Source organism: Ralstonia chuxiongensis (genome assembly GCF_024158925.1).
GTDB classification, from domain to species: Bacteria; Pseudomonadota; Gammaproteobacteria; order Burkholderiales; family Burkholderiaceae; genus Ralstonia; species Ralstonia chuxiongensis.
Genome location: NZ_JAMYWC010000007.1, coordinates 151,158 through 208,034, shown reverse-complemented (window position 1 = coordinate 208,034; position 56,877 = coordinate 151,158). Strand labels below are relative to the sequence as shown.

Annotated in this window: 51 protein-coding genes (1 of these 51 cut by a window edge); 24 read left to right on the top strand and 27 right to left on the bottom strand. The window is 64.8% G+C overall.

The genetic code is table 11. The features are described from left to right. From NKG59_RS22215 to NKG59_RS22200, 4 genes are all read right to left on the bottom strand, one after another. Positions 1–426, bottom strand: the 5' portion of a protein-coding gene (locus NKG59_RS22215; protein WP_045203414.1) for an ABC transporter substrate-binding protein. Its footprint begins 1,194 nt before the window's first position; only the first 426 of its 1,620 coding nucleotides appear in the window; the start codon lies at positions 424–426; the stop codon falls past the left edge of the window. 77 nt (positions 427–503) lie between these two features. Further along, complete coding sequence (locus tag NKG59_RS22210) at positions 504–1,793, bottom strand: NAD(P)/FAD-dependent oxidoreductase (protein ID WP_253541489.1); 1,290 nt, start codon at positions 1,791–1,793, stop codon at positions 504–506. A 33-nt stretch (positions 1,794–1,826) separates the two neighbouring features. After that, positions 1,827–2,492: a haloacid dehalogenase type II gene (locus tag NKG59_RS22205; protein ID WP_253541486.1), complete on the bottom strand. Its 666-nt coding sequence runs from the start codon at positions 2,490–2,492 to the stop codon at positions 1,827–1,829. Positions 2,493–2,696: 204 nt separating this feature from the next. Then, positions 2,697–4,178 (bottom strand): aldehyde dehydrogenase family protein, encoded by a 1,482-nt coding sequence (locus tag NKG59_RS22200; RefSeq protein ID WP_253541483.1) that lies wholly within the window; start codon positions 4,176–4,178, stop codon positions 2,697–2,699. Positions 4,179–4,420: 242 nt separating this feature from the next. Here NKG59_RS22200 and NKG59_RS22195 point away from each other — a divergent pair, with 242 nt between their 5' ends. The 6 genes from NKG59_RS22195 (at position 4,421) to NKG59_RS22170 (ending at position 10,557) form a co-directional block, all read left to right on the top strand. After that, positions 4,421–5,308, top strand: a complete 888-nt coding sequence (locus NKG59_RS22195; RefSeq protein ID WP_045203417.1) for a GNAT family N-acetyltransferase — start codon at positions 4,421–4,423, stop codon at positions 5,306–5,308. A 28-nt stretch (positions 5,309–5,336) separates the two neighbouring features. Beyond that, complete coding sequence (locus NKG59_RS22190; protein ID WP_253541482.1) at positions 5,337–6,269, top strand: 2-hydroxyacid dehydrogenase; 933 nt, start codon at positions 5,337–5,339, stop codon at positions 6,267–6,269. 156 nt (positions 6,270–6,425) lie between these two features. Continuing rightward, positions 6,426–7,826, top strand: a complete 1,401-nt coding sequence (locus NKG59_RS22185; protein WP_253541480.1) for an aspartate aminotransferase family protein — start codon at positions 6,426–6,428, stop codon at positions 7,824–7,826. A gap of 91 nt (positions 7,827–7,917) precedes the next feature. Continuing rightward, a complete protein-coding gene (locus NKG59_RS22180) occupies positions 7,918–8,412 on the top strand; it encodes an Lrp/AsnC family transcriptional regulator (protein WP_039599256.1) in 495 nt (164 codons plus the stop codon). Positions 8,413–8,482: 70 nt separating this feature from the next. After that, positions 8,483–9,211, top strand: coding sequence for a cupin domain-containing protein (locus NKG59_RS22175; RefSeq protein WP_253541478.1), 729 nt, complete (start codon positions 8,483–8,485; stop codon positions 9,209–9,211). Positions 9,212–9,231: 20 nt separating this feature from the next. After that, complete coding sequence (locus tag NKG59_RS22170) at positions 9,232–10,557, top strand: NAD(P)/FAD-dependent oxidoreductase (protein WP_045203420.1); 1,326 nt, start codon at positions 9,232–9,234, stop codon at positions 10,555–10,557. A 38-nt stretch (positions 10,558–10,595) separates the two neighbouring features. Here the strand turns inward: NKG59_RS22170 and NKG59_RS22165 are convergent, their stop codons facing one another. Together NKG59_RS22165 and NKG59_RS22160 are read right to left on the bottom strand one after the other, a co-directional pair. After that, positions 10,596–11,789 carry an amidohydrolase gene (locus tag NKG59_RS22165; RefSeq protein WP_253541476.1) on the bottom strand — a complete coding sequence of 398 codons (1,194 nt, stop codon included), beginning with the start codon at positions 11,787–11,789 and terminating at the stop codon, positions 10,596–10,598. Continuing rightward, entirely contained in the window at positions 11,786–12,484 is a 699-nt protein-coding gene (locus NKG59_RS22160) for an HAD-IA family hydrolase (protein WP_253541474.1), read from the bottom strand. The genes NKG59_RS22165 and NKG59_RS22160 overlap by 4 nt, the downstream gene beginning before the upstream one ends. Positions 12,485–12,796: 312 nt before the next feature. Between NKG59_RS22160 and NKG59_RS22155 the strand changes: the two genes are divergently transcribed. The 4 genes from NKG59_RS22155 (at position 12,797) to NKG59_RS22140 (ending at position 15,014) form a co-directional block, all read left to right on the top strand. Continuing rightward, the gene (locus NKG59_RS22155; protein ID WP_045203423.1) at positions 12,797–13,126 is read left to right on the top strand and encodes a DMT family transporter; all 330 of its coding nucleotides are present in this window, start codon (positions 12,797–12,799) and stop codon (positions 13,124–13,126) included. Positions 13,127–13,146: 20 nt separating this feature from the next. Continuing rightward, positions 13,147–13,791: an FMN-dependent NADH-azoreductase gene (locus NKG59_RS22150; protein ID WP_045203424.1), complete on the top strand. Its 645-nt coding sequence runs from the start codon at positions 13,147–13,149 to the stop codon at positions 13,789–13,791. Positions 13,792–13,865: 74 nt separating this feature from the next. Beyond that, positions 13,866–14,303, top strand: coding sequence for an Rrf2 family transcriptional regulator (locus NKG59_RS22145; RefSeq protein WP_253541472.1), 438 nt, complete (start codon positions 13,866–13,868; stop codon positions 14,301–14,303). A gap of 99 nt (positions 14,304–14,402) precedes the next feature. Next, positions 14,403–15,014 (top strand): NAD(P)-dependent oxidoreductase, encoded by a 612-nt coding sequence (locus tag NKG59_RS22140; RefSeq protein ID WP_253541470.1) that lies wholly within the window; start codon positions 14,403–14,405, stop codon positions 15,012–15,014. A gap of 37 nt (positions 15,015–15,051) precedes the next feature. Here the strand turns inward: NKG59_RS22140 and NKG59_RS22135 are convergent, their stop codons facing one another. Together NKG59_RS22135 and NKG59_RS22130 are read right to left on the bottom strand one after the other, a co-directional pair. Further along, positions 15,052–16,539, bottom strand: a complete 1,488-nt coding sequence (locus NKG59_RS22135) for an ATP-binding protein (protein WP_253541467.1) — start codon at positions 16,537–16,539, stop codon at positions 15,052–15,054. Then, positions 16,536–17,213 carry a response regulator gene (locus NKG59_RS22130; protein ID WP_004631528.1) on the bottom strand — a complete coding sequence of 226 codons (678 nt, stop codon included), beginning with the start codon at positions 17,211–17,213 and terminating at the stop codon, positions 16,536–16,538. Before NKG59_RS22130 ends, NKG59_RS22135 begins: the two co-directional genes overlap by 4 nt. A gap of 233 nt (positions 17,214–17,446) precedes the next feature. On the opposite strand from NKG59_RS22130, the gene NKG59_RS22125 reads away from it, so the two are divergent. The 3 genes from NKG59_RS22125 to NKG59_RS22115 all read left to right on the top strand — a co-directional run bounded on the left by NKG59_RS22125 (position 17,447) and on the right by NKG59_RS22115 (position 21,197). Continuing rightward, positions 17,447–18,766: an Nramp family divalent metal transporter gene (locus NKG59_RS22125; protein WP_253541465.1), complete on the top strand. Its 1,320-nt coding sequence runs from the start codon at positions 17,447–17,449 to the stop codon at positions 18,764–18,766. A gap of 142 nt (positions 18,767–18,908) precedes the next feature. Continuing rightward, positions 18,909–20,009 carry a GGDEF domain-containing protein gene (locus NKG59_RS22120; protein ID WP_253541461.1) on the top strand — a complete coding sequence of 367 codons (1,101 nt, stop codon included), beginning with the start codon at positions 18,909–18,911 and terminating at the stop codon, positions 20,007–20,009. Between the two features lie 54 nt (positions 20,010–20,063). Then, positions 20,064–21,197, top strand: a complete 1,134-nt coding sequence (locus NKG59_RS22115) for a mechanosensitive ion channel family protein (RefSeq protein ID WP_253541458.1) — start codon at positions 20,064–20,066, stop codon at positions 21,195–21,197. Here NKG59_RS22115 and NKG59_RS22110 read toward each other — a convergent pair. The 8 genes from NKG59_RS22110 to NKG59_RS22075 form a co-directional block, all read right to left on the bottom strand. After that, entirely contained in the window at positions 21,187–22,074 is an 888-nt protein-coding gene (locus tag NKG59_RS22110) for a hypothetical protein (RefSeq protein WP_045203554.1), read from the bottom strand. The genes NKG59_RS22115 and NKG59_RS22110 overlap by 11 nt on opposite strands. A 2-nt stretch (positions 22,075–22,076) precedes the next feature. After that, positions 22,077–23,789, bottom strand: a complete 1,713-nt coding sequence (locus tag NKG59_RS22105; protein ID WP_045203430.1) for a DUF2334 domain-containing protein — start codon at positions 23,787–23,789, stop codon at positions 22,077–22,079. Positions 23,790–23,812: 23 nt separating this feature from the next. Beyond that, a complete protein-coding gene (locus NKG59_RS22100; RefSeq protein ID WP_045203431.1) occupies positions 23,813–24,265 on the bottom strand; it encodes a hypothetical protein in 453 nt (150 codons plus the stop codon). 9 nt (positions 24,266–24,274) lie between these two features. Continuing rightward, entirely contained in the window at positions 24,275–25,534 is a 1,260-nt protein-coding gene (gene wecB / locus NKG59_RS22095; protein WP_253541454.1) for a non-hydrolyzing UDP-N-acetylglucosamine 2-epimerase, read from the bottom strand. 247 nt (positions 25,535–25,781) lie between these two features. Beyond that, a complete protein-coding gene (locus NKG59_RS22090; RefSeq protein WP_253541450.1) occupies positions 25,782–27,515 on the bottom strand; it encodes an NfrA family protein in 1,734 nt (577 codons plus the stop codon). Next, a complete protein-coding gene (locus NKG59_RS22085; RefSeq protein WP_253541447.1) occupies positions 27,512–29,623 on the bottom strand; it encodes a glycosyl transferase family protein in 2,112 nt (703 codons plus the stop codon). The genes NKG59_RS22090 and NKG59_RS22085 overlap by 4 nt, the downstream gene beginning before the upstream one ends. A 741-nt stretch (positions 29,624–30,364) precedes the next feature. Next, positions 30,365–32,194, bottom strand: coding sequence for a methyl-accepting chemotaxis protein (locus tag NKG59_RS22080; protein ID WP_253541443.1), 1,830 nt, complete (start codon positions 32,192–32,194; stop codon positions 30,365–30,367). A 90-nt stretch (positions 32,195–32,284) separates the two neighbouring features. Next, positions 32,285–32,962 (bottom strand): glycine zipper 2TM domain-containing protein, encoded by a 678-nt coding sequence (locus NKG59_RS22075; RefSeq protein WP_045203436.1) that lies wholly within the window; start codon positions 32,960–32,962, stop codon positions 32,285–32,287. Between the two features lie 272 nt (positions 32,963–33,234). Between NKG59_RS22075 and NKG59_RS22070 the strand changes: the two genes are divergently transcribed. After that, entirely contained in the window at positions 33,235–34,167 is a 933-nt protein-coding gene (locus tag NKG59_RS22070) for a 2-hydroxyacid dehydrogenase (RefSeq protein WP_253541441.1), read from the top strand. A gap of 24 nt (positions 34,168–34,191) precedes the next feature. Here the strand turns inward: NKG59_RS22070 and NKG59_RS22065 are convergent, their stop codons facing one another. Beyond that, on the bottom strand, positions 34,192–35,448 hold the full coding sequence (locus NKG59_RS22065; protein WP_024977669.1) for a branched-chain amino acid ABC transporter substrate-binding protein: 1,257 nt from the start codon (positions 35,446–35,448) through the stop codon (positions 34,192–34,194). A 228-nt stretch (positions 35,449–35,676) separates the two neighbouring features. Here NKG59_RS22065 and NKG59_RS22060 point away from each other — a divergent pair, with 228 nt between their 5' ends. The 3 genes from NKG59_RS22060 to NKG59_RS22050 all read left to right on the top strand — a co-directional run bounded on the left by NKG59_RS22060 (position 35,677) and on the right by NKG59_RS22050 (position 38,359). Continuing rightward, complete coding sequence (locus tag NKG59_RS22060) at positions 35,677–36,342, top strand: TetR/AcrR family transcriptional regulator (RefSeq protein ID WP_253541440.1); 666 nt, start codon at positions 35,677–35,679, stop codon at positions 36,340–36,342. Positions 36,343–36,383: 41 nt separating this feature from the next. After that, complete coding sequence (locus NKG59_RS22055; protein WP_253541436.1) at positions 36,384–37,829, top strand: MFS transporter; 1,446 nt, start codon at positions 36,384–36,386, stop codon at positions 37,827–37,829. Between the two features lie 95 nt (positions 37,830–37,924). Further along, positions 37,925–38,359, top strand: a complete 435-nt coding sequence (locus tag NKG59_RS22050) for an HIT family protein (RefSeq protein ID WP_253541433.1) — start codon at positions 37,925–37,927, stop codon at positions 38,357–38,359. A 9-nt stretch (positions 38,360–38,368) separates the two neighbouring features. Here NKG59_RS22050 and NKG59_RS22045 read toward each other — a convergent pair whose 3' ends face one another. The 4 genes from NKG59_RS22045 to NKG59_RS22030 all read right to left on the bottom strand — a co-directional run bounded on the left by NKG59_RS22045 (position 38,369) and on the right by NKG59_RS22030 (position 44,357). Next, positions 38,369–41,548 (bottom strand): efflux RND transporter permease subunit, encoded by a 3,180-nt coding sequence (locus tag NKG59_RS22045; RefSeq protein WP_253541432.1) that lies wholly within the window; start codon positions 41,546–41,548, stop codon positions 38,369–38,371. Between the two features lie 11 nt (positions 41,549–41,559). Further along, entirely contained in the window at positions 41,560–42,750 is a 1,191-nt protein-coding gene (locus NKG59_RS22040; protein ID WP_253541429.1) for an efflux RND transporter periplasmic adaptor subunit, read from the bottom strand. Between the two features lie 24 nt (positions 42,751–42,774). Next, a complete protein-coding gene (locus NKG59_RS22035; protein WP_253541426.1) occupies positions 42,775–43,977 on the bottom strand; it encodes a TolC family protein in 1,203 nt (400 codons plus the stop codon). A 68-nt stretch (positions 43,978–44,045) separates the two neighbouring features. Beyond that, positions 44,046–44,357, bottom strand: coding sequence for a hypothetical protein (locus tag NKG59_RS22030; RefSeq protein WP_253541424.1), 312 nt, complete (start codon positions 44,355–44,357; stop codon positions 44,046–44,048). A 194-nt stretch (positions 44,358–44,551) separates the two neighbouring features. Between NKG59_RS22030 and NKG59_RS22025 the strand changes: the two genes are divergently transcribed. Both NKG59_RS22025 and NKG59_RS22020 read left to right on the top strand, forming a co-directional pair. Then, positions 44,552–45,226 (top strand): heavy metal response regulator transcription factor, encoded by a 675-nt coding sequence (locus tag NKG59_RS22025; RefSeq protein ID WP_253541419.1) that lies wholly within the window; start codon positions 44,552–44,554, stop codon positions 45,224–45,226. Between the two features lie 8 nt (positions 45,227–45,234). Then, a complete protein-coding gene (locus tag NKG59_RS22020) occupies positions 45,235–46,644 on the top strand; it encodes a heavy metal sensor histidine kinase (RefSeq protein WP_315862609.1) in 1,410 nt (469 codons plus the stop codon). Between the two features lie 8 nt (positions 46,645–46,652). Here NKG59_RS22020 and NKG59_RS22015 read toward each other — a convergent pair whose 3' ends face one another. After that, on the bottom strand, positions 46,653–47,015 hold the full coding sequence (locus NKG59_RS22015) for a DUF2917 domain-containing protein (RefSeq protein ID WP_045203446.1): 363 nt from the start codon (positions 47,013–47,015) through the stop codon (positions 46,653–46,655). Between the two features lie 252 nt (positions 47,016–47,267). Between NKG59_RS22015 and NKG59_RS22010 the strand changes: the two genes are divergently transcribed. Then, positions 47,268–48,224, top strand: a complete 957-nt coding sequence (locus NKG59_RS22010; RefSeq protein WP_253541404.1) for a TauD/TfdA dioxygenase family protein — start codon at positions 47,268–47,270, stop codon at positions 48,222–48,224. 2 nt (positions 48,225–48,226) lie between these two features. Here the strand turns inward: NKG59_RS22010 and NKG59_RS22005 are convergent, their stop codons facing one another. Beyond that, on the bottom strand, positions 48,227–49,741 hold the full coding sequence (locus NKG59_RS22005) for a M20 family peptidase (RefSeq protein ID WP_253541401.1): 1,515 nt from the start codon (positions 49,739–49,741) through the stop codon (positions 48,227–48,229). A gap of 302 nt (positions 49,742–50,043) precedes the next feature. Between NKG59_RS22005 and NKG59_RS22000 the strand changes: the two genes are divergently transcribed. Continuing rightward, entirely contained in the window at positions 50,044–51,462 is a 1,419-nt protein-coding gene (locus NKG59_RS22000) for an aminotransferase-like domain-containing protein (protein ID WP_253541398.1), read from the top strand. A gap of 61 nt (positions 51,463–51,523) precedes the next feature. Beyond that, positions 51,524–51,961 (top strand): DUF3005 domain-containing protein, encoded by a 438-nt coding sequence (locus NKG59_RS21995; protein WP_082076021.1) that lies wholly within the window; start codon positions 51,524–51,526, stop codon positions 51,959–51,961. Positions 51,962–52,004: 43 nt separating this feature from the next. Here NKG59_RS21995 and NKG59_RS21990 read toward each other — a convergent pair whose 3' ends face one another. After that, on the bottom strand, positions 52,005–52,739 hold the full coding sequence (locus tag NKG59_RS21990) for an NUDIX hydrolase (RefSeq protein ID WP_253541395.1): 735 nt from the start codon (positions 52,737–52,739) through the stop codon (positions 52,005–52,007). 98 nt (positions 52,740–52,837) lie between these two features. Here NKG59_RS21990 and NKG59_RS21985 point away from each other — a divergent pair, with 98 nt between their 5' ends. Then, positions 52,838–53,881, top strand: coding sequence for an SPFH domain-containing protein (locus tag NKG59_RS21985; protein WP_045203449.1), 1,044 nt, complete (start codon positions 52,838–52,840; stop codon positions 53,879–53,881). Beyond that, positions 53,878–54,810 carry a diacylglycerol kinase catalytic domain-containing protein gene (locus NKG59_RS21980; RefSeq protein ID WP_253541392.1) on the top strand — a complete coding sequence of 311 codons (933 nt, stop codon included), beginning with the start codon at positions 53,878–53,880 and terminating at the stop codon, positions 54,808–54,810. Before NKG59_RS21985 ends, NKG59_RS21980 begins: the two co-directional genes overlap by 4 nt. 49 nt (positions 54,811–54,859) lie before the next feature. Here NKG59_RS21980 and NKG59_RS21975 read toward each other — a convergent pair whose 3' ends face one another. The 3 genes from NKG59_RS21975 to NKG59_RS21965 all read right to left on the bottom strand — a co-directional run. Beyond that, positions 54,860–55,639, bottom strand: a complete 780-nt coding sequence (locus NKG59_RS21975) for an enoyl-CoA hydratase (protein WP_253541389.1) — start codon at positions 55,637–55,639, stop codon at positions 54,860–54,862. Then, positions 55,636–56,070 carry a MarR family winged helix-turn-helix transcriptional regulator gene (locus tag NKG59_RS21970; protein ID WP_253541386.1) on the bottom strand — a complete coding sequence of 145 codons (435 nt, stop codon included), beginning with the start codon at positions 56,068–56,070 and terminating at the stop codon, positions 55,636–55,638. Before NKG59_RS21970 ends, NKG59_RS21975 begins: the two co-directional genes overlap by 4 nt. After that, on the bottom strand, positions 56,067–56,877 hold an 811-nt coding region (locus NKG59_RS21965; RefSeq protein ID WP_253541383.1), incomplete at its 5' end, for an alpha/beta hydrolase family protein. The genes NKG59_RS21965 and NKG59_RS21970, both read right to left, overlap by 4 nt.

The following is a 56,877-nucleotide window of genomic DNA, read 5'->3' as shown; positions in this document are numbered from 1 at the left end:
CGCCTTGCCATCATGGAAGGTCACGCCCTTGCGCAGCGTCAGCACCCAGGTCTTGGCATCCGCCGTGTGGTACGACTCGGCCAGCGCAGGGCGCGGCGTCAGGCTGCCGTCGAGCACGAACAGGCTGTTGTAGACCATGTTGCAGCGCACGTAGTCGTTCTGGTTCGACTGCTTGGCCGGGTCAAGCGTGTCGCTAGCTGCAGCCGTGGCCGCCGCCACGCGGATGCGCCCACCACGGCGCGGCGTCTGTGCATACGCGCTCACAGCTGTGCCCGCCAAACTGCCGGCCAGCGTGGCCTGCATGCCGCCTGCCATCAGCATCTTCAACACGTCGCGTCGCGAGGCACCGCGCTTGAGCGACTCCATCACGCGCAGGCTTTCGGCGGGACCGACAAGGTTCTCGAACTCGTTACGGCTGTCGCTCATGGTGGGGCTCCTGATGAATCTGAAGGGATGGCGTTGCGATCGTTGGAAACAGCGGAAGACTGCGTTTGCTGCGTAGCTCAGGCAAATCGGTCCTTGAGCTGGTAATACATGCCCACCGCCGGCAAAAACCACGGCGGGCCAAAGTGACCAGGAATGGCGCTCCACGTGCGATCTCGCCATGGGTTGGCGGCAGCGTCGCCGGCCATGACCGCAGCCATGCGCTCGCCCATGTGTACGGACATCTGCGTGCCGTGGCCGCTATAGCCCATCGAGTAGAACAGGCCTTCGTGCTCACCGGCGTGCGGAAGGCGGTCTTGTGTCATGTCGACGAGGCCCCCCCAGCAGTAATCCAGGCGCACATCGCGCAACTGCGGGAAGGTTTCCGTCAGGCCGGCGCGCAGGATCTCCCCGCTCACCGCATCCTGCTGCGGGCTCGACACTGCAAAGCGCGCGCGACCGCCGAAGACCAGCCGGTGATCTGGCGTGAGCCGGAAGTAGTGGTGGATATTGGCCACCGTCACGTAGGTGCGGCGCGCGGCCAGCAACGCATGCGCACGCTCCGCGCCCAGCGGCTCGGTGGTGACGATAAAGCTGCCGATCGGGACGATGCGCCGGCGCAACCAGCCGAACGTGCCGTAACCGCCATGACGCGACGCGCCGGTCGCGAGCAACACTTGCTTGGCCTCGATCGTGCCACGCGTGGTGTGGAGGCGATGCATCTGCCCCTGCACGCGCTCGATGCGCTGCACACAGGTGCGCGTATGGACTTGCGCGCCCTGGCGTTGTGCCGCAATGGCCAAGCCCTGCGCAAAGCGGCCCATGTGCATCTGGCCACTGCGCTTGTAGAGCAGGCCACCATGAAAGCGATCGCTCTGCACTTCAGCACGCACGCGGGCGGCATCGAGAATCTCCACGTCCGCATCCACACGATCTGCGATCAAGCGATCGGCACTACGCTGCAGTGCATCCATCTGATGCAGCCTGGTGGCGAGTTTCAGTTTGCCGTTACGTTGAAAATCGCAGGCAATGCCCTCGTCACGCACAATGCGTTCGACCGTATCCACGGCTGCATCGTAGGCGTGATACCAGGCGCGGGCGCGGTCTACGCCCACCTTGGCAGCCAGGTCCGCGTAATCCACCGCCAGGCCGTTGTTCACGTGGCCGCCGTTGCGGCCCGACGCCTCGGGTGCGACCCTCTCGCCCGCTTCCAGCACGACCACACTGGCGCCGCGCCGCGCCAGCGCCAGCGCTGCAGACAACCCCGTGAAACCACCGCCGACAATCACCACGTCTGCCTGCGCGGGCAGATCGCGCACGTCCAGAGCCAGCGCGGGCACCGAGTCGTTCCAGTAGGAGTCGAGTTTCATGGAGGTCATGTGGGGGGGCGATGGAGACTCTGCTTAGAGGCCGACAACACCGGGTAGACCGCCGATATCCTGAATTTCGGTGTAACGGTACGCCGGGTTGCCCGGGCCGTGGCCGCGGTTGACGAACACCTTGTTGACAATGCCAAGATCGTCGGCCGACATCAGGTCGTAGCGCAGGCTGGACGACACGTGCAGCACGTCTTCCGGGTTGCAGCCCAGTGAATCGAACATGTATTCGAAGGCCTTGAGGCGCGGCTTGTAGGCCTGGGCCTGCTGCGCGGTGTACACGCGGTGGAACGGCGCACCGAGCATCGCCACGTTCTTCTGGATCTGCGCGTCGTCTGCGTTGGACAGGATCACCAGCGGGATTTCCTTGGCGACCTTGGCAAGACCTGCCGGCACGTCAGCATGCGGGTCCCAAGTCGGCACGGCGTCGTAATAGGCCTGGCCGTCGGTGTCGAAGTACTGGATCTTCCATTTCTTGCACAGGCGGCGCACGGCGTTCTTCAGCACCACCTCGTACGGTTGCCAGTCGCCCAGCACCTCGTCGAACCGGTAAGCCGTGAAGTCGGCAATGAACTGCTCCATCTGCTCGGCCGGAATGCGATCGGCAAACAGCTCGCGCGTCATCTCGCTCATGCGAAACCGCGTGAGCGTGCCATAGCAGTCAAAGGTGATGTACTTGGGGCGGAAAGTCATGGTCTGAAGTCCTAAGGTCCTGAAGGTCGCTGCTTTTATGCAGTCTTTGCAGCACGGTTATGACGAAATCATTGAAGCACGCAGACTCGCAACGGTTGTAGGGAAATGCGCCGTCTCACGTGAGAAAGCTGCTGTTTCCGATGGCACTCGCGGCATGCCATGCGGTCTGCACCGCCGGCGTGCCGCACGCACCGCCAAGGCACGCTAGTGCGTCGCAGCAAAATCGATCAGCACACTTTTGAAGCGCAGGTTGGCCTCCACGGCTTGCCGGCCCAGATCCTTGCCGATACCGGATTGGTGATAGCCGCCCGTGGGGATCACGAAATCTGCGCTGCGCCCATAGCGGTTGATCCAGACCGTGCCCGCCGCGATGCCACGCATGGCTCGCAGCGCGCGTCCGATGTCTGCGGTGTGTACCCCGGCGGCCAGGCCGTAGTGTTCGTGCGCCGCGAGTGCCAGGCCTTCCTCTTCATCGTCGAAGGTCTGCACCGTCAGCACCGGGCCGAAGATTTCTTCCTGCACGGCCGGGCTGTCGGCGCGCACGCCTTCGAGCAGCGTGGGCTGGAAATATGCCCCGCCAGGCCCGTCGCCAAACAGGCCGCCGCCGCAGCGCACTTGCGCGCCAGCATCGCGCGCACGTTCCACGATGTCGAGAATGCGCGCCGCCTGGGCTTGCGAGATGATCGGCGGCAGCGTGGCCGTGTCATCCCAGGTGGCGCCAGGCCGCAGCGCGGCAAAGCGTGCGGTAATGCGCTCGATCAATGCCTGGGCAATGTGCCGTTGCACGATCAGGCGCGAGCCAGCCACGCACACTTGCCCAGCGTTGCCGGTGATGGCACCCGCGACAATGCCTGCCAGCCGGTCGATATCGGGCGCGTCGTCAAACACGAGTTGAGGGCTCTTGCCGCCCAGCTCCAGCGTGACGGGCTTCGGACCATGCGACGCACAGGTCGCCATGATGGCGGCGCCCGTGCGTGTTGAGCCGGTAAAGGTCATCTTGGAGATCAGCGGATGGCGCGTGAGCGCGTCGCCGGTAGTGCGGCCATCGCCCTGCACCACGTTGAACAGCCCCGGCGGCACGCCGGCTTCGATGGCCAGTTCTGCAAGTCGGATGGCGGAATACGGCGTCAGCTCGGATGGTTTGAGCACGACAGCGTTGCCGGCTGCCAGCGCCGCACCGACCTTCCACGAGACCATCACCAGCGGGAAATTCCACGGTGTGATCGCGCCGACCACGCCGTAGGGCTCGGCCACCACCATCCCCAGGTTGTCGTGCCGCGTGGCCGCCACGTCGCCGCCGAGCTTGTCGGCGTATTCGGCAAAGAAACGCAGGCCTTCGGCGGTGAATGGCACATCCCAAGCTGCGGCATCGCGTAGCGGCCGGGTCGAGCACACCGCTTCAAGCGGCGCCATGTGCGCCACGTCGGCGTCGATCAGATCGGCCCAGCGGCGCAGCACACGCGCCCGGTCACGCGGGGCGCGGCGTGCCCAGTCAGTCGTACGCCAGGCATGCCAGGCGTCTTGCACGGCAGCATCCACTGTGGAGGCGTCAGCCAGTGGCAATTCTGCATGCACTGCGTTGTCGGACGGGCGACGCACGGTAATGCGGTCCGCATCGGGCACAAGCCTGCCGCCGATGAAATGGCCCGAGGGCACGCGGATGGTATGGGGATCAAATTTGGCCACGAAATTGGGGGGCGCCGAAAGTCCTGCACCCGTATCGAAATGAGGTCATTGATGCTAGGCAGGAAGGCTCGGCATTTGGTTTCGTAACGGGGTGCGCTACCGCATCGAATTGCGAAACCGACACCCCCGACAGACGATGCTTGCAAATTGCGGGCAAACCCCAATTCGATCTGGCTCCGCGCCGCGATGTCGTCCAAGATAAGTGCCGGTGCCACCTTCATCCTTCGCCGGAAGGAACCTCCATGTCTTCCTCGTCCGTACCTGCCCAGAACCTTCCCGCCGACGACGGCGTGGTGCTGCGCCCCATGACTGCCGACGATCTGCCCCAGGCGCATGCCCTGTCGGAAGAGCAGCGCTGGCCACACCGCCCGGCCGACTGGGCGCAGAGTTTTGCGCATGCCGAGGGCATCGTCGCCGAGCGCGACGGCGAGATCATCGCCACTGCGCAACGTTGGCGCTGGGGGCCGCGCCACGCCAGCATCGGGCTGGTCATCGTGACGCCGGCATGCCAGGGCAGGCGCATCGGCCATCGCTTGATGAGTGCGCTGCTCGATGGCCTGGACAACCACACCGTGCTGTTGCACGCCACCGCCGAAGGACGCGGCTTATACGAACGACTGGGCTTCGTGCGCACCGGCGAGATCCGCCAGCACCAGGGCATTGCGCAACCCACGCCGCTGATCGCCCTGCCCGCCGGCTGGCGCCTGCGCCCCGCCGGGCTCAATGAATCTGAGGATTTGCGCCGGCTCGACGCCCAGGCGCGGGGCATGCCGCGCGATGCATTGATCGACGATCTGCTCGCCAGCGCAGATGCCTGCGTCGTGCTGGACGACGACGGCGAGGCGCGCGGCTTCGCAATGCTGCGCCGATTCGGTCGCGGCCATGTCATCGGCCCGGTGATCGCCCCGGATGCCGAAAGCGCCAAAGCGCTGATCGCGCATCTGGCGGGTGTCAATGCCGGCCATTTCACACGCATCGACATCGATTTCGACAGCGGCTTGGCCGAATGGCTGGAAAGCATCGGCCTGCTGCGCGTGGATGCGCCCACTACCATGGTGCGCGGCGAGCCGCTGACCACACCGCCCGGTGCGCCCGCGCTGTTTGCCATCGTGACCCAGGCAATGGGTTAACCCCCGAACACTGCGCCGACCGCTCATCTTGAAGACCACGTTCCTCTACAAGTCCGACCCTGTTCGCGGCCGGCAATGGGCGGAGGTGTTCCGCCAGCACGCGCCGGACATCGACTTTCGCATCTGGCCCGACATTGGTGACCCGCTTCGGGTGCGCTTTCTTGCGGCTTGGGAGCCGCCCGCCGATATCACTTCGCACTTCCCGCATCTGGAGGTGCTGTTCTCCTCAGGCGCGGGGGTCGACCAATTCAACTTTGCAGCGCTGCCGCCCTCGCTGCCCGTGGTGCGCATGGTGGAGCCCGGCATCGTGCGCGGCATGGTCGAGTACGTCATACATGCCGTGCTGAGCCTGCATCGCGACATTCCCGCGTACCGGCGCCAGCAGCAGGCGGAGCAGTGGCATCCGCTGCCGGTGCGGCCAGCCAATGAACGCCGCATTGGTGTGCTGGGGCTCGGTTCGCTGGGGCAGGCCGTGCTCACCCAGTTGCAAGGGTTCGGCTTTGATTGCGCGGGCTGGAGCCGGTCGCGCCATGCAATTGACGGCGTGCACTGCTTTGCCGGGCATGAGGAACTGACGGCGTTCCTGGCGCGCACCGATATCCTCATATGCCTGATGCCGTTGACCGATGCCACGCGCGGCGTTCTCAACGCAGCGCTGTTCGCACAGCTCCCGCAAGGGGCCGCGCTGGTGCATGTCGGCCGTGGACCGCAGCTTGTGAATGACGACCTGATTGCGGCGCTTGATAGCGGGCAGCTCAGCGAAGCCATGCTTGACGTAACCGACCCCGAGCCGTTGCCCGCCGGCCATGCGTTGTGGCACCACCCACGCATCCACATCACGCCGCACATTGCCAGCATGACGCAACCGCTTTCCGCGGCAGCGGTTGTGATCGACAACCTGCGCCGCTTCGCTGCGGGCGAACCCATGGTCGGGCTGGTGGACCGTTCGCGCGGCTACTGAAACCGCAGGTAAAACGTCGCGCCGCACGATCTGCTGCTGCGCGCCGAACAACAGCAGCCCGCTGCGTTCTGCCCACGCAAAGCAGCACCAAGGCAGGGTTCGCTCGGCCTACTCTTGAGTCCATTGATTGCCTTCACTGCCCGTACGGACTCTGCCATGACCCAGCTCACCGATCTGCCGCAGCTTGCCTCGCTTGACGCCATCGACCGCGCACACCTGATCCACCCGGTCGCATCGTGGCGCACCCACGAGCAACGCGGGCCGACCGTGCTGACATCCGGGCGCGGTTCATGGCTGACCGACGCGCATGGCAACGAATTGCTCGATGCCTTTGCGGGCCTCTGGTGCGTCAACGTCGGCTATGGCCAGGAGAGCGTGGTGCAGGCTGCCGCCGAACAGATGCGCCGCCTGCCCTACGCCACGGGCTATTTTCATTTCAGCAGCGAGCCCGCCATCCGCCTAGCCGACAAGCTCGTGCAGATCACGCCGCGCTCGCTCAATCACGTCTATCTCACGCTCGGTGGCTCGGAGGCGGTGGACGCGGCGGTGCGTTTCATCGTCCAGTACTTCAACTCTGTCGGCAAGCCGACGAAGAAGCATTTCATTTCGCTGGAGCGCGGGTACCACGGCTCGTCGTCCACGGGCGCGGGGCTGACGGCACTGCCGGCGTTCCATCGCGATTTCGACTTGCCGCTGCCGACGCAGCACTACATCCCGTCGCCCAACCCATACCGTGCGGCCAACCCGGCGGATGCGCAGGGCATCATCGCCGCGTCGGTGGCGGCGTTGCGTGCCAAGGTGGCAGACCTGGGCGCGGACAACGTCGCAGCGTTCTTCTGCGAGCCGATCCAGGGCTCGGGTGGCGTGATCGTGCCACCCAAGGGCTGGCTCAAAGCCATGCGCGACGCCGCCCGCGAGCTGGACATTCTGTTCGTGGTGGATGAGGTCATTACCGGTTTTGGCCGCACCGGCCCGATGTTTGCCTGCGATGCCGAAGGCGTCGACCCCGACATCATGACGATGGCAAAGGGGCTCACGGCGGGCTATGTGCCGATGGGTGCGACGCTGATTTCCGACCAGATTTACGCGGGCATTGCCGACGGCGCACCCGCCGGCGTGCCTATCGGCCACGGCGCCACATACTCGGCCCACCCGGTCAGCGCGGCGGTGGCGCTGGAAGTGCTGCGCCTGTACGAAGAAGGCGGCATCCTCGCCAATGGCCAGCGCGGCGCGGCCACTTTTGCGGCCGGGCTGGACGGTCTGCTTGCGCACCCGCTGGTAGGCGACTCACGCCATCGTGGCCTGTTGGGGGCGCTGGAACTCGTGAGCGACAAGGCCTCCAAGCGAGGCTTTGACGCTGCGCTTGGCCTGCCCAATCTGATTGCCTCGGCTGCCTATGGCAACGGCCTCGTGTTCCGGGCGTTTGGCGACAACATCCTGGGCTTTGCGCCCGCGCTGACCTACACCGAAGACGAGTTCGCGCAGCTCTTCACGCGCCTGAAAAAGACGCTCGACGATGTGTTGGCCATTCCGGCCGTGCGCGCCACGCTCGCCTGATGCAACCGGTGGCAACCCGCCGCAACAAGCTGACACAAGACACGCTGGCTGCCGCAGAATCGGATCTATCTTCCACGCCTTCGCCCCTGCCATGACCGAAGCCCTCAAGATCGATCGTCTAGACCTGCGCATCCTCGCCCAACTGCAGAAGAACGGACGCATGACCAACGTGGACCTGGCCGATGCCGTGGGCCTGTCGCCCAGCCCGTGCCTGATCCGTGTCAAGCGCCTGGAGCAGGCGGGTTACATCTCTGGCTATGGCGCGCACATCCGCCTCGAAAAGCTGGGCGATACGCTGACTGTGTTCACCGAGGTCACGCTGTCCGACCACCACCGCGAAACCTTCGTGCGTTTCGAAGCGGCCATCCGTGAGGTGGACGAGGTGCTGGAATGCCACCTGCTCTCGGGCGGCTACGACTATCTGCTGCGCTTCATCACCCGGGGCGTCAATCACTACCAGGAAGTGATTGAAGACCTGCTGGAGCGCAACATCGGCATTGCCAAGTACTTCAGCTACATCGTTATCAAATCGCCATTCATCAAAACGCACTGCCCGATCGAACGGCTCTTTCCCAACCAACGCTGACGCTACCCCGTACCTGAGGCTGCCGCCGCTCGAAACCACGGCCGCTTCGATACGGTAAGAAGCCACCCGCATGACGACTGCTCTGATGCTGCACCGCGCCGATGGCGCTCCTCTCTCGACCACGTTCCGGCCAGCCGTCCTGAGCCCCGACGATCCCTTCGCGCAAGAACGGGAAATCGCCTGGGAAGGGCCAAACGCCATGAGCGCCGGCCGAGCGAGCTTTGTTGGCGAACGGGATGTCGCACGCTTTCCGCATACCGAGACGCTGGCCGTCGTCGATGGCGAGCTGACACTCACGGCACCGGGCTCGGCACCGCAGGTGATCGGCCCGGGCTCCGGCGCGGTCATCACATCCGGCACGGCCGTGCGCATCGAGGCCGCCGCTGGCGTTCGATTCGTGTTCTGCGCCGCGGCCTGCAATACGTCTACAACGCCCACAACGCCGGCACTCATCCCGCTGCACGCGGATGCGGACTTCAAGCCGTCGGGCAGTCCGGCCCCCGAGGTTCTGGTTGGGCCTGCCCCGCAGTGCCGTAGCGACAACGTCTTCACCGACGAGCAAACGCAGTACCGCGCAGGCACCTGGGATTCGACGCCCTACCACCGCATCGTTCGCGCACATCCAGTGAACGAGTTCATGTACGTGCTGGATGGCGGCGTGCAGTTCGCTGGCCCGGATGGCAGCGTGCTATCCGTGAGCACCGGCGATGCCATCTTCGTGCCGCAGGGCGCCTCCATCGGATGGCAGAGTACCGAGCGCGTCGCCAAGTTCTACGTGGTGCAGAACGCGCAGGCCTGAACGAACGAGGAAAACGATCCATGTCCCAGCCGTTGCGCCTCATCGAGAGCGCCTCCTCCCTTCCAGCGCAAGCCGACGTCGTCGTGATTGGCGGCGGCATCATCGGCGTCTTTGCTGCCTACTACCTGGCCAGACGCGGCGTTTCGGTGGCCGTGGTCGAAAAGGGCCGCATCGGGGCCGAACAGTCGAGCCGAAATTGGGGCTGGTGCCGACAGCAAAACCGCGATGCGCGTGAACTGCCGATGGCCACCCGAAGCCTCGAGCTATGGGAGCGGTTTGCCGCAGACACGGGGGAAGACACAGGTTTCCGCCGGTGCGGCTTGCTCTACCTCAGCAACGACGAAGACGAACTTGCTCGCTGGACGAAGTGGCGCGATTTCGCGAGAACGGCCGGCGTGACCACACACATGCTGAGCAGCCGTGATGCCTCCGAGCGTGGCCGCCTCACCGGTCGCACGTGGAAGGGCGGCGTGTTCTCACCGAGCGACGGCACGGCGGACCCCGCCAAGGCGGCGCCGTCCGTGGCGGCTGCGCTCATGAAGCTCGGCGGCACCGTGCACCAGAACTGCGCCGCACGGGGCATTGAAGTCGAGGGCGGTCGCGTGAGCGGCGTCGTCACCGAAGCCGGAACCATCAAGACCCGCACCGTGGTATTTGCAGGCGGTGCCTGGGCCTCGTCGTTCTGTCGCCAATTGGGCGTTCGTTTTCCGCAGGCGACCGTTCGCCAATCCATCGTGCGTGTCACGGGGGTGACCGAGCCAGTGCCTGACGCCTTGCACACCGCACGTGTGTCCATCACGCGCCGCAGCGATGGCAGCTACAACCTTGCCATCAGCGGGCGCGGACGCGTGGACCCGACCGCACAGCTGCTGCGCTTCGCGCCGCAGTTTCTGCCGATGTTCGCGAAGCGCTGGCGCAACGTGTTCCCCGGCGGGTTGGAAGGCATTCGCGCGGGCCACGAAACACTTGCTCGGTGGCGGCTCGATGCACCCACGCCCATGGAGCGCATGCGCATACTCGATCCACGGCCGGATGCAGCCGCTGTCAGGCAGACCTATGACCGCGCCGTCGAACTGTTGCCGGTGCTCGGCCAGGCGGGCATCGCCAATGCCTGGGCCGGTTTCGTAGACAACACGCCGGACGGCGTGCCCGGCATCGGAGAAGTGCCGGAGATTCCCGGATTCATCCTGGCCGCGGGCTTCTCAGGCCACGGGTTCGGCATCGGCCCCGGCGCCGGCCATCTGATCGCCGATCTGGTGACGGGTGAAAAACCGATCTTCGACCCTGCTCCCTACAACCCGGCGCGCTTCAAGCACTCGGCCTGGGGCAAGGTGGCGGATTTCTAAGGCTGCAATACCGGGAGCGTGACACGCATGGCCGCAGTTCAAGAAGCAGATGGAACCGCAGCCAACGCGCGGCGGGCAACTTCGCAGAACCAGCGCACACCCAGTGGCAGCGCGTCGTCGTTGAAGTCGTAGCACGGGTGGTGCAGCGGGTATTCGCCATCGGGGCCGGCGTCGGCACGGCCTTGGCCGAGCCAGAGATAGGCGCCGAGCTTGCGCTGCAGCATGAACGCGAAGTCTTCGGAAGTGAATGCAGCGCGTGGCGCCTCTGCAGCCTGCAGGCCGATCGCTTGCGCTGCGTCCAATGCGAGCATCGCTTCGGCCGGCGTGTTGATGGTGGCCGGGTAATAGCGGCGGTAATCCACCGCCACCTGCGTGCCGCTGCCCAGCGCGATGCCATTGGCCGTGTCCCGCAGCGCCGCCTCGATGCGATCCTGCGATACAGCATCAAAGCTGCGCACGGTGCCGGTGATGCGTACTTCGGGCGGCAACACGTTATGGCTGTGACCGCCTTCGATGCGCGTGACGGACAACACCGCCGATTCACTCGGATCAATGCGGCGCGACACGATGGTGTGCAGTTGCGCCACAAGCTGGCTGGCGGCGAGGATGGCGTCCGGCGTGTGGTGCGGTTGGGCCGCATGCCCGCCACGCCCGCGCACGGTGATATCGAACCGATCTGCCGCCGCCATGATCGGGCCCGGCCGCGTCTGCGCATGTCCGAGCGGCAGATCCGGCCAGTTGTGCAGCGCATAGATGGCATCGCATGGAAATCGCTCGAACAGGCCGTCTTCAATCATCCGGCGCGCACCGGCCTGGCCCTCTTCGGCAGGCTGGAAGATGAAGTGGACGGTGCCGTCAATGCCCGTGCGCGCAAGCTGGCGCGCAGCGCCAATCAGCATGCTGGTGTGCCCATCATGCCCGCAGCCGTGATGCTTGCCCTGTGAGCGGCTCGCGTGCGGTGATCGGCCCAGTTCCACCATCGGCAGCGCATCCATGTCGGCGCGCAGCGCGACACTGCGGGTGCCGCGCCCGCCGCGCAGCGTGCCGACCACGCCGGTACCGCCAATGCCCTCTTCCACCGCCAGACCCAACACCCGCAGCGACTGCGCGACGATGCCGGCCGTCCGGTGTTCTTCGTAGGCGAGTTCCGGATTCGCATGCAAGTTGCGGCGCAGTGCCACGAGGTCTGGCAGCAGATCGGCGACCGGCTCCGCAATGGCGTCGGGCTTCACTCGCCGGCCTCGACCGCGTCGGCCAGCTGGGCCAGCGTATGGAAGTGGTAGTCGGGCACGGTGTGCTCCGACTCGATGGTTCCGCCCGAGTCTTTCATGCCATGCCGGCGCTCGATCCAGCAGGTGGTGATGCCCAGTCGTTTGGAGACGCCGATGTCGTGGTACTGGCTCTGCGCCACGTGCAGGTTGTCGGCTTGCTTGAAGCCCCAGGCGCCTTCATAGCGGCCGCGTGCATAGGCAAAATACTGCGCATCGGGCTTCTCGCAGAGGGCATCGTCGCAGCTGAGCAGCAGGTCGAACGGTGCGCCCAGCGTCCGCTGGAAATGTTCGAGCGCCCACGACTGCGCGTTGGTCATGGTGACGAGCTTGAAGCGCTTGCTCAATCGCTGCAGCGCCTCCACCGAGTCGGGAAACGCCGGCCATTCGGCCACCGAATCTCGAAAACCATGCGCCAGCGCGTCGCTATCGGGCAGGCCAAGCTGTTGCGCCACGATGTGCCAGCACGGCACGAGATCGTCGGGATACCACTCGGTCTGGCCGCGTTTGCGTGCTGCCCGATACGCGCCCAGAAAATCCTCGTCGGTGACCCTGCTGTCGGGCACCGCACGGCGCAGGTAGGCAAGCATGCCCCCCTCGAAGTCGATCAACGTTCCGACGACATCGAAAGTGAGCACTTTGAAATCCCGAAGGGCCATGACAACGCTCCTGAATGGTTGGACGCCAGAATGAATCCAAGGGTGGCGACAAGCCACCTTGCATGGCGTCTAGCTTAGGAGCAGCGGCGCCAACGATGATGCCGATCGCGCGCCGCGGCACGGCAGCGAATTGCGTATTTGCCAACTTGGCGCGCAGATCGTTTGGTGGGCTGGCCTGGGGCGCTGATACCCGCATCGTGCCTGGTGGTTACCTCTAGGTGCGTACTTGTTGCCACGTCGTCCCATCCCTACTCTGGCCGCATCGCAACGCATCTGCTTGCCAACCGGACAACGAACATTCCTGGAGGCTTCATGCTTCAAACCGCTTGGCTCTGGCTGCTGGCAGCCGGCGCTGTGGAGATCGCCATGGCGATCTCGCTCAAGTTTGCGCAGGGGTGGACGCGCCCCATCCCCAGCGCGCTTGGCATCGTGACGGCGCTCGCCAGCGTCTTCCTACTCACGCATGCCATGCGCGGCCTGCCCGCCGGCACGGCCTACGCCATCTGGACGGGCATCGGCTCCGTGGGGGTAACCGTGCTCGGCATCGTGCTGTTTGGCGAGAGCATGCAGCCCGCGCGCCTGGCCTGCATCGGGCTGGTGATTGCCGGCACCGTCGGCCTCAATTTCTTCAACGCAGCCTAAGACCGCATCAGGAGCCCGTCATGACCCGTCTGTTCTATATCGAAGCCTCTCCCATGAAAACGCTGTCCCACTCCATCGACGTGGCAAAGCAGTTTCTCGACGCCTACCGCACCGCGCACCCAGGCCATGAGATGGACACGATCGACTTGTGGAGTAAGGACGTCGACCTGCCTGAATTCGACGCCGACATGATCGGCGCCAAGTTTGCGGTTCTGCGCACCCAGAACGCCACGCCGGAACAGCGTGCGCAATGGCAGCGCGCGGTGGCGCTGTCGCAACGCTTCAATGCGGCAGACCACTATCTCTTCTCTGTGCCGATGTGGAATTTTGGGGTGCCCTATCGGCTCAAGCACTTCATTGATGTGGTGACCCTGCCGGGGCAGAACTGGAACTGGTCGCCGGCCACCGGCTATCAGGCGCTGCTCTCGGGCAAGAAGGCGGCCCTCATCTACGCCAGCGCCGGTGCGTACGCTGCGCACACTGAAGGCGCAAGCGAATCGCCGGACGATTTCCAGAAACCTTATCTGCGCCGCTGGCTGCGCTTCCTGGGCATTGAAGACGTGACCGAGATCAGCGCAGCACCCACGCTCACCACGCCCGACGTGCTGGCGACCGCCAAGGCAGATGCCAAAGCACGCGCCGCCGCACTGGCATCCGTCTTCTGAAGTGCTCACCTGCCAACGGGGTTGACCGCGCCTCAAAGTGTATCTACCATGGTTACACTTTTGCGTTCACCACCATGTCTACCAGCAGCCGCTTCGCCGTCGCCGTGCATATCCTCACCCTGCTTGCCAGCGCAGAGGGGCCGGTGCCGTCGTCGCTGATCGCGGGCAGCGTGGGAACCAACCCAGCGCTCATTCGGCGTCTGGTGGCGCAACTGGCCGACGCCGGTTTCGTGACCTCGCAGATGGGCGCGACGGGCGGCGCCACGCTGGCACGGCCGGCAGACCGCATCACGCTGCTGGACGTCTTTCGTGTGGTGGAATCGCCGGTGCTGATTGCACTGCCGCCCAATGCACCCAACCCAGCGTGCGAGGTCGGCCGCGAGATCACCGGCGTGCTGGAGCGTGTGACGGAGCGGGCGCAATCCGCGCTGGAAGCGGAGCTTGCTTCGCAAACCATCGCCAGCATCCTCAACGAGGTGGGACACGCACAACGCCGCCGCCGTCGAGCCTAGCTAGGCCGCCACGTCGGCCTATTTTTTTACCCCTATATGTAACTGCATTAATTACATATAACGTTTCAACCGCTCAAACCATTCCATAAGGAGTTGACTATGAAGATCGCAATCATTGGCGCCACGGGGCGCGTGGGCACCCGCCTGATCGACGAAGCACTGCGCCGCGGTCACGAGGTGACCGCCATTGCGCGCACGGCATCCAAGCTGCCCGCACGTGCCGGCCTGACCACCAAGGATGTGGATGTGGCCGATCACGCCGCGCTTACGGCCGCACTCGCGGGCAACGATGTGGCCTTCAGTACGGTGCGCTTTCTGCAGGCAAGCGCCGACCAGATCGTTGGTGCGGTGAAGAAGGCGGCCGTGCCGCGCCTGCTGGTGGTGGGTGGTGCCGGCAGCCTGGAAGTGGCCCCGGGCGTGGCGCTGATCGACACGCCGCAGTTCCCCAAGGAGTACTTTGACGAAGCCTCGGCCGGCCGCGATTTCCTTAATGCGCTGCGCAAGGAAACCGAGTTGAACTGGACGTTCGTGTCGCCGTCGGCCATCTTCGAACCGGGCGAGCGCACTGGGCACTTCCGCGTCGGCAAAGACTCGCTGCTCGTGGATGCCAACGGCAAGCCATGGATTTCGATGGAAGACTACGCGATCGCCTTCCTCGATGAAACGGAAAAGCCGGCACACCCGCGCCAGCGCTTCACGGTCGGTTACTGATCAGCGGCAGGTGGACGGCAGTGCCGGCGCGCGCCAATCAATGGCTGGGCGTGTCGGCCATGCCCGGAGGCGCATCATCGGGCTCGATCGGCTCGGGCGCGGAATCCAGCGCCGGCAGGCGGATCACAATCGCGCAGCCTCTGCCGTCCGCATGTGCGAGGCCGTCTTCGATGGCCACCGAGCCATTCCCCAATTCCACGATACGGCGCACGATCGCCAGGCCCAGGCCACTGCCCTGCGACTGGCTGGTGCGCGGGCGGTAGAAACGCTCGAATACGCGATCGCGCTCGTCAGGTGGGATACCGGGGCCGGAGTCTTCAATGCGCAGCTCGACCATCGGCACGCCCGCCTGCTCGATGCGCTTGACGGCCAAGCGCACCTCGCCGCCGTTGGGCGTTTCGCGCACGGCGTTGTCGAGCACGTTTTCCACCAGCGTCGCAGCGTCTTCATGCGAAACCGACACCCACGCCTGGTTGGCGCCGTCGTACGACAGCGTGATGTTGCGACGCTCTGCGCGCGAGGCCTGCTGGATCACGCCGCTGCGTGCACAGCCCGCCAAGTCGGACAACGCGCCCTGCGCAAGCTGCGCCTCCACGCGACGCGCATCCAGCCGCGCAATGGCGAGCAGCTTTGCAAGCGACTGCGTCGCGCGTGAAATGCCGCGGTCGAACTCGCGCAGCGCGGTAGAACGGTCGTCTTCGCTATCGGAGTGCGACACGACATACGCCTGCGCCTGAATGGCCGCCAACGGCGTACGCAGTTCGTGCGCGGCATCGGCAAAGAAACGGCGGTCCGCCTCGATGCCGCGACGCACACGCGCGAACAGCCCGTTCAAGGCATCGACCAGCGGTTTCAGCTCGGCGTGTTCGACGCTCTGCACGGGGTCGAGGTCGGCAGAGTCACGCGCCTCAACCTGGCGCGTGAGCGTGCGCAGCGGCTTGAGGCCCTGGTGCGCGGCCCAACCGACCATCACCATCAGCGCGCTCGCCAGAATGGCCAGCGCCACCGCGACCTCTTCGAACAGGTCGCGAATGGCGCGCTCGTACGCGGTCAGGGGCTGCGCCACAGTGGCCGAGATCTTGCCGTCGACGCTGTCGACCGTATAACTGCGCCACGGCTTGCCCTCCAGCATGACCTCGACAACGGTGTCGTGCGTCTTGCCGCACGGCATGGTGGGTGCACCCGGGAAGGCGGTGATGACGTGGCCCGCGCGATCGCACAGCACGTAGCGGAATTCGCCCGGCAGGATGTTGGGCAGCGACAGGCCCAGCTTGATGTCGGTGAGGCGGCGCAGGAATTCTTCGCGGCGCGGCACATCATCCATGTTGAGCGTGGTGAGGTCCGCATAGGCCTGCGCCGACATGCGCAGGTCGCTCACCACCTGGCGGCTGTTGGTGCGCGAGATTTCCAGATGCGCGATGACGAGCTGCACCAGCAGCATCAGCACCAGCGCGAGCAGGATCAGCACATACAGGCGGAACGACAGCGAGCGAACCCGCAGGATGGCTGGAACCGCCAGCTTCATTGGGCGGCCCCGCGGTTGCCACCGATCATGTAGCCGACACCGCGAATGGTCTGGATGGTTTCGTTGCCGAGCTTGCGGCGCAGGTGGTGGATGACGACTTCCAGCGCGTTGGCGCTCACGCTGTCGCCCTCACGGTAGAGCGCGTCCATGAGCGTTTCGCGCGGCACCCAGCGGTGGGCGCGGCGCACAAGTTCAAGCAGCAGTTGGTATTCGCGTGGCGTCAGCTCGATGACTTGGCCCTCTTGCGTCACACGCTTCTGCGAGGGCTCCACCACCAGGTTGCCGACGTTCCACTGGTTGGTGCTCTGCCCCGCATGCCGGCGCAGCACGGCGCGCAGGCGGGCGATGAGTTCATCCACGGGAAACGGCTTGACGAGAAAGTCGTCCGCGCCGGAATCCAGCCCCTTGAGGCGCTCAGACAGCGCATCGCGCGCGCTGGCAATGATGACGGGGACGTCGCTGTGCGCGGCACGCAGTTCCTCCAGGAAGGTATGGCCCTCACCATCGGGCAGCCCAAGATCGAGCACGATGGCTTCGAAGGTGTTGGTGGTGATCCATTTCTGCGCGTCGACCAGGCGGCGCACCCAGGTCGCGTTGTAGCCGGCCTGACGCAGCGCGCGGGCCAGCGCCGTGCCCAACGGCAAATCGTCTTCGATAAGGAGGATGGCGTTCATGCGCGGGAATCTCGGCGGCGGTAATGACGGTAAACGGACAACCGGCGCGTGGAAAACAGGCGCCGGCGAAGCTCGAAATCTACCGCAACGGACTGAGCTTTGCCTTAAATGTGTGGAGACACGTGACGAGAAAGTCGCCCCACCAACACATATCGGGCGCGGTTTCAGACGTGCGGCGTGGCGTTTAGCTATCATTTCGAAATTCCGATTGCATTTTCCTTAGCAACACGCGCATGTTCCGCCTCCCCACGACCGCCACCGCCCCGTTCTGCCCATCCGAGGTGCGCGGCACCGTTGCCGTGCCGCCAGGCTTGCCGCTGTGGAAGAAGCTGCTGCGTTTTGCGGGACCGGGGCTGCTGGTATCGGTCGGCTATATGGACCCGGGCAACTGGGCGACTGACATCGAAGCCGGTTCGCGTTACGGCTATGCGTTGCTGTTCGTGGTGGTGCTCTCCAGCTTGGCGGCCATGGTGCTGCAATGTCTGTCGGCGCGGCTGGGCATCGTCACCGGCATGGATCTGGCGCGCGCCTCCCGCAACCGCTATCAGCCCGGCGCATTGCGGGTGCAATGGCTGCTGGCAGAGCTGTCCATCATTGCGTGCGACCTGGCTGAGGTGCTGGGCTGCGCGCTGGCCTTCCACCTGCTGCTGGGCGTGCCGATCCTTTGGGGCGTGGCGCTCACCGCGCTGGACACGCTGATCGTGCTGGGCCTGAAGGGCAAGAACTTCCGCCAACTGGAAGCCATCGTGCTGGGGCTCATTCTCACGATTGGGCTGTGCTACTTCGTTGAACTCGTGCTCATCAAGCCGCACTGGCCTTCAGTGGCGGCCGGGCTGATGCCCTCGTGGCAGGCCGTGAGCCAGCGCGAGCCGCTGTATCTGGCCATCGGCATCCTCGGCGCCACGGTGATGCCGCACAACCTGTACCTGCACTCGTCCATCGTGCAGACGCGCATGACGGCCAACACCGAAGATGCCAAGCGCGAGGCCATCGGCCTGTCGCGGCTGGACACGATCGCGTCGCTGGGCTTGGCACTGCTGGTGAACGGCGCAATCCTGATCCTGGCGGCAGCGGCATTCAATGCGCACGGCCATCAGAACGTGGCCGACATCGAGGACGCCTACCATCTGCTGGAGCCCATCGTCGGAACGGCGTTGGCCGGGCTGCTGTTTGGCATCGCGTTACTGGCGGCGGGGCAAAGCTCAACCTTTACCGGCACCATCGCGGGGCAGGTCCTGATGGAGGGCTTCCTCGACTTGCGCATCCCCTGCTGGCAGCGGCGTTTGATCACGCGGGCACTGGCGCTGGTCCCCGCGTTCATCGGCGTGGCGCTGCTGGGTGACCACGCCATCGGCAAACTGCTTGTCATCAGCCAGGTGGTGCTCGGCTTGCAACTGCCGTTTGCGATGCTTCCGCTGATCCGCATGACGGGCGATCGCACGCTGATGGGGGTGTTTGTTAACAGCCGGTTAACGTCTTGGCTGGCGTGGGGGCTGTTCATCGTCATCAGCGTTGCCAATGTGTGGCTGGTGTGGCAAGTGCTGGCAGGCTGAGACACACATTGCGGGATTCCCCCCACTAAAAATCCGCGCACGGGGTTGCCTGCCGCCATTAGAATGCGCGCTTTGTTGCGCAATTCGGCCCCGCCCGCGCCCGCATCATCCCGTCGCGCCAGAGGGTCTCTCTTGCCCTGCCTTGAGCGCGAACCTGCCTACCGCCTCCGACCTGCCCGACGCACGCACACCCTCGCGTGACTATCAGGCGCGCCATTTTGTGCCGATGATCATCGCGCTGAGCAAATGCGGCGTGCTCGGTTACGCCTTCGCGATCGTGCTGGGCTGGTCGGTCGGGCTACTGCATCGGCCGGAGCCGCTGCTTGCGCTGCTCCTGCTGCTGATGGCGATCGTGGTGGTGGCACAGCGGTATCGGCACACCGGCATGTGGGGGCTGCTGGCGCTCACGCACCTGCTGGCAGAGGAAGTGGCCATCATCGCGTTCGGTCATCAGGCGGGGCTCCAATGGGTACTGCCGGCGTTCTATCTGATGCCGCTTGCCACCAGCCCCGCGTGGCTCAACCGGCGCGACTTCTGCATCGCCATGGCGCTGTGCGCGGCCGGGCCCATCGTCGCGCTGCTGATCGCGCCAGACCCCCCCACGGCAATCCACCACGGCTGGCTGGGATTGGTGCTCTATCTGCCAATCTGCATGGCTGCGGCCGCCGTCATTCACCACTACCTGCTGCGCGCCATGGCGCGGCACTTTGCGGCCGAACGCAGTCTGGCCGATCGGGCCAACACCGACCACCTGACCGGCATGCTCGCACGGCAACGCTTCTTCGAGCTGGGGACCTTTGCGGTAGAGCGCGCGCAACATCATGTCGAGCCGCTGTGCGCGCTCTACCTCGACGTCGATCACTTCAAATCCATCAACGATACGTGGGGACATGCCGCCGGTGACGAGGCACTCGTCGCGCTGTCTGATGCGCTGGCTGGCGTGCTGCGCCCGGCTGACCTGTTCGGCCGGCTGGGCGGCGACGAGTTTGCCGTGCTGCTGCCGGGTTGCGGCCTGACCGGCGCGCTTGCCGTGGTGGAGCGGCTCAAGACTGCGGTGGCCGGCACGCAAACGCCCGCGGGGCCGCTGACAGTGAGCGTGGGCGCCGCTCCGCTACGCCCCGGGCAGGACCTGGCACACCTGTTGGCCGATGCCGATCTCGGCCTGATGGAAGCCAAGCGTCAGGGCCGCAACCGCGTGTGCGTACCGACCGACGCCGAGCCGAAGGCAGCGCTGCGGCAGTAAGGGCAGGCACGCTATGTGCGGCGCAGCATCCGTGTTTTCTGCACGGAGATGCCCATGGAGTGGCTCAACGCCCACACCTTCCTGCGCGTGCCGGCCCGCGATTGGGCCGCCGCCGCATTGACTGTGATCGCTGCATATGTGGTGCTGTCCAGTGTCTTGCACCTGATCTGCAACCGGTTTGACGCGCGCGCGCGCCGTACCGGCTACCGCTTCGACATTCTCGTCACAGCGGTGCTGCGCGATACGCATCCGCTGTTCATTGCGCTGGCCGCATTGCTCGCAGGTTCGTACTTCATCGATCTGCCAACGCGCATTGCCAACAAGCTCGACCACATCTGGTTCGTCATCATCGGTTTCCAGATTGCCCTGTGGCTCAATCGCGGCGTGAAGCTGTGGGCGCGTGACCGGCTGTCGACGCAGACCCACGCCACGCGCAATCCCGTGATCACGTCCATGACGGCGTGGGTGCTGCGCTTTGCGCTGTGGTCAATGCTGCTGCTGGCCATTCTGGCCAACGTGGGCATCAACATCACGGCCTTCGTTGCCAGCCTGGGTGTGGGCGGCGTGGCGGTGGCGCTGGCGGTGCAAAACATCCTGAGTGACCTGTTTGCCTCGCTCGCCATCGGCCTGGATAAGCCGTTCGAGATCGGAGACTTCATCGTCTTCGAATCGATTGCCGGCACGGTGCAGCACGTTGGCCTCAAGACCACGCGCATCCGCAGCCTGTCGGGCGAAGAGATCGTCGCTTCCAACACGGCGCTGCTCAAGAGCACGATTCACAATTACAAACGAATGTCGGAACGACGCATCGTCTTCACCTTTGGGGTGACCTACGATGCGCGCGCTGCGCAGTTGCAGAAGATTCCGGACATCGTGCGCCGTGCGGTGGAAGCCGCGGGCAACACGCGGTTTGATCGCGCGCACTTCAAGGAGTTTGGCGAGAACGCGCTGAACTTCGAGGTCGTGTACTTCGTGACCGATCCGGACTTCAACCTCTATATGGATATTCAGCAGCGCATCAACCTGACGATCCTGGAAGGGCTGGAAAATCTCGGCACCTCGTTCGCACTGCCCACACGCACCATCCAACTCGTGCGTCGTGACGGCGAGCCGGTTGAACCCGAAGACCTGGCAGACCGAAAATCAACGGCAAACACCCAACGCGTCAGCGCGCGAGCTAGCGGCTGACCGCCACGGGCATGCTAAGGAACGCCGCATCGAGGCTGCGCCACAGCGGCCTTGAGCGCGGCACCATGTCCTGGCGGAAGTACCACCAGAAGTAGCCGCCGACAAAGCGAGGATGCGTGACCGCGAGCCCGTAGTAATGCGCGACGAGCGCCGGCTTGCGTGCGGCATGTCGCGTCCCGACTTCTCCAAAACCCAGCGCGGCATGCGAAAACAGTCCGCCTAGCCTAGTGAATACCGCGTTCCAATCGGGCGGAGGGATCTTGCAGTCGTCTTCATAGAAGCTGATGAAGACGTAATCGAGCCCATCGCGCAGGCGCAGCGGCACATTACGTTGCACCCACTCGAACATCGCGCGTGACGGCTGCTCGGCGCAGCCCTCGTTGTAGTACAGCGTGAGCGCCGTGCGGCCGCCGCCGGCTCTGATGACTTCATAGGCCGCCATGGTCTTGTCGATCACATCGCGTGTGGGCCCGGTCCATTCGCCGTTGATCTCGTTACCGATTTCCCAGACGTCGACGTTGCTGCCGAGCGTGTGCAGGTAAGCGGCGGCACGCTCGCGCAGTTGCGGTGCGGTGTATTGCTTGAGCGTGGAGGAATCCACCAGTTCGCCCATCACGTACGCGACGTCCCGGATGGCGGCCACCGCCCCAACGTAATGCGGCGCGTCCATGCCTTCGTCAAAGACGACGCGCACAGTAGGCGTGCGCGAGAGATGCGACAACGCGTCCACCACGGCAGGCACGTTGTCCACGGCGTCAACCGTCACGCCATACAACGGCACAGCGCCGGCAGGCATTTCGCCCACCGGCCCTGCGGCCTCAGAGGATGCGCTCAATGCCAGCATGACAGTCGCCAGTAACAAGCGCATCCGCCTCACCGTCACTTCACCGTGCTCGCGTCCGCCCAGGTGTACCCCATGCCGGTGATCCCGGTGATGATGGTCTGGAAGTCGGTATAGCCCGGCGTGCCAAGATCCGGCTCCAGCCAGAACGGATGGAAGAAGAACGAGGCAAAGCCGTCTCGTACCACCTGTGCATACGTCGCATTGGTCAGGATGTCCTGTGCGGTGTACGTCAGGCATGACGACGGATCGATATTGCAGATGTTGTATTCCACGTTGCCCAAGTTTTCCGGAATGATGCGCTGGCTGTAGTAGTCCTTCTGAATGATGTAGGGGAAGAACTGGCCGACCGAAAAATCATGTCCAGCGGTGGTCGAGTTCAAGGTCTGCGGGTTATCCGATGTGTAATACACCACGCGCTGATACGTGTTTTTGAAGTACTGCGGCACCGCCTTGATGGACAACGGAGACGATTGATAGTGCGGCGCCTCCCAGGCAAACGGCGCATAGCCATTGAGCTGGAACTCCAGCAACCCCGATGACAACCGCCCGGCTGCCCATTGCGTCGAGTCCTCGTTCACAGGCCGGTTCTGCGTGGCGAGCCAGAACTCGAAGTCGTTCGCGCTGACGGCGTTGATGAGGTTCGGGATGTTGCTGTACTGGTGCGTGTAGCCGTGCATCAGGATCTTCCCCCCACGTGGCAACGCATGGTTCAGCGCCGACTTGAGCCCCGTCGCGTTGACCAGGTGGATCGTCTGCGACACGCCGCCGTTGTAGACACCGTTCGGGTCCTTGTACAGCGGGATGGTAGCGATCGAGAACGGAATCTTCTTGCTGTAGAGGTAATCCGTCAGCGTGTTGATGGACGTCACGGTATTGGTGGCGTTGACGTCTTCCAGGCGCACCAGCGCGCGGTGCAGCGTAGGCGCGTTGGTACCCAGGATGTCATGCAGCATGTCGCACATCGCCAGGTAGCGGTCGCGTGGGCCGATATACGAGAACGGCATGTCGGCCACATACCAGAAATTGCCCGACCGCATGATGTATGGCGCCGTTTCCTGCGTCACCGAATTCGTGATCGTCACCACGCTGCTCGCCTTGGTGGGGTCAGCCACGGAAGTCACGCCAATGTCAGGATCAGCGCTGATGGCGCCGGTCGTGGCATTGAAGGCGTAGTACTTGGTCATGGTCTGGTTCTTGTATGACACCGTATCGAAAAAGCCGGGGTTCGGCGCGCTCGTCGACGGTGCCGCGTTCATGCCGCGCAGACCGACAAAATTGATGCCGTAACGCGACGTGAACGGATACGCCGTGTTCCAGGCAAGTTCCCACAGGTTGTATTTGAACCAAACCACGGTCTTCTGCGTGGTGGTCACATCTGAAAGGAACGCCGCCGGTATGGGGTTGTTGTAGTAACTCCCCATGTAGAAGATGGCGGTGTACTGCTCTGTCATGCCAGCCGTGTAGTTCTGCACGGGCAGCATGGTGATGGTGGTGTTGAAGTGCGCGAGCAGGTTGTACAGCATGATCGCGTACGCCTTGCCCAGATTGGTGTACTGGTCGTTGGGCGGCGCGTCGTACAGCACCAGCATCGGGGCCGGCGTGCTGGTTGTCGTTCCACCCACCGTCACGCAGATGGGCCCAAGGCCGATCGTGCAGGTTGCGGCCTGTGCTGGCGCTGTCAGCGATATGCCAAGCAGGCCGCCCGCAAAGACGAGCGCACACAGGAACTTACGTAGCAATGTCTTCATGATGACTCTCCGACTCATGGCAATCATGGGCGATAGAACGAGCCGTCCGCTTGGCGGTAGAGCCCGAGGTTGAAGTTGGGGCCACGATCGTGGCCACGGTCTGTACCTGCCGTCTCGTTTTCCGGCGTGCCGGGGCGGACTTCGGTCATGACCGCCGGGCGTGGCGGTGGGATGACCTGTCCGTTCTCGTCCATGACGCCATAACCGTAGGCGCGGCCGCCTCCAGTCACGGGCCTGGTTGTGATTGCTGCCACAACCGTGGGTTGCATGGGTTGCGCAGCCGTGGCCGTCGCCCTGGAAGACGCGGGCGCTGGGGCCTTCTTGTCTGGGTCAGTACCGGGACTGCCCTCGCCCGTCGCGCCGATCACGATGGCGGGCACGCCTCCATCACCAGCCCACGGCGGCGCGACAATCAGCCACCCGGCAACAAGTGCGGAGGCAACCAACACACCGCCCCCGATTTGCTTCGCTTTCATCAAAGCCTCCTAACCGTTCAGGCGGTGCTGGGTTGACGACCCTTGCGCGGTGGCACGCGCCGCTTCCAGATCGAAGATTTCGGCCTCGGTGGCCGGTTTGCGAATGAGTTGCGGGCCGCGCGCCACCATTTGTGGCTGTGTGGTGAAGGCTTTCTTCAGCGCATCGACAATGCGCCGACAGGCGTGGCCGTCGCCGTAGGGGTTGTGAGCCTGCGCCATGCGCGCGTATTCGGTGGTGTTGTTGAGCAGCGTTTCTGCTTCATCGACGATACGTTGCGTATCGGTGCCCACCAGCCGCGCGGTGCCCGATGCCACGGCCTCCGGCCGCTCGGTGGTGTCGCGCGTCACGAGCACCGGCTTGCCCAGCGCGGGGGCCTCTTCCTGGATGCCGCCGGAATCGGTGACGATCAGGTAGGCGCGGTCCATCAGATAGACGAACGGCAGGTAGTCCTGCGGCGCAATCAGGTGAACGTTGTCATGGCCGGAGAGGATGGCGTTGACGGGCTGCTGCACGTTCGGGTTCAGGTGCACCGGATACACAATCTGCACATCCGGATGACGCGCCGCCAGCACGCGCAGCGCCACGCAGAAGTTCTCGAACGGCTCGCCAAAGTTCTCGCGGCGATGGCCTGTCACCAGGATCATCCGACGCCCGGCCTCCAGGAACGGATAGCGCGCCGCCATCTGGGCGGACAGCGCGGCGTCGTCGTCCAGCCGTTGCTTTACGGCCAGCAGCGCATCGATGACAGTGTTGCCGGTGAGCGTGACCTGTTCGGGGTCGATGCCCTCATCCAGGAGGTTCTGACGAGATTCGGCCGTGGGCGCGAAGTGCCATGTGGTCACGGAATCGGTGACGCGCCGGTTCAGCTCTTCCGGCCATGGCGACCAGATGTTGCCGGTACGCAAGCCCGCTTCCACGTGCCCGACCGGAATGCGCCGGTAGAACGCCGCAAGGCTTGCAGCCAGCGTGGTCGTCGTGTCGCCGTGGACGAGCACGGCATCGGGCTTGTAGGCATCGAGCACGCCGTCGATGCCACCCAACACGTTGGACGTGATGTCGGACAGCGTCTGCCCCGGCCGCATCAGATTGAGGTCAAACTCCGGCACGATGCCGAAGAGTTCCAGCACTTGATCCAGCATCTGCCGGTGCTGCGCGCTTACGCACACCGCCGAAGCAAAGCCTGCCTCGGCCTGCAATGCCTGCACCAACGGCGCCATCTTGATGGCCTCCGGGCGCGTGCCGAACACGGTCAAAATTTTTCCTGTCATGATTCCCCCCAGTCATCTGCATCGGCGCACGCAAAGCGCGACGACGAACGTGTCGCTTCTGACGTCGGCGCAGACTTCGCCATTGAGCGAAGGCCGTGCCAACCGTCCCGCTTTGAGCCGCCATGGCGCTGCGACGCCATCCTTCGGATGCCGCTGCCGCTCCTCTTTGTTACCCGTTTCCCTCGGCGGTCAAAAACGTTTCATTTGCGACACCTCTGACTGGGGTCTGCTTGAATCCGGTGTTGCCTTAGAACCAAAGAATGGCTCGCGCGACCACCCCCTTTGCTCGATCCGCGTGCGTCAATGGCAAGCGGTATTGCACGGTCAAATCCAGCCAACTGGCCGGCGCTGCGTAGTGCGACTCGCGAAACCAGTAGCGAAAGTTGATGCCTGGGCCAACACCAAGAGCGAGCTGCTGCCCGATCGCCTTGTTGTCGTGATCGCCCGCCAGCACGATATGCGGATAGACCGTCAGGCGATCACTGATCGAGTTGAGTAACCACGTGTGTCCGTAGCGCATTTCCGTGCTGACGATCATGCGGCCCTGGTTGAGGAAGTACGCGCCCTCGCCATACACCTGCCACGTCTGCCAGCGTGGTTTGGTGACCTGCAGGTCGAGCCCCTGGTCGGTCGAGAAGCCGATGCGCAGCAATGTATCGTTGGTGGTCAGTTGCCCGATGCGGAAGAGACGCTCGGCGGTGAACACCAGGTTGATGTCCTTGATTGGCTTGTAGCGTGCGCCCACCGAGCCCTGCGCGGTCGGCAGACCCGTGTTGCCGTTGCGGTCGTACACGCTGTCGTAGCCGCGTGCGAAGAGCTGGAAGATGCTGCCGTCGCGGTAACCGATGCCGGGCGGTTGCCAGTACACCTCTGCGCCAGCCTGCCCCGCGCTCACCGTGTTGGGCAAACCGAATGCAGACGTTTGATACGCGCCAGAGAGAACCATGCCGAACGTGCGCTGCATCTGCTCGACTTCACGCCGGTAGCCGAAGCGGCGATCCGGTTGAAGACGGTCGTCTCCATTGCCACCGCTTTCGCTCTTGGCATCGGCGTCGGCATGGTCGAGGCTTTCCCGGAAGAGCTTGATGGCGGTCGGGTTGTCGCCCAGGCGCTTTGCTGCATAGGCCGCATCGGCGTAGTGGGTCCAGCTGCCCTCGCCCGTGGCGAAGCCGCGCTGGAACGCTGCCAACGCAGCGCGGTCGTCACGCGCACGCAAGTGACTGTAGGCCTCGTTCAACTCGCGCTGGCCGATCACGCGCGGATCATTGGCGGACGTGGCTTCGCCCTGCGCTTCCGGCGCCATCGCCTGCGCGAGCAGCGCCTTGGCGTAGCGCTGGCGCGCCGGGTCCGTAGCGTGTTCGGCGGCCAGCGTGGCCGCCTGGGTTGCGCCATCCCGATCGCCCAATTGCAGGCGTGACTGCGCGATGCGCACTTGCACGTCGGCATCGGGGTCGTCCTTCATGCCGCTGAGCGCATCGAGCGCGGCCTGCGGATGCTTGGCGGAAAACGCGCTGTCCGACCAGGCCAGATGCAGGTTGCGCTGCTCCTGCGCGGTCCAGTCGGTGCCTTGCACGGCGCGCGCAAAGTCCCGTTCAGCGACAGCGGGGTCGTTGGCTTTCTGCGCGAGAGACCCGTGCTGCGCGTATACGCGCGGCTCGTCTGGATACTTCTGCAGCAGCGCGTCGGCCTGCGCGCGTGCCGCACCGAGCTGGCCCTTCCGCGTGAGCACATCCAGCAGCAGCAGGTTCAGTTGCAGGCTGTCAGGCTGCACGGCCAATGCCGCACGCGTGGCGGCTTCGGCATCGTCGAGCTTGTTGGCGTCGATGGCGTGATAGGCCCGGTCGGCGCGAAAGTAGGCGTCGGGCTGCAACGGCGCAGGCTGCTCTGCCAGCGATACGCCGTGACACAGCGCCCACACTGCCGCGGCAATCGGCCAGCGCAGATGGCGCACGGTTAAACGGTTGGCTCTCTCTTGTGTCATGCCACACCTCCCGCAACAGATGGGTTCGGCCGCGGGTCTGGCCCAGGGGGCAGGTCCGGCGGCACAGGAATCGGGGGGATGGTGGAAGCCTCGGGTGCGGGTGCCGTGCCGGCTGCAACACCTGGGCCGGCGCCCGTCATGGATTCAACGGCCAGCATGGCCGAATGCGCCGCCGGGCCGAACACGACCGTGGTACGGCGGTTGGGATCGGCCATCTGCGCCAGCTCTGCCGACATTTCGTGATCGCACGCCATGAAGCACGCAACCTTGCGGCCGGCCGCACGGGCCAACTCTTCCAGCACTTCGCCGTCGGGTAACTCGGACACGGCGATGTTGAGCGAACCGTCTTCGCCAATCGAGAATGGCACCACGTGATGCCGCACAGCCAGGTCACGGGGCAGGCAATCGGCCAGCGCACCGAGCACCACGTTGGTCAGGCTTACGCGCGGCAGGTCAACCTGCTCGGCCAGCGCATCGGCCAACGTATCGGGCGTCACCAGGCCCTGCTCGATCAGCACTTGCCCAAGCCGCCGCCCGGTCTGGTGCTGAATGGCGAGCGCGGCATCCAACTGCTCCTGCGTGAGCACTTCCCATTTGACGAGCGTCTCGCCCAGCTTGCAACGGGTACGGCCCAGCGCGTCGTTCGACAGATAGGTGTGCTGCGTCTTGTCCCAGGCGATGGGCTTACCGGTCAGGCAGTAGATCAGGAAGATCTTCCACGCGCGACATACCGAGAAAAAGTTGATGAAGTTGTTCACCACCAGCCGGGGCAAACACAGCACGCCTTGCAGCGGGCCATTGAGCCGACCGACAAAGTACACGCGCTGCGCCAGCCGGTTGAACAGCAGCGCGGCATTGACAGCCAGCAGGTCCTGCATCCAGAAGCTGCCGACCACGAACGTGCCATCCGGAATCGTGACCACGCCTTTTGCCATCAGTGCGCCAAGCGCCAGATAGTTGAGCGAGAGGACATACGCGAGGATCGAGAACAGCGCCGTCAGCACGCCCTTGCGGTCCCGGAAGAACATGTAGCGTGTGATGAGGTTGCCGTTCCAGCCCATCTGCAACCAGCCCTGGAACGCAATGCCGAGCACCCAGCGTGCGCGCTGGCGGTACGCCGTGCGGAACGTGCTCGGAAAATACTCGCGCGTGGCCAGCAGTTGCGGGCGGGCGCCCTTGCGCCGCCCAAAACGCCAGCGTGTTCTTGTCTTGCCCTGAGCGTCTTCAGTCGGCTCTGCGTTCTCGCAGATCGGGAAATGCACGAATGCTTCACGCATGCCCAGTTCGCGCAGCCGGAAGCTGAAGTCGTAGTCTTCGGTGAGCGTGCTGGTGTTGAACGGAGAATCACCGCGCACCTTCATCACCGCCTCGATCGCACGGCGGCTGTAGCACAGCGCCACGCCCGCCCCGGGCACCGTGCCGGTCAGCGCCTGGCGCGCCACCAGGTCTTTCTGGTGTGTCTCGGAAAAATCATCCATGTACGTACCGGCCACCCACTCGTACCACTTGCGCTCAAGCGATAGCACCGGCAACTGCACGAGATCCTGATCGCGGATGAAGTAGTTGAAGTACTTCAGCTCCAGCGGGTGGATCACGTCTTCACAGTCGTGCATGATCACGCCCGCAAAGCGGATGCCGTGGCCTGCCTCGTGCCGGATGATGGTCTGGATGATGGTGTTCAGGCAGTCAGCCTTGCACGTCGGGCCATCGTGCGTGACGGCTGCGCGCACCACACGGCCCGGATAGCGCCGCACCATGCGCTCGACTTCGGTGGTGGTTTCCGCATCGTTGCGGTACGCACCGGCAAAGATGATGAAGCGCGTGTACTCCATCGTCGCCAGGGTGTTCTCGACCATCTTGGCGATGACGTCGTACTCCTTCCACGCCGGCACCATGATCGCGAGCCATTGCTCTTCGCGCTCGCGCAACGATTGCGCCGAGATCGTGACCGGCGTGCGCCCACGCTGCGGCCACAGCCACAGTTCCCGCACCCAGTAAAAGGCGTCCAGGAAAAAATCGTCGGCGGTGCTGATGAAGATGACGAGTGTGGTCGCCACCGTCAAGGTGTTGAGCAACGCCAGGTAAAGCTCCCATGGCAGATCGCTCATGGTTGCTCCCCTGCTCCCACCCGACGGGCGCGTTGCCAGTGTCCGGCGTACCTTCCGCCTTGCGCTGCGGCGCTCATACTTCCCCCAAGGTCTTTTCGACGTGCGGCGCAACCGCTTTGCGCCGTGGCATCCGACCCAATCACCTGCTGTCGATCGGGTTGATGCGTCGCCCTCTAGCCTGCTTCCGGCGGGGGAGAACGCGAGGACCATACCAACGCCCGCCAAAGCGCACGGCTATGCGGTGCAGCGCACCACAGACGTCTTCCAACACGCGCTGGATACGTCGGGTTGTTGCATGGGTGAACGCAAGATGCGGGCGGCGAGGGTGGCAAGATCAACGCCACGGCATGCAACGCCATCTAATGGGCTGGGACATTCGTCCGGGCAGCGGACAAGGCCTCCCTACGAATGACGGAGGCGCAGAGCGGTCAGGTGCAGGGTGTTTGGGTTAAGCGAGCGTGGAGCGCACCAGAGCGGCACGGTGCGCATGTTGCCGCATGCACTTCGGTGCGCAACGGGACGCGGCTCGCAAAGCCTTGTGCATAAAGGATCCGCCAGAGGGATCTCACACCGCTGGCATGCCGACCACGCAGGCTGCCTAGGCGAGCGCTACGTTGTCGCGCGAATCGCAATGCAGGCCGACAACATCGGCCCAAGCAATTCCGCAAATCGGTTACAGCGCTGAAACACGAAGCCGCGCTCGGGGCGCGGCTTGTTGAGATGAACGCTTCGACTTCTGCGTCAGAACTGTTCCCAGTCGTCGGCATCGTTGGAGACCGCAGCCAAGGCAAGCTTGCCAGGCTTGGGTTCGGCTGCCATGGCAGGCGCGCCCTTCGCGTTCTGAACCGGCGCAGCGGCCGGCCTGACCGGCGCAGCCGGGCGCTTGTGTGTCGCACGCACCGTCGCCACGGCAGGTTTGCGTGCCGCCGGTTTAGCAACCGGGCTGGGCACGGCAGATGTGGCCGACGCGGCAGGCGCCGCCTTTGCAACCACGGGCGCCAGCATAGGTTCAGTGTGCACACCCGCTGTAGGTAAGCGGAACGACGCCACCGCCTCGCGCAGCACGCCGGCCTGCTCTTCCAGCGATTGAGCAGCAGCAGCAGCCTCTTCCACCAGCGCAGCGTTCTGCTGGGTCACCTCGTCCATCTGCGTGACGGCCTGGTTGACTTGCTCGATACCGGCGCTTTGTTCGTCCGATGCAGAGCTGATTTCGCCCATGATGTCGGTCACGCGCTTGACTGCCACAACCACTTCGTCAATCACCGCGCCGGCTTCTGTCACCAGCGTCGAGCCGTTCTCAACGCGGCCAACCGAATCGCTGATCAACTCCTTGATCTCCTTGGCTGCCGTGGCCGAGCGCTGTGCCAGGCTGCGCACCTCACCCGCCACCACCGCAAAGCCGCGGCCCTGCTCGCCCGCGCGCGCGGCCTCCACGGCCGCGTTCAGCGCCAGAATGTTCGTCTGGAAGGCGATGCCTTCGATCACGCCGATGATGTCTGCGATCTTCTTGCTGCTGTCATTGATGCCCGACATCGTCTCGATCACGCGGCCTACCACCTCACCGCCCTTGACGGCGATGTCCGATGCGTTGCCCGCAAGCTGGCTGGCCTGACGCGCGTTGTCGGCGTTCTGGCGCACGATGCTCGTCAGCTCTTCCATGCTCGACGCCGTTTCTTCCAGCGACGAAGCCTGTTCTTCCGTGCGTTGAGACAGGTCCATGTTGCCGGCCGCAATCTGCTTGGTGGCGCTGGCGATGGATTCGCTGCCGCCGCGCATCGTCACGATGGTACGGATCAGGCCATGCTGCATGTCGACGAGACCTTGCGTGAGCGCGCCCATTTCGTCCTTGCTGCTGACGGTGATGCGCTCGGTCAGGTTGCCCTGCGAGATCGCGCTGAAGTGGCCCAGCATCTTTGACAGCGGCACCGAAATCGCGCGATGCAGGCCGAATGCGCAGCCCAGCGCTGCAGCAATGCCCACCACGATGGCGCCGACGATCAGCATCAGAAATGCGTGCGAGCGAGCGACCGCGCCTTCGTAGGCCGTCTTGGCCTGCTCCGCCTGGCTGCGATCCAGCACGTCGACGGCCGCAGACAGCGCCACAAACTGCGGCGGGATGACCGTCATGACCACCTTGTCTGCGGCAGCGGCATCGTGCGCGCGCAGGGCGTTCATCAACGGCTCGATACCGTCGCGGAACAACGCGGCGCGTTTGGCTTCGACCTCGGCGGCCAGGCGCGCTTCCTCCGTCGTCATGGGCAGCGCCTTGTATTGCTTCCACGCGCCCTCCGACTTGGCGCGGTAAGCGTTGGCCTTCTCGATGATGGCCGGCACGTCGGCCGCATCCGGATGGAAGACCGCCCGATCGAGCGTCGTACGCACGATCGCGGCATTCAGCTGCGCCTTGCCCATCAGCGATGCCGAAGCGAGCTGATTGGAGTAGATCTCGTTGATATTTGCGTCGGAGGCGCGCATCCCGATCACGCCAATGGTGCCGGTAATCGCCAGCAGCAAGGCGAGCAGCGTCAGCGCTGCGTTGAGACGGAAACGGATGGAAAGTCGATTGAGCATGGGAATCACCGCGGGGTTATCGCCTCCGCTATATCGGTCGGCCCGCGCTGTTTCTGAAGCCAGCGCGGGCACCTCCCATGCAGGATGTGGCTAGTAAGGCACTGCCATGTTGTTTTCGATACGGGCGCGATCACCCACGCGCAGTCCGTTCGGGTTGTTTTGCGTGAGCGTCACGCGCGAGTTGTCGTTCAGCCGCATGGTCACGCGGTAGGTCTGGCCGACCACCGTGTTGCCTTCCACGGCGTTGCCCGCCATGGCGCCCGCCACCGCGCCGCCGATGGTGGCCACGGTGTTGCCGCGGCCGCCGCCAACCTGGTGGCCAAGCAAGCCGCCCACCACGCCGCCGAGCACGGCACCGACGCCGCTCGACTGGCCGCGCACGGGCACGGCTTCGACGTATTCAACAACACCGTAACGGTTATCCGCGGGCGCTTGATAAGACTGATCGCCGTTGTTCGGATACGGCGAATAGTTCGGTTGCGAGTAAGTCGGCTGGGGCTGCGAATAGGTCGGCGCCGGCTGCTGCGGATAGGGCTGCGGAGCGTTCGGGTCATAGCTGCCGTAACCGCTGCTGTAGGTGGTCGAGCCGATGCTGTTGCCGTAGGTATTGCTGCCCGCGGCATAACCCGCGCCATAGCCCGCGCCGTAACCGGGGTATGCCGGCGCAGTCACGCAGCCTGTCAGCCCCGCTGCCACGGCAGCCAATGTGGCCACTGTCACCCAACGCGCTACGCGCCCTGCACGGTCCGACTTGTTCGTTGCTTGCATGATCAATCCCGTCTAGTGAACAAGGCGTCTGGGCCGGACCAGCAGTCTGCTCTGCGGCCTGCGGCCATGCGCCTCTTGCCGCAAAGTCTATGCCGCAGCCCTGCAAACCCGTGCAACCAAACCCGCTCATCGGTAACGGGGTGTAACCGCATGGCGGCCGTGGCTTTCAGCAAGGCGGCTGGGCGCGCGTTATCATCGCCAAGCGCCGTGCGGCGCACCTCCTTGCCGACCGGGCCTTGCCCCATTCATGCGGCTCGCCTCCTCTCCTGACCATGCAACCGACCCTGCTGCTCCTCATTGCGATGACGCCCGAGAACGTGGCGCAGATTGCTGAACATTTTCACGTCATCCATGCACCGACCCGCGCCGAACGCGATGCCGTCATCGCGCGCGAGGGCCAAAACGTCCGCATCGTGCTGACCAATGGCTCGACGGGTCTGACCGGCGCAGAGATCGCCGCGATGCCCAAGCTGGAGCTCGCCTGCGCGCTGGGCGCTGGCTACGAGAACATCGATGTGGAGGCCGCCCGCGCACGTGGCGTAGCGGTGGCCAACGGCGCCGGCACCAACGACGCCTGCGTGGCCGACCATGCCTTTGGCTTGCTGCTGGCCACCGTGCGTGGCATTCCCAAGCTGGATCGATCCACACGCCACGGCGTCTGGCGCGACGACATTCCGCTGCAACCGGGTGTTTGCGGCAAGCGCCTGGGCATCGTCGGCCTGGGCACCATCGGGCTGCAGATCGCGCGCCGCGCTGCCGGTTTCGACATGCAGATCGGTTATCACAACCGCAAGCCGCGCGACGGCGTGTCGTATCGCTACTTCGATGCGCTCAAGGACATGGCGGAGTGGGCGGACTTCCTGATCGTTGCCACGCCGGGCGGTGCGCAGACCAAGCACCTCGTCAACCAGACGATCCTGGAAGCGCTGGGCCCGAACGGCTACGTGGTCAACATTGCGCGCGGCAGCGTGGTCGATACGGCCGCGCTGGAAGCGGCCATCCGCTCGGGCAAGCTGGGTGGCGCAGGGCTGGATGTGTATGAGAGCGAGCCCAAGCCGCCGGCCGGGCTACTGGACCTGGAGCAGGTCGTGCTGACGCCGCACATTGCCGGCTGGTCGCCGGAATCGGTGCAGGCTACGGTGGATCGCTTTCTGGAGAACGCCCGCGGGCACCTGGCGGGCACAGGGGTGGTGTCCCCGGTGTAAGCCAGGAACACCACCATCACGCGATTACGACGCCGGACGCTTCATCTGGCACGACGTCGGCTGGGCCGCAAGGTGCGGTTCCAGCGTGACGTCGGTACGCCAGCCGTAGCCGGTGTTTTCCTGGTCGTACTTGATCTTCTTGCCGTCGGCCTTCACCCAGGTGGTCACGTACAGCGTCTGCTGCGCCTGGTGGTCGGTCTTGCGCATCTCGATCGGGCCGTTGAGGCCGTCGACCGTCATGCCTTCCATCACCTTGGCCACCTTGGCAGGCTCGGCTGAACCGCTGGTCTTGATGGCCTTGGCCAGGAAGGCGATGCCCGTGTAGACATCGGCGTTGAAGAAGTCGTCGTTGTACTTTTTCTTGAAGCCGTCGAGCACGGCGCTCGTCTTCGGGTTGCCGTCGTTCGGCGCGAAGTAGCTGATGACCTTCACGCGGTCTGCGCCGGAGGCGCCCATCGCCGTTGGCACACCGGTCGTACCTGCGTAGTACGTATAGAAATTGGTGGTGAGCCCCGCGTCCTTCGATGCGCGGATCAGCAGTGCCAGATCGCTCCCCCAGTTGCCCGTGATGACCGTATCGGCGCCGGACGCACGAATCTTCGCAACATATGGCGAGAAGTCCTTCACCTGCGCGAGCGGGTGCAGATCTTCACCCACCACCTGGATGTCCGGACGCTTGCGCTTGAGGTACTCCTTGGCCGCGCGCGCCACCTGGTGGCCGAACGAGTAGTTCTGGTTCAGCAGATAGACCTTCTTGATGTTCTGGTCCTTGGCGAGATAGCTCGTCAGGGCCTCCATCTTCATGTCGGAGTTGGCATCCAGACGGAAGTGCCAGTAGTTGCACTTGTTGTTCGTCATGTCCGGATCGACCGCCGCGTAGTTCAGATAAATGATCTCCTTGCCCGGGTTGCGGTCGTTGTACTTGGCGATGGCGTCCTGCAGCGCCATGCCAACGCTGGAGCCGTCGCCCTGCGCGACGTAGCGGATGCCCTGATCGGTGATCTGCTTGAGGATCGTCAGGCTTTCTTGCGGCGAAACCTTGTTGTCAAAGCCGACGACTTCAAACTTGGTGCCATTACCGCTCCAGTTCTGCTGGTTGGCCAGATCGGCCGCGTATTGCCAGCTGCGCAGCTGGTTCTGGCCCAGCGCGCCCATCAGCCCGGACAGCGGATCGATCCACGCGATCTTGACGGTCTCGGCGTGGACGGTGCTCGGGCAAAATGCGCCCGCGAATGTGCCAACTGCTGCCGCCGCGCACAGCGCGAGTCGGAATGCCTTCATGCAAATGTCTCCTGATGTCTTATCGTTTGACGCCGTGCAGAAGGCATCGTCGAGCATGGTTCTTGCACTGAACCGCAAACCAAGGCTTACGGTAGCTCGATCCTTCCATACACAAACGTATGTGCATGGTAGGAGTGCGTTTGTTGCCGTGTCAACCCGCGCAAACCTGGGGGCTCAGCACGATTTAAGCGCTGGACAGCCCCGCCAGCGGGGCTAGAATCCGCCTTCATGCCCAAGCCATCCCCGCAGATCGACGAACGCGACGAAGCCGTCGAAATCGATGCCGATTCCGCCTCCCCAGCCGCGCCGCGTGCGCAGCTCACGCCTGACGACTGGGTTCGCGCCGCCACCGACCTGCTTGTGACAAAGAGCATCGATGCCGTGCGCGTGGATGTGCTCGCCAAGCAGCTGGACGTGACGCGCGGCAGCTTCTACTGGCACTTCAAGAACCGCGACGATCTGCTGCACCAGGTATTGCAGGACTGGAGCGAGCGCACACGCGTGGGCCCCAAGCTGGAGCGGCAGAACCCGTCAGTGCAGGGGCTCGTGCGCGATCTGCTCGCGCTACCGTTTCGCGGACGCAGCGCCCGCCGCACAGCCATGATCGAATTTGCCATCCGTGCCTGGGCGCGGCGCGACCCGATGGCGCAAGAAGCCGTTGAAGCCGTCGACGAACATCGTATGGATTACTACGTCCAGCATTTCCAGGCGATCGGCTTTGCGCGCAAGGACGCCAAGACGCGCGCCTTCATGCTGTACGCCTACCAACTTTCCGAAGCCTCGCTCTGGCACCAGGGCAGCAAACCCGACAAGGACGCGCGCCGCCGCTTCTTTGAAGACACGCTGCTCGCGGGCGCACCCTCTGACGGTTCGGCCGCGCCGTCGCGGGAATAAATCGTGCTGCATGGGGCGCATTCCACTTTGAGTGCGCCGCGATGCCCGAATCGCCAGCCTTTCACACCTCCGACCTGCCCAGCCGGCTCGATCGCCTGCCGTGGAGCCGCTTTCACACGCGCGTGGTCATTGCGCTGGGCATTACGTGGCTGCTAGACGGCCTGGAGGTGACGCTGGCCGGCGCTGTGGCGGGCGCCCTCAAGCAAAGCCCCTCGCTGCATCTCACCAACGCGCAGGTCGGCATCGCCAGCAGCGCATACCTGGTCGGTGCGGTGTTCGGCGCACTGCTGTTCGGCTGGATGACGGATCGACTGGGCCGCCGCAAGCTGTTCTTCATCACCCTGGGCGTCTACATCCTGGCCACGCTGGCGACAGCGTTTTCGTGGAGCTTTGCCAGCCTCGTCGTGTTTCGCGTGCTCACAGGCGCAGGCATCGGCGGTGAATACGCGGCCATCAACTCGACCATCCAGGAGCTGACGCCGGCACGCGTGCGCGGCTGGACGGATCTCGCCATCAACGGCACGTTCTGGATCGGCGCCGCGTTGGGCGCAGGCGCGTCATTGTGGCTGCTGGACCCGGCGCACATGAGCCTCGACACCGGCTGGCGGCTGTGCTTCTTCATCGGCGCCCTGCTGGGGCTCATCATTCTGGTGATGCGTTTCTGGATTCCGGAAAGCCCGCGCTGGCTCATCACGCGCGGACGGCACGAAGAAGCGCAAACCATCGTGCAGGACATCGAAAGCGAAATCGCCGCGCGCGGCCATCGCTTCGATACCGCGCCGCTGCCAGCATTGCGCATGCGCAGCCGCAGCCATCCACGCTTGATGGAAGTCGCGCGCGTCCTGTTCGTGCAGCACCGGCAACGCGCGCTGGTGGGCCTCGCGCTGATGGCGGCACAGGCGTTTTTCTACAACGCGATTTTCTTCACCTACGCGCTGGTGCTGACCGATTTCTATGACGTGCCCGCAACGAAGGTCGGCACATATCTGCTGCCGTTCGCACTGGGCAATTTTCTCGGGCCGCTGCTGTTGGGGCGATTGTTTGACGTGGTTGGCCGGCGCACGATGATTGCCGCGACCTACGCCATCAGCGGTGTGCTGTTGCTGGTGAGTGGCGCACTGTTCAAGGCAGGCGTGCTAGATGGCACCACGCAGACCATCGCGTGGACCGTGGTGTTCTTCTTTGCGTCGGCCGCCGCCAGCTCGGCGTACCTGACGGTGAGCGAAACCTTTCCGCTGGAGGTGCGCGCGCTGGCCATCGCGCTGTTCTATGCCGTGGGCACGGGGCTTGGCGGCGTGGCCGGGCCGGCGCTGTTCGGCTGGCTGATCGATACGCACTCGCGCGGTGCCGTGTTCGGCGGCTATGCGTTTGGCGCGGTGCTGATGTTGCTGGCCGCCGCTGTGCAGGCTTGCTGGGGGACAGCGGCCGAACGCAAACCGCTAGAACACGTGGCTGCGCCGCTGTCGGTTGACGACAGCCCGGCTTGATCTGCGCCAAACCTACCCCATGCGCGCCGTCGCCGGTCGCCTATATACTTTCGCGCAGCGCTTTCCCGTGCATTTCCCGCTTATTGGAGACACCCATGCCTGACGCGACTTACGACAACCAGAATATCTTCGCCAAGATCCTGCGCGGCGAGCTGCCCTGCATCAAGGTGTACGAAGACGACCACACGCTTGCCTTCATGGACATCATGCCGCAGGCCGACGGCCACGTGCTCGTGCTGCCCAAGGAAGGCGCGGCAGAGCTGTTCGACCTGTCCGATGACGCTGCATCGGCCGCCATCCGCACCACGCGCAAGCTGGCGCGCGCCGTGCGTGCTGCGTTCACGCCGCCGGGCATCGCAGTCTTCCAGCTCAATGGCAGCGCTGCGGGGCAGACGGTGCCGCACGTGCACTTTCACGTGCTGCCGCGCTACAGCGATACCCCGCTGCAACCGCACGCCCGCGTGCAGGCCGACAGCGACAAGCTCAAGGCCCACGCCGAGAAAATCATCGCCGCACTGCAAGCGGAGTAAGCGCCACCGTCACGGCGCAGCGGACGGCACTGCCGAATCTGCCTGCGCCGTGGCGCCTTCTCGCCCATCCTCCCGTCGATAGGCCAGCCGGTACAGCACCGGCAGCACCAGTAGCGTCAGCGCCGTCGACGACAGAATCCCGCCGATCACCACCGTTGCCAGCGGACGCTGCACCTCCGCGCCCGTGCCGGTTGCCAGCGCCATCGGAACGAAGCCGAGCGATGCCACCAGCGCGGTCATCAGCACCGGGCGCAAGCGTGTGAGCGCACCCTCACGCACGGCCTCGTCGACCGACTGCCCGCTTTCGCGCAGGCTGCGGATAAAGCTCAACATCACCAGCCCGTTGAGCACTGCCACGCCCGACAACGCGATGAAACCCACCGCCGCTGAGATCGACAGCGGAATACCGCGCAGCGCCAGCGCCAGAATGCCGCCCGACAGCGCAAACGGAATGCCCGAGAACACGAGCAAACCATCCTTCAGATTGCCGAACATCATGAACAGCAGCGTGAGCACCATGGCCAGCGCCAGCGGCACCACGATCTGCAGGCGCTCAGTGGCTGACTGCAGCTGTTCGAACTGCCCGCCCCACGCCATCCAGTAACCGGCCGGCAGACGCACCTGCGCATCGAGCACCGCCTGCGACTCTTCCACAAACGAGGCAATGTCGCGCCCGCGCACATTGGCGCTGACGACGATGCGGCGCTTGCCATCTTCGCGGCTGACCTGGTTGGGACCCGTGGCCTCGTTGAGAGTGGCGACATCCGAGAGCGGCACGTAACCCTGCCCGTTGGGCAACGCCAGCGGCAAGCGGCCCAGTGCAGCCGGGTCGCTGCGTGAGGTTTCCGGCAGGCGCACGACAATGCCGAAACGACGGTCGCCCTGGAACACCGTGCCCGCATCCTTACCGCCAATGGCTGCGGACACCGTGTCCTGAATCGCCCCGATGGAGAGGCCGTAGCGCGCAGCCTTGTCACGATCGATGTCGACGTTCAAGAAAGGCAGTCCGCCGGTCTGTTCGATCTTCACCTCCGTTGCGCCTGTCAGTTTGCCGAGCTGCGCGGCAATGATCCTGGCCTGCGCTTCCAGCACGCCCATGTCGTCGCCGAAGAGCTTGACGGCCACATCGCTGCGTACGCCGGAGATCAATTCATTGAAGCGCAACTGAATCGGCTGTGAGAACTCGTATGCATTGCCGGGCAGTGCTTCCACCGTGGTACGAATGTCGGTGAGCAATTGGTCACGGTTGCGACGCTTGCCGTCGGGGCCGGCAGGCCAGTCGCGCTCGGGCTTGAGCATGATGTAGCCGTCGGAGATGCTGGGCGGCATCACGTCGGTCGCGACTTCCGCCGTGCCGGTGCGCGCGAAGACACGCTCGATCTCGGGAAACTTCGCCTTGAGCGCGCGCTCGATCTGCATCTGCATGTCCAGCGATTGCGCGAGGCCCGTGCCCGGCACGCGCATCGCCTGGATGGAAAAATCGCCCTCGTTCAGGTTGGGGACGAACTCCGCGCCCAGGCGGGTGGCAGCCACCAGCGAGACCGATACGGCCACCGCTGCAAACGTCAGCACCACGGCGGGCGCGGCCAAGACGCGCTCAAGCAGCGGCACATACATGCGGCGCGCCCAGCCCATCAGGCGGTTCTCTTTCTCAGCCACGCGTTCGCCAATGAACAACGCCACGGCAGCCGGCACAAACGTGATGGAGAGAATCATGGCCGCAGCCAGTGCCAGCACGACCGTGATCGCCATCGGGTGGAACATCTTGCCCTCCACACCCGAGAGCGCAAAGATCGGCAGGTACACCACCATGATGATGAGCTGCCCATACAGCAGCGGGCGGCGCGCCTCGCGGGCGGCTTCGAACACCTCTTCAAAGCGCTCGGCGCGCGTGAGCGGTCGACCGCGCAATTCCTGCGCATGCGCAAGGCGCCGCACGCAGTTCTCGACGATCACCACGGCGCCGTCAACGATGATGCCGAAATCCAGCGCACCCAAACTCATCAGGTTGGCGCTCACCTTGGCCGACACCATGCCGCTGAACGTCATCAGCATCGACAACGGAATCACCAGCGCGGTCAGCAAGGCTGCACGCAGGTTGCCCAGGAAGAGAAACAACACCGCCATCACCAGAATCGCCCCTTCCAGCAGGTTTTTCTTAACCGTGGCGATGGCCTTGTCGACGAGCACCGTACGGTCATACACAGACTCCACACGAATGCCCGCCGGCAGCGTCTTGCGAATCTCCTGCATGCGCTTGTCCACGGCCTGCGAAACGGTGCGGCTGTTCTCACCCATCAACAGAAACGCCGTGCCCAGCACCACCTCGCGCCCGTTGCTGGTAGCCGCACCCGTGCGCAGCTCGCTGCCGCTTTCGATGGTCGCAACGTCACGCAAGCGCACCGGCGTGCCGTTGGGGCTGGCGAGCACCACGTTGCCGATGTCGGCCGCATCACGCAACTGTCCGGGCGCGCGCACAAGGTATTGCTCGCCCTTGCGTTCGATGTAACCAGCGCCGATGTTGGCGTTGTTGCGCTCAAGCGCGGCCACCACATCGGCCAAGGTGAGCTTGTACGAAGCCAGGCGTTCCGGGCTTGTTGCCACCAGGAATTCCTTTGCGAAGCCGCCGATGGTGTTGACTTCCGTCACGCCCGGCACGTTGCGGATCTGCGGACGGATCACCCAGTCCTGCAACTCGCGCAAGTCTGCGGGGGTGTAGGCAGTGCCGTCGGGCTTGCGTGCGTTGGCATCGGCCTCCACGGTCCACAAGTAGATTTCGCCCAGGCCGGTGGAAACGGGCCCCATGCTTGGCGAAATGCCATCGGGCAATTGCTCCTTCGCAGCCTGCAGGCGCTCGCTCACCAATTGGCGCGCGAAGTAGATGTCGGTGCCTTCCTTGAAGATCACCGTCACCTGCGACAGGCCGTAGCGCGAGAGCGAGCGCGTCTGCTCCAGCTTCGGCAAGCCGGCCATGGCAGTTTCCAGCGCATAGGTGATGCGCTGTTCAGTCTCCAACGGCGAGTAACCCGGTGCTGGGGTGTTGATCTGCACCTGCACGTTCGTGATGTCAGGCACCGCATCGATGGACAGGCGCGTATAGCTGTACGCGCCAAACGCGGCGGCCGCCAGCACGGCCAGTAGCACCAGCCAGCGCTGCGCGATGACGGTCCGCAAGAGGCGTTCAAACATGGCGCCTCCCTTTAGTGGCCGTGGTCGGCGGACTTGCCGGCTTCGGCCTTCAGCACGTAGCTGTTGGCTGCGGCGTAGTGCGTGCCAGCGGGAAGACCCTCCAGGATTTCCGTCCACCTGCCGTCAGTGCGGCCTGTCTTGACGGGACGCACTTCAAAACCGGTCGGCACGGGCACGAACACCGACGGCTTGTCATCCACGGTCTGCACGGCATCGGCGCGCACCGCCACGGGCACCTGCACACGCCCCGATTCAACCGACACGTTGACGAACATGCCCGGGCGCCATGCCAGCTTGGGATTGTCAAGCGTCACGCGGGCGGGCGCGGTGCGGGTCTGCTCGCCCAGCAATGCGCCAACGTACGAAACTTTGCCTTGCACGGCGGTGCCGGTGGCCGTGGCGCGCACGGTGGCCAAGGCGTTGGCCGTGACCGCCTCCAGATCCTTTGCAGTAACGGAGAAATCCGCCCACACGGTGCGCAGATCAGCCACGGTAAACACGGCCGTTTCCGCCTGCACCGCTTCGCCCTGCGACAGGTGCTTGGCCACCACCACGCCATCAAACGGTGCACGCAGCTCGAAACGATTCAACGCCGAACCGGCTGGCGCGGCACCAATGGCCGTCAGCTTTTGGCGAGCGTTGTCTGCCGCAATGCGGGCTTCCTGCAGCGATGTACGCGCCTGCTGGTAATCCTGTTCGGCGGCGATGCCCTGCTCCCACAAGCGCTTTTCGCGCGTGTGCGTTTCCTGCGCGAGCGCAAGGCGTTGCTGGGCCGCCTGCAGTTCGCTGCGTTGATCCGACAGTGCGGGGCTGGACAGCACGGCCAGCAGTTGGCCGCGCGCCACCGGTTGGCCAAGCTCCACCGTTACCTTCTCGGCCACGCCCGCCACACGGGGGACCACGTGGGCGGTGCGGTCTTCGTTCAGGCGAATTTCACCGGGTAGAACGACCTCCGTTCGCAGTTCGGCTGCGCCTGCGGTTTCCACGCCGATCTTTGCATTGGCGATGGCGTCTGCCGTCATGGCAAGCGTTTCGGCGTGGGGTGCCTCGGCCCGCTCGGCAGCGGCGGGTGCAGGTGCCGCCTCGGCCTCGGACGTCGCAGCCTGGCGCGCACCCATGCCGAACCACAGCCCGGCAGCGGCCAGCGCACCCAGCACGACGATGAGCGCGATGGCGCGCCGTTGTTTCGGTGGAAGTGTCATGTCAGCGGAAAGAAAGAGGTCGCACTACCGGCCGAGGATGCGATCGATACCGGCGGCCGCCTGATGCGCGCGGGACAGCGCAGCCAGGTATTGCGCGCGCGCCTGGAACAGCGTGCGCTGGGCGTCCAGCACATCGAGAAAATTGAATTTGCCGGCATCAAAGCCAATGCGTGCGGCGTCATACGCGCGCTGCGCACCGGGCAACACGTCTTGCCGCAGCGACTGCACGGCGGCGCGCGCCGCGTCGAGCCGCGCTACGTCCTGCGCGAGCGTGGCGTTCTGCTCAAGCTGCAGCGCGCGATAGTCTTCAAACGCCTTGTCGGCCAACCACTGTGCTTCGAGCTGGCTGCCCTGGTTGCGATCAAACAGCGGCAAAGGCACGGCAATGCCGAGCACCGCCATGTTGTTGTTCGCGGCGCTGTCGCGCTTGGCGCCCACCGTGAGCGTCACATCGGGCACGCGCTTGCTGCGCTCCACCTTGGCGAGCGCCTGGCGCCGGTCGATCTCCAGACGGGCGCGGATGGCGCGGGGCGAGTTTTCCAGCGTGCCAGTCGCTTGGCGTGCCTCTGGCGGCACGACGGGCAACGTCTCTGCGCTGCCATCGGCTTGGGGCACCGCAGAAGGCGAGCCCCAGAAGGCCGCCAATGCGCGCTGGGCGACCAGCAGCTCGGCATTAGCGTCACGCAGTTCGATGGCGGCACTTGCGCGGGCCACGCCAGCCTTGGTTTGCTCCACCGGCGACACTTTTCCCGCCTGCACACGCCGCGCGGCCGCGGATTCGGCCTGGGCCGCCAACGCATCCGACGCCTGCGCGAGCACCAGGCGCTCCTGCGCAATCACGAGGTCGAAGAAGGCCCGCGTGACATCCGCACGCAACTCGGCCTGCAGCACGGCGGCATCTTGCGCCGTCGCGTCTCGGGCGATTTCTGCGGCGCGCGTACGGGCACCGCGCTTGCCGCCCAGTTCCAATGGGATATTCAGTTGCGCCGTCATCGTGGCGCGGTCGCGACGAACGTCTTCTGTCGTGAAGGCGGCTTCGGGATTGCGCAGTCGGCGGGCTTGGTCGAGCGCGCCTTCACTGGCGGCCACTTCATAGCCGGCTGCGGCCAGCGCCGGATGCGACTGCACCGCGCGTTCAACGGCTTGCTGCAGCGTCACGCGTTCGGATGACGCAGCCGCAGGCCCACCGGGCATAGAAAGCGCCACCGGTGCGACGGGGTCAGTCACTGCTGCGGTGGCCAGCGGGGCAGCCAGAAGACACAAAAGGACCGCCCCGGCGGGCTGGAAACAACGCATTACGCAATCGCGCCGTCGGTGTACGGATCGCGTGCGCCAGTCTTTGCACCATCGGTGTAGGGGTCACGGGCGCCGACGCGAGCCTCGAGCACCGTTTGTGCTGCACCGTCCGTGTACGCATCGCGGGCGCCGGTCTTGCCGCCATCGGTGTACGGGTCACGCGCGCCGGCCTTGGCCAGCGGTGCGGCCATCGACTTGATCTGCGGAGCGCAGCAGGCACCTTGATTGTCTTGCGCTGCCACGGCCGTGCCGGTTGCCAGCATTGCGGCCAGTGCAGCCAGGGGAAGCACGCGTTGGAATCGAATCGCCATGAGAATCTCCTTCAAAAGGCCTGACATCAGCAAGCAGGAAAGGGGGGGCGATGTCAGTGGGGCCAGTCTAGGGAGCGGTGCACCACGCGGGCATGACTCGAAGATGACAAACTTGTCATCTTTGTGCCGCCGTCTGGGGTTTTGGCATATCGTGGCGGCACTGGCGGGGCATCAAGCGCACGCCATTTTTCATCATGCGACTGCTGATTGTTGAAGACGAGCCCAAGGCGGGCGATTACCTCCTCAAGGGACTGACGGAATCCGGCTTTGTGGCCGACCTCGCCCGCACGGGCCCCGATGGTCTCTTCCAGGCCATGGAGCATGACTACGACCTGATCGTGCTCGACATCATGCTGCCCGGCATGGACGGCTGGCAGGTGCTGCAGGAACTGCGCCGCCGCAAGAGCACGCCGGTGCTGTGCCTGACCGCACGCGACGAACTGGCCGACCGCCTGAGAGGCCTGGAGCTGGGCGCTGACGATTACCTCGTCAAACCCTTCGCCTTTGCCGAACTGGTGGCGCGTGTGCGCACCATCCTACGGCGCGGCCCGCTGCGCGAAAGCGAGATCCTCGAAATTGCCGACCTGACGATCGACACGATCAAACGCCGCGTGACACGTGCAGGACAACGCATCGACCTGACCGCCAAGGAATACGCGCTGCTGCATCTGCTGGCACGCCGCGCGGGGGAGGTGCTGTCGCGATCGCTGATCGCCTCGCAGGTGTGGGATGTGAATTTCGACAGCAACACCAACGTGGTGGATGTATCGATCCGGCGATTGCGCGCCAAGGTGGACGACCCGTTCGAGCACAAGCTGATCCACACGTTGCGCGGCATGGGCTACGTGCTGGACGCGGTGGATCGCTGATGAGGCCGCTGATGCGCTGGCCTGCATCGCTTGCCAGCAGGCTTGTGCTGGCGTTTGTGGTGGTGGCATCCGTCACGCTCACGGCGGCCGGCACGTATCTGTACTTCGCGCTCAACGCGCAACTGCGCGCGACTGACGACGCGATGCTGCTCGGCAAGATCACGCAGCTGCGCCATTTGGCCAGTGAGGCGCTCAACGCCGACGATCTGGCGCGCACCGCGCACCGCTATACCGATGTGGTGTCGGGCCACGATGGGCTGATCCTGCGCATTGCTACGCCCGAAGGCCGCACGCTCGTTGAGGTGAACCCCGAGGGCGAACAGGTGACGATGCCGCCGGTGGTTGCGGCTGCGGTGCCGCCGTCGGAGTCTTCCGTACAGACTTGGACGTCGATGACGGGCATGGGATCGCGCGCCGTGGCTGCGGAAGCATGGCTGGGGCAGAACACCGCAAAAGTCATCGTGCTGGTGGCGCAGGATGGCGACAGCCGCGCAGCATTGCTGACCAAATACCAGCGCCACATCGTGTTTTCCGTGATTGGCGGTGTGGCAGCGGTGGCGCTACTGAGCCTGTTGCTCGTGCGCGGCACGCTGCGCGGGTTGGCACGCATCGGAAATCAGGCAGCGGCCGTGGTGCCGAGCCAGCTTGATACACGCCTCACGCTGCAGGGCGCGCCACGTGAGCTGGCTGACTTGCTGGCATCGCTCAACGCCATGCTCACGCGCCTGCAGGATGGCTTTGCGCGGCTCTCGCAGTTCTCGGCAGACCTGGCGCATGACTTCCGCACACCGCTGGCCAATCTGGTGGGCCAGACTGAAGTGACGCTCGCCCACCCGCGCACGGTCGAGGAATACCGCAGCGTGCTCGAATCCAACCTGGAGGAATACGCGCGCCTGTCGCACATGATCGAAGACATGCTGTTCCTGGCACGCGCGGACCACGCACGCGTGGCGCTGTCCATCGCGCCGCTGGGTGCACGGCACGAGGTGCAGGTGCTGGTCGACTACTTCGAGGCGGTAGCTGCTGACCGTGACATCACCATCGACGTGCGCGGCGATGCGCAACTGCGCGCAGATGCGACGTTGCTGCGCCGGGCGATCAACAACCTGCTCGACAACGCGCTGCGTCACACGCCCGCCGGAGCGCGCATCGACGTAGCGATCGAGTTGATGCCGCAGGGCATCGCAATTGCCGTGAGCAACCCGGGGGCAGGCATTCCGGCCCCCGCCCTGCCGCTGCTGTTCGAGCGGTTCTATCGGGGCGACCCCTCACGAGCGCAATCCGGGGCGCAGTCAAGCCAGTCCACTGGGTTGGGACTGGCCATCGTCAAAACCATCATGGACCTGCACGGCGGTAGCGTGCAGGCCAGCAGCCCGCCGGGTGGGCGGACCGAGTTCCGGCTCGTGTTTCCGGCTTGACGCAAGGCTTAGGTGCCAATCCGCTGTGCCGACGGCGTACGCGCAGCATCTTGCCCGTCGTCGCGCAGAATCTGCCGATACGCAGCCACCACCAGCAAACCGATGAAGCGCAGCAGGCGGCGCGGGGCGTTGATGTCTTCGGTCACGGCAAAGCGCGCCGGCGTGCCGTCAACCGGTTCACCGGAAAGCCAGAAGCGCACGCCCGCCGGTACATCGATCGACTGGCCTGGCTTGAGCCAGATGTCCTGCCGCTGATGCTCTTGCGTGACCCACAACAGCCCGGCTTGTGCGGCGATGGTTTGGGCCCGTGCCGACCGCCAGCTCACCGGCACGCCCGGCCGGTCCAGTTCGAAGATTCTGATTTCGCGCATGATTGAGACTCCTGTGCCGGGGTTCGTGGTGGATTTTTATGGGGACTGCGGATCGGCACGGTTCCATCTTGCGCGGCAGCTCAAGCCGTTGACATGAACAGTTGTGAACAGTTTGGCTGAACTGTTCAGCATCTTTCGCGAACAGTTCAGTGCAGTGACGGACAGAACTGCATTTGGATATGTCAAACCGTTCGTTTTCCGTTGGGCGCCGGCTGGCTAGCATGGTCCATCGCCATTCCTGACGGAGCTGCCATGCCACACGACCACAACGCCGCCATCGACACCACGTTTGGCACCCTGCGCGTACGCCGGGTGGCCGGCCACATCGGCGGGGAGGTTCTCGATCTCAAGCTCGGCGCGGATCTGACGGAAGACGCGTTTGCGAGCCTGTATGCCGCGCTGCTCAAATACAAGGTGTTGTTCTTTCGCGACCAGCAGCATCTGGACGACGACGAGCATCAGGCCTTCGGCAAGCGTTTCGGCCGCATCGTCGCCCACCCGACCGTGCCGGCGCCCACCGGCACGCGACTATTTGAACTTGACGCATCAAAGGGCGGGGGCCGTGCCGATTCCTGGCACACCGACGTGACGTTTCTCGATGCGTTTCCGAAGGTGTCGATCCTGCGCGCGGTGACGATTCCCGCTTACGGTGGCGACACCGTCTGGGCCAACACCGCCCGCGCCTACGAGCAGTTGCCCGACCCGCTCAAGCAGCTTGCCGAGCAACTCTGGGCCGTGCACACCAACGATTACGACTACGGCGCCGAGCGCACGCAGATTGACGGCGCACGCCTGCGCCATCACCGCGAGGTGTTTACCGCCTCGGTATATGAAGCCTCGCACCCGGTGGTGCACGTGCACCCCGAGACCAGCGAACGCGCCCTGCTGCTCGGCCACTTCGCCAAGCGCTTCACCGGCCTGTCGGGCAGCGAATCGACGCGCTTGTTCGAGCTGCTGCAGAACCGCGTGACGCGGCTCGACAACACCGTGCGCTGGCAATGGCGCCAGCACGACGTCGCCATCTGGGACAACCGCGCCACGCAGCACTACGCCATCAACGATTACGGCAACCAGCCGCGCTTGGTACGCCGCGTGACCGTGCACGGCGACACAGCCATCTCAGTAGACGGCAGCCGCAGCACGCAACTGCGCCGCCCCGAAGCCACCAACGACGCGCACATCGACACGCTGCTGGCGGCCTCGCACTGACATCAAGCCCCAGCCGCCTGCTGCACCAACCGGTGGTAGAACCGGATCAGCTCCACCAGATTGGCCTCGGTGATCCGCTCGTTGGTGCCGTGAAAGCGCGGCAAGTCTTCCGGCTTGGCGCGCACCGGCGAGAACCGATACACATGGTCGGCAATCTCGATCATGTGACGCGAATCCGTCGCCCCGATCATCAGCCCGGGCGCCACGACCGTGCCCGGGAACAGTTCGCGCACCGTCTTGTTGATCAACTGATACGACGCCGATTGCGTGGGCGACACCGGCGAGGCCTCGCTTGAACCCGGCAGCCGGCTCAGTTCGAACTTGCCGTTGGGCGCTGCCACCTTGGCGGCATCTTCCACGTGCGCGGTGACGGATGCGATGGTGTCGCCGGGCAGCAGGCGAAAGTTGACCGTGGCCTCGGCGCGGCCGGGCAGCACGTTGTCCTTGTTGCCAGCCTGCACGATGGTCAGCGCGGTGGTGGTGCGCAGCATGGCGTTGGAGCTGGCCGACGCTTCCAGCTGCTTCTGCACCAGCGGCCCGAACAGCCACAGGTTGGACAGCGCCACGCGGCTGAAACCCTGCATCTCAGGCGCCAGCGTTGCAAACATCTCCTGTGCAACACCGCGAATGCCGGCGGGCAATTGATCGTCATCCAGCCGCTTGAGCGTGGCGCTCATCATGGCGATGGCGCTCTGCCCGTGCGGCGGCGGCATCGACGAATGCCCCGGCGTGGCCCCGACCTTGAGCTGCACGGAGAGAAAGCCCTTCTCTGCCACACCGATCAGCGCCGCAGGTTTGGTGAGCCCCGGCAGCACGCCTTCGGTAATCAGCAGGCCTTCGTCAATCACGAAGTCGAGACGCTCGCCGCGCGATTTGAGCAGCGCGGCGATCTGCTTGGCGCCGCGCTCACCGCCCACTTCCTCGTCGGCGCCAAAGGCCAGGTGGATGGTGCGGCGTGGCTTGAAGCCGCTGGCGGCCAGCAGCTCGATGGCCTCCATCTGCGAGATCAGGTTGCCCTTGTCGTCCCACGCGCCACGGCCCCAGACCATGCCGTCTTTCACCACGCCGTCGAAGGGCGGCTGGGTCCAGTCGCCCTCGGTGCCCGGGGCGATGGGCACGACGTCCTGGTGCGCCATCAGCATGATGGGCTTTAGCGACGGGTCGGAGCCCTTCCAGGTGTAGAGCAACGCAAAGTCGCCCACTTGCTCACGCTGCAGCACGGCATGCGCTTTGGGATAGCGAGCCTCGAGCATGGCGTGCAACTGGCGGAACTGGTCGGCGTTCAGTTGCGCATCGGTCGCGCTCGACACGGTGCGTGCGCGTACGGCTTCGGCCAGGTGCGCCGCAGCGGCTGGGCCATCTACTGCGACCGGCGTGACAGCGGGCACATCGAGCTGGCGCGAGCTGTGCCGCCACGTGTTGAACGCCACGTAAGCGGCCACCAACACCACAACCGCAATGACCAGGCGCAACAGCCGCCCGATGACGGCTCCACGGCGTTTGAACGACGTACCCATTTGTCTCCTCTCCTTTGAAGGTGCATGGCCTTCGCCCGATTTATATGCGCCGGGCGTAAGGCGCCAGTATCGCCGCAGTCGCTTGTATCCGGTGGGCTTCCGAATGCGGCCTCAAAACGCGCGAAAGAAAGGGCCGGCTCCCCTTTTTACGGAGCCAGCCCGGCGCATCGTCCCGAGGAGAATGCGGCCCGCCGCGTGATAACCCGCACCATCGCGTTCTGGCGTGTTTGGCTACAATGCCCTGAACAGTACTGAACAGTTGGCCGCATCTGTTCATAAGCTTCCAGACTCGCCTCTACGCCATGAAACTCCTCATCGATGCCACCACCCGCGTGCCGATTGCCGACCAGATCGTGGCCGGCGTGCAGGCGTGGATCCGCGACAACGACGTGCGCCCCGGCGCCAAGCTGCCATCGATCCGGCAATTGGCGGCCGATTACGGCATCAGCCGCTTCCCCGTGATCGAGGCGTATGACCGATTGGTCTCGCTGGGCCTGCTGGACTCGCGCCACGGCTCGGGCTTCTATGTGGCCGAGAGCAACCTGACCGGGCGCGACGGGCGCGGCTGGTCAGACCCGCGTCGGGCAGAGGCTGAGTCCAAACACATCTTCGAGCAGTTCAGTTACCCCGACGGCATGCTCAAGCTCGGCGGCGGGTTCGTGCCGGCCGACTGGCGCGATGTGGAAGGCCTGACGCAGGCCATCCGCCAGGTCTCTCGCACCGACACGCACGCGGTGATCGACTACTCCTCGCCGCTTGGCAACATGGCGCTGCGCCATCAGGTCATGATGCGGGCACGCCAGCTTGGTATCCAGGCGGAACTGCCCAATGTGTTGATCACCGCCGGCACGAGCCAGGCGATCGACCTTGTAATGCGGCACCTGCTCAAACCCGGCGACACGGTGTTTGTGGAAGACCCGGGCTACTACACCGTGTTCGGCCTACTGCGTTTGCATGGTGTGAAGCTGGTCGGCATTCCGCGCCGGAGCGACGGGCCCGACGTGGAAGTCACGGAAGCGATGCTGCGCGAACACCGGCCCAAGCTGTTCTTCATCAATAGCGTGCTGCAGAACCCGACCGGCTCGGTCGTGTCGCCGCCGGTCGCGTTTCGGCTGCTTGAGCTGGCGCGGCGCCACGGTTTCACGTTTCTGGAAGACGACATCTTTGCCGACCTGCAGGCCGATCCGACCGCGCGGCTGGCAACGCTGGACCAGCTCGACCAAGTGATCTACGTGGGCGGGTTTTCCAAGACGGTGTCGGCGTCGCTGCCGGTGGGCTACCTGATTGCCAAGCGCGAGCTGGTGCATGACCTGACCAACGTGAAGATGCTCACCAGCGTGGGCGGCTCGCGCTTTGCCGAGGCCGTGGTGAGCACGTTGCTTGAGCGCGGCGCCTATCGCAAATATGTGGAGCGGCTGCGCCAGCGCGCGGGTGACTCCGTCATCGCGTCGCTCGACGTGCTGGCCGATGCCGGCTGGGAAGTGTTTCACCATCCGTCGGGTGGCAACTTCCTGTGGGCGCGGGTGCCGCATGTGGAGGATTCGCGCGATCTGGCGGCCACCGCAGAGAAGCACGGCGTGACGTTGGCGCCCGGGCATTACTTCCGCCCGAACCTGGAGGTATCGCCGTGGGTGCGCATCAATAGCGCGTATGCAACGGAACCGCGTGCGGTGGCGTTCCTGCAGGAGGCAGGCAAACGGGCCACCCGCAAGCGCGCATAGACGCTGCGCTGGCATGACGGTTGCGGCAGGCTTGCCATCTGCTCTCACTCAGGAGCCCGTTATGCCCTCCGACAAGTTCCGTTCTGCCCGCCCGCCGCTGCAAGAAGCCGGCAAGGCAGGCAGCACCTATGTTCAAGGCCCCAGCCCAGCCGACCCCGTGCAGCAGGCATCACAGCGCATCCGCTCTGTGGATGCCGCCGGCACCGAAGCCTCCGGCAGCACCATCGACGCCGACGGCAAAAGCCAGGAGGCGGTCAAAGACTCATCGCCGTGGCAAGACAACGTCATCTACTCCAACGCGTCGCTGGCCAACACCAGGCCCGAGCCTGATCCGGAAGCGCCGATTGCCGGCATCGACAGCCGCCGCAGCCACGGACAGCCAACGGTAGCGCCCGACAGCGGACACAAGCTCGTGCACCGCGGAGTGGTTGACGAGACCGTGCGCAACGGCACGCGCGCGGCGCAGCGATTTTCTTTGGAAGACGACGAGCAACCTTAGCCTGGTGCGCTGCCCCCCTCTGTCACGGCACCCGTTACCCCGCTCAGGTATTTGAATCCCCCGCGCGCGGGCTGAAGGTGCGCGGAAAAACGACCGGCGCGCCGCGGTCAATCAGCCGGTAGCCCTTGGCGGGGCGGTACGAATCGCCTTCTGCCACGCCGGCCTCTTCCAGAAAATTGGCCGACAGCATTCGGGTGCGGAAGCCGCTTTTGTCGACCGGACGGCCGAGCACAATCTCATACATGCGCTGCAACTGCGGCAGCGAGAACGGCTCAGCCAGCAGAAACGCCGGCAGCGACGTGTATTCGACCTTGCTGCGCAGACGCTCGACGGCAGTGCGCAGGATCTCCGCGTGGTCGAAGGCCAGCTCTGGCGCGCGCAGTACATCGTCCACCGCAAACCATGCCACGTCAGCCGCATTGGCGCCCTTGGCAAGCATCACGCCCTGCGCCGGCATCAACGCAAAGTAGACGTGCGTGGCCGACCAGCCGCGCGGGTCGCGCGTGGCCCCGCCCCAACTGCCCAACTGCTCCAGATACGGGCTGCCCACGCTGGTCTTCTCCAGCAGCTTGCGGCGCGCGCAGTCTTCCAGCGTGGCATCGACGGCCGTATCGACAAATCCGCCGGGCAGCGCCCATGCGCCGGGAAAGGGCTCCCCTTCCGCATTGGGGCGCTGGACGAGCAGCACGCGCAATACGTCATCCAGCACCGTGAAGATGACGACATCCACGGTGGTGAACGGCAGTGGGAAGGACTTGGCAGACGATCGGGTGGCCATGACGGATCACAAATTTCTTGACGGCCTCAATAGTAAGTTGTATTGTCCAACCCATACAAGTTGTACTGTACAACTCAAACACAAAAAGGGAGGTCACCATGTTCGGCATCCGTTTCATCAAGTCGCAGCCCACCGTTCACCTCATGCAGTTCCGCGCCGGCAAGGTCGTGCGCGAAGGCTCGGGCCTCTCGTTCTTCTATTACGGCCCGACAACCACGCTGGTGGCCGTGCCGGTGGCCAGCCAGGACCGCCCGTTCATCCTTGAACTGGTGACAGCCGATTTCCAGAGCGTGACCGTGCAGGGTCAGGTGACATACCGCATCAGCGACCCGCGCCGCACCGCCGCGATGATGGATTTCTCGCTCGCCAGGAACGGCCAGAGCTACGTGTCGGAAGACCCGAAGCGCCTGGGCGACCGCGTGGCGCAGCAAGTGGAAGTGATCGTGCAGCAGGCCGTGCAGGCGATGGAGCTGAAGGCAGCGCTGCGCGCATCGGCGGCCATCGCGCGCACCGCACAAGCCGAACTGGCGGCGCAGCCTGAAATTGCTGCGTTGGGGCTGGAGATCCTGGGCGTGTCCGTCATGGCGGTCAAGCCGACGCCCGACATCGCCCGCGCGCTGGAAGCCGAAGCGCGTGAATCCAACCTCAAGGCCGCGGACGACGCCGTCTATTTGCGCCGCATGTCGGCCGTGGAAAACGAACGCGCCATCCGCCAGAACGAGCTGGACACCGACATCGCCGTCGAGCAGAAGAAGCGTCAGATTCGCGAGACGCAGATGGAAGCCAAGGCCACGTTGATGCGCAAGGAGAATGCCCTGCGCAACGAGCAGATGGCCGCCGATGTGGAACTCGAAGGTCAGCGCAAGGCCTTCGTGGCCGGCCAGGCCGAGAACAGCCGCACGCTGGCCGAAGCCGAGGCTTACCGCGTGGCCGCCGTCATGCAGGCGCTGGAAAAGGCCGACCCGCGCATCGTCAACGCGCTTGCAGCAGCCGGCATGCAGCCTGGCCAGCTCATCGCACAGGCCTTTGGCGGCATTGCCGAACGTGCCGAACGCATCGGCCAGCTCAACGTGTCGCCAGAACTGCTGCAAGGGCTGATGAACGCCACCGCCACCAATGCCACTGCAAGGGCCGCATCATGAGCACCGATGGCCGCAAGGTCGTGCTGGTCACGCGCCGCACCCGGCTTGAAGAGCTGGTGGCGCGCCACCACACGCTGGCGCAGGCAAAGTTCTATCTCGAACACCTGGGCGCCGACTTTTCCGACTACGTGGCCGAGAACGCCGCCTACGCGCGCAGCCTCGAAATCACCGTGCGCGCGCTGGAAGCCTGGGGCCGCTACCAGGTGGTGGACCGCGGCTACCTGCCCAACTTCATCTTTGCGCCGGACGACATCATCGTGGCGCTTGGGCAAGATGGGCTGGTCGCCAACTCGATGAAGTATCTCGACGGCCAGCCGCTGATCGGCCTGAACCCCGAGCCGGGCCGCTGGGACGGCGTGCTACTGCCCTTCGAGCCGAAAGACCTTGGCACCGTGCTAGCCGACGTAGCGCGCGACAAGCGCCCCACCAAAGCCGTGACGATGGCCGAAGCGCGTCTGTCCGACGGACAGGTGCTGCGCGCCGTCAACGACCTCTTCATCGGCCCGCGCACGCATGCGTCTGCGCTGTACGAAATCGAGCTGGGCGAGCGGCGCGAAGCGCAATCGTCGTCGGGGATCATCGTCGCCACGGGGTTGGGTTCAACGGCGTGGCTGAAGAGCATCGTGACGGGTTCGATGGGCGTTGCGCGCGCCATGCATGCGGGCGGCGATGGCTTCCGCTACGAACCCGAACCGTGGGACGCCCCACAACTGACGTTCGCCGTGCGCGAGCCGTTTCCGAGTCGCGCATCGCAGGCCACGCTCGTGTTCGGGCATGTGGATGCGGACCAACCGCTCAAGCTGCGCTCGCGCATGCCTGAGAACGGTGTGATCTTTTCCGATGGCATGGAAGCCGATTACCTGCGCTTTACCGCCGGCATGGAAGCGACGATTTCCGTGGCGGCCACGCAAGGGCGATTGGCGGTTTGAATGAAAAAAGGCGGCCGGACCAGGGCCGCCGAAGGAGACACCGCCGCGCTCAGTGCGCCACGGCGTTGAAATTGGGCGGCCGTCGATCGACGAACGCCCGGAAGGCTTCATGCGCCTCCGGAGACTTCAGGCGCTGCGCAAAGCAGGCGCTCTCCGCATCCATCTGCTGCTTGAGCAGTTCGGCATCGCGCATCAGCCGCTTGGTTTCGGTCAGGGCGCCCAGCGGCTGGCGCGCCAAACGCGCCGCAATGGCCTCCGCCTCCGTGCCGAGCTGATACAGCGGCACCACCCGATTCGCCAAGCCCCACGCGAGCGCCGATTCCGCGCTCACCGCATCGCCCAGCGCGAACATCTCGAACGCGCGCACATGGCCCAGGCGCGCGGGCATCAGCAGGCTCGATGCCGCTTCCGGCACCAGCGCCAGATTGACGAACGGCGTGGAAAGCTGCGCGTTGTCCGCCAAGAGCACGAAGTCGCAATGCAGCAGCATGGTCGTGCCGATACCGACCGCGCGGCCCTGCACTGCCGCCACCAGCGGGCGCGTGGCGCGCGCCAGCGCATGCAGGAAACGGATGACGTTGCGCTCGCCATCGCCCTTGCCGCCGGTCATGGCAATCGATGCGAATTCGCCGATGTCGTTGCCTGCGGAAAACATGTCGCCTTCAGCGCGCAGCAGCACCACGCGCACGGCGTTGTCACGCTCGACAGCGTCCAGCGCATCGGCCAGCGCGCCGTACATTGCATCGGTCATGGCGTTCTTCTTGTCAGCGCGTGCCAGGGTGAGCGTCAGCACGCCATCGGCGTTGCGGCTCTGGATGTGTTCACTCATTGCTCGTCTCCGTTGGGGAACTTGGTTTGCAGGCTGGCGAGCCAGCGTGCGACAACATCGATCTCGGCGTCGGTAAAACCTTCGGTCAGCCGCGCGTTCAGTTCGGCCAGGCCGGTGCGTGTTTTTGCCAAGGCTTCGCGGCCGGCGGGCGTAATCCAGAGCTGCCACGCGCGTCCATCCTTGGCATCGGCGCGGCGCTCGATCAGGCCGGCGTCGGAGGTACGATCGACCAGCCCGCTCATCGCAGAGGGGCCGAGGTCCAGCGCGGCACCGGCTTCGCGCATCAACGCGCCGTCGTTCTTTTCCAGGAAGAACAGCAGGCCAGACTGCGCGGCGGTCACACCCTCGGCGGTGCGCGTTTGAATCCAGCGCTGCAAGCGGCGTTGCCCGACGCTGATCAGATAGACAAGGCGACGATCAGGCGCGGTCATGCGGCCACCGCTTCAGCGCGCGTGGCTGCAGCTCGCTCGCTCAGCCAATCCACCAGACCTGGCCACAGCGTGGCGGCGAACTGCGCGCGGAAGAAGCCCATGTGCCCCACCGCGCCACCGGCCTGCGCGGGCGCGATCTGCCGGCGTTCGACCCACGTGTTCGTGAAATGCATCGTCAACGCGTTGATGGCGGCGGGCGTGGCCCACGGGTCGTCGTCAAAGCCATAGACGAGCACGGGATGCGTCACGCGGTTGAAGCGCTCGATGGCGCCGAGCGTCGGGTCGTCGAAAAAGTAGCGCTGCATGCCAGCCCACGCGCCCCATTCGATGGCGACGCCGCCCGGCAGGTCTTCGCCCAGGCCCAGGCGCTTGCCAGGCACGTAACCGATCAGCCGCGCCATCAGTGGCCCAACGCCGCGCAGGATCAACTCCACGCGCCAACGTTCGCCGCGTTGACGGATAAAGCGCGAGTTGCCCGTGTGGCAGGCCACCTGCACAACACCCGCGACATCCCAGTCCGCACTGCACAAGCCGATGGCGTGACCGCCCACCGAATGCCCGACCGCGAGTTGCGACAGCTCCGGGTACCGTGCCCTTGCCCATCGCATCACGCCTTCGGCGTCGAGCAGGGCCCAGTCGCGCATGCGGGCAGCAAAGCGGCGCAGGCTCTTGGGCCGGGATGCGCCGATGCCGCGGTAGTCATACGTGATGGTGTGGAAGCCGCGTTCGGCCAGAAACTTGGCGAACGCTTGGTAGATGCGTTGCGGCACGCCCGTGGCCGGATGCATGACCACCACGCCCTGCGGC

Excerpts from the sequence above, each read along its gene's own strand:
- NKG59_RS22210 (WP_253541489.1), bottom strand. The coding sequence starts at position 1,793 with ATGAAACTCGACTCCTACTGGAACGACTCGGTGCCCGCGCTGGCTCTG.
- NKG59_RS22205 (WP_253541486.1), bottom strand. The coding sequence starts at position 2,492 with ATGACTTTCCGCCCCAAGTACATCACCTTTGACTGCTATGGCACGCTC.
- NKG59_RS22195 (WP_045203417.1), top strand. The coding sequence starts at position 4,421 with ATGTCTTCCTCGTCCGTACCTGCCCAGAACCTTCCCGCCGACGACGGC.
- NKG59_RS22185 (WP_253541480.1), top strand. The coding sequence starts at position 6,426 with ATGACCCAGCTCACCGATCTGCCGCAGCTTGCCTCGCTTGACGCCATC.
- NKG59_RS22180 (WP_039599256.1), top strand. The coding sequence starts at position 7,918 with ATGACCGAAGCCCTCAAGATCGATCGTCTAGACCTGCGCATCCTCGCC.
- NKG59_RS22175 (WP_253541478.1), top strand. The coding sequence starts at position 8,483 with ATGACGACTGCTCTGATGCTGCACCGCGCCGATGGCGCTCCTCTCTCG.
- NKG59_RS22170 (WP_045203420.1), top strand. The coding sequence starts at position 9,232 with ATGTCCCAGCCGTTGCGCCTCATCGAGAGCGCCTCCTCCCTTCCAGCG.
- NKG59_RS22160 (WP_253541474.1), bottom strand. The coding sequence starts at position 12,484 with ATGGCCCTTCGGGATTTCAAAGTGCTCACTTTCGATGTCGTCGGAACG.
- NKG59_RS22155 (WP_045203423.1), top strand. The coding sequence starts at position 12,797 with ATGCTTCAAACCGCTTGGCTCTGGCTGCTGGCAGCCGGCGCTGTGGAG.
- NKG59_RS22150 (WP_045203424.1), top strand. The coding sequence starts at position 13,147 with ATGACCCGTCTGTTCTATATCGAAGCCTCTCCCATGAAAACGCTGTCC.
- NKG59_RS22145 (WP_253541472.1), top strand. The coding sequence starts at position 13,866 with ATGTCTACCAGCAGCCGCTTCGCCGTCGCCGTGCATATCCTCACCCTG.
- NKG59_RS22140 (WP_253541470.1), top strand. The coding sequence starts at position 14,403 with ATGAAGATCGCAATCATTGGCGCCACGGGGCGCGTGGGCACCCGCCTG.
- NKG59_RS22135 (WP_253541467.1), bottom strand. The coding sequence starts at position 16,539 with ATGAAGCTGGCGGTTCCAGCCATCCTGCGGGTTCGCTCGCTGTCGTTC.
- NKG59_RS22130 (WP_004631528.1), bottom strand. The coding sequence starts at position 17,213 with ATGAACGCCATCCTCCTTATCGAAGACGATTTGCCGTTGGGCACGGCG.
- NKG59_RS22125 (WP_253541465.1), top strand. The coding sequence starts at position 17,447 with ATGTTCCGCCTCCCCACGACCGCCACCGCCCCGTTCTGCCCATCCGAG.
- NKG59_RS22115 (WP_253541458.1), top strand. The coding sequence starts at position 20,064 with ATGGAGTGGCTCAACGCCCACACCTTCCTGCGCGTGCCGGCCCGCGAT.
- NKG59_RS22105 (WP_045203430.1), bottom strand. The coding sequence starts at position 23,789 with ATGAAGACATTGCTACGTAAGTTCCTGTGTGCGCTCGTCTTTGCGGGC.
- NKG59_RS22100 (WP_045203431.1), bottom strand. The coding sequence starts at position 24,265 with ATGAAAGCGAAGCAAATCGGGGGCGGTGTGTTGGTTGCCTCCGCACTT.
- wecB (WP_253541454.1), bottom strand. The coding sequence starts at position 25,534 with ATGACAGGAAAAATTTTGACCGTGTTCGGCACGCGCCCGGAGGCCATC.
- NKG59_RS22090 (WP_253541450.1), bottom strand. The coding sequence starts at position 27,515 with ATGACACAAGAGAGAGCCAACCGTTTAACCGTGCGCCATCTGCGCTGG.
- NKG59_RS22085 (WP_253541447.1), bottom strand. The coding sequence starts at position 29,623 with ATGAGCGATCTGCCATGGGAGCTTTACCTGGCGTTGCTCAACACCTTG.
- NKG59_RS22080 (WP_253541443.1), bottom strand. The coding sequence starts at position 32,194 with ATGCTCAATCGACTTTCCATCCGTTTCCGTCTCAACGCAGCGCTGACG.
- NKG59_RS22075 (WP_045203436.1), bottom strand. The coding sequence starts at position 32,962 with ATGCAAGCAACGAACAAGTCGGACCGTGCAGGGCGCGTAGCGCGTTGG.
- NKG59_RS22070 (WP_253541441.1), top strand. The coding sequence starts at position 33,235 with ATGCAACCGACCCTGCTGCTCCTCATTGCGATGACGCCCGAGAACGTG.
- NKG59_RS22065 (WP_024977669.1), bottom strand. The coding sequence starts at position 35,448 with ATGAAGGCATTCCGACTCGCGCTGTGCGCGGCGGCAGCAGTTGGCACA.
- NKG59_RS22060 (WP_253541440.1), top strand. The coding sequence starts at position 35,677 with ATGCCCAAGCCATCCCCGCAGATCGACGAACGCGACGAAGCCGTCGAA.
- NKG59_RS22055 (WP_253541436.1), top strand. The coding sequence starts at position 36,384 with ATGCCCGAATCGCCAGCCTTTCACACCTCCGACCTGCCCAGCCGGCTC.
- NKG59_RS22050 (WP_253541433.1), top strand. The coding sequence starts at position 37,925 with ATGCCTGACGCGACTTACGACAACCAGAATATCTTCGCCAAGATCCTG.
- NKG59_RS22045 (WP_253541432.1), bottom strand. The coding sequence starts at position 41,548 with ATGTTTGAACGCCTCTTGCGGACCGTCATCGCGCAGCGCTGGCTGGTG.
- NKG59_RS22040 (WP_253541429.1), bottom strand. The coding sequence starts at position 42,750 with ATGACACTTCCACCGAAACAACGGCGCGCCATCGCGCTCATCGTCGTG.
- NKG59_RS22030 (WP_253541424.1), bottom strand. The coding sequence starts at position 44,357 with ATGGCGATTCGATTCCAACGCGTGCTTCCCCTGGCTGCACTGGCCGCA.
- NKG59_RS22025 (WP_253541419.1), top strand. The coding sequence starts at position 44,552 with ATGCGACTGCTGATTGTTGAAGACGAGCCCAAGGCGGGCGATTACCTC.
- NKG59_RS22015 (WP_045203446.1), bottom strand. The coding sequence starts at position 47,015 with ATGCGCGAAATCAGAATCTTCGAACTGGACCGGCCGGGCGTGCCGGTG.
- NKG59_RS22010 (WP_253541404.1), top strand. The coding sequence starts at position 47,268 with ATGCCACACGACCACAACGCCGCCATCGACACCACGTTTGGCACCCTG.
- NKG59_RS22005 (WP_253541401.1), bottom strand. The coding sequence starts at position 49,741 with ATGGGTACGTCGTTCAAACGCCGTGGAGCCGTCATCGGGCGGCTGTTG.
- NKG59_RS22000 (WP_253541398.1), top strand. The coding sequence starts at position 50,044 with ATGAAACTCCTCATCGATGCCACCACCCGCGTGCCGATTGCCGACCAG.
- NKG59_RS21995 (WP_082076021.1), top strand. The coding sequence starts at position 51,524 with ATGCCCTCCGACAAGTTCCGTTCTGCCCGCCCGCCGCTGCAAGAAGCC.
- NKG59_RS21990 (WP_253541395.1), bottom strand. The coding sequence starts at position 52,739 with ATGGCCACCCGATCGTCTGCCAAGTCCTTCCCACTGCCGTTCACCACC.
- NKG59_RS21985 (WP_045203449.1), top strand. The coding sequence starts at position 52,838 with ATGTTCGGCATCCGTTTCATCAAGTCGCAGCCCACCGTTCACCTCATG.
- NKG59_RS21980 (WP_253541392.1), top strand. The coding sequence starts at position 53,878 with ATGAGCACCGATGGCCGCAAGGTCGTGCTGGTCACGCGCCGCACCCGG.
- NKG59_RS21975 (WP_253541389.1), bottom strand. The coding sequence starts at position 55,639 with ATGAGTGAACACATCCAGAGCCGCAACGCCGATGGCGTGCTGACGCTC.
- NKG59_RS21970 (WP_253541386.1), bottom strand. The coding sequence starts at position 56,070 with ATGACCGCGCCTGATCGTCGCCTTGTCTATCTGATCAGCGTCGGGCAA.